At 54.8% G+C, this 57,671-nt stretch carries 49 protein-coding genes (1 of these 49 running past the window's edge); 5 read left to right on the top strand and 44 right to left on the bottom strand.

All coding sequences use genetic code 11. The features are described from left to right. The 19 genes from MJ257_RS14355 to adhE all read right to left on the bottom strand — a co-directional run. On the bottom strand, positions 1-1,377 hold the 5' portion of the coding sequence (locus MJ257_RS14355) for a family 10 glycosylhydrolase (RefSeq protein ID WP_240269878.1). 258 nt of this gene lie to the left of the window's left edge; only the first 1,377 of its 1,635 coding nucleotides appear in the window; the start codon lies at positions 1,375-1,377; its stop codon lies beyond the left edge, outside the window. 134 nt (positions 1,378-1,511) lie between these two features. Then, entirely contained in the window at positions 1,512-1,937 is a 426-nt protein-coding gene (mntR, locus tag MJ257_RS14350; RefSeq protein WP_178022800.1) for a transcriptional regulator MntR, read from the bottom strand. A gap of 131 nt (positions 1,938-2,068) precedes the next feature. After that, positions 2,069-2,782: a cytochrome c biogenesis CcdA family protein gene (locus MJ257_RS14345; protein ID WP_178022801.1), complete on the bottom strand. Its 714-nt coding sequence runs from the start codon at positions 2,780-2,782 to the stop codon at positions 2,069-2,071. A 26-nt stretch (positions 2,783-2,808) separates the two neighbouring features. Continuing rightward, on the bottom strand, positions 2,809-3,612 hold the full coding sequence (locus tag MJ257_RS14340; RefSeq protein WP_240269877.1) for a metal ABC transporter permease: 804 nt from the start codon (positions 3,610-3,612) through the stop codon (positions 2,809-2,811). Between the two features lie 52 nt (positions 3,613-3,664). After that, positions 3,665-4,426 carry a metal ABC transporter ATP-binding protein gene (locus MJ257_RS14335; RefSeq protein WP_178022803.1) on the bottom strand — a complete coding sequence of 254 codons (762 nt, stop codon included), beginning with the start codon at positions 4,424-4,426 and terminating at the stop codon, positions 3,665-3,667. 36 nt (positions 4,427-4,462) lie between these two features. Continuing rightward, on the bottom strand, positions 4,463-5,449 hold the full coding sequence (locus tag MJ257_RS14330) for a metal ABC transporter solute-binding protein, Zn/Mn family (RefSeq protein WP_240269876.1): 987 nt from the start codon (positions 5,447-5,449) through the stop codon (positions 4,463-4,465). 182 nt (positions 5,450-5,631) lie between these two features. Continuing rightward, positions 5,632-7,656 carry a methionine--tRNA ligase gene (gene metG, locus MJ257_RS14325; protein WP_270407219.1) on the bottom strand — a complete coding sequence of 675 codons (2,025 nt, stop codon included), beginning with the start codon at positions 7,654-7,656 and terminating at the stop codon, positions 5,632-5,634. A 504-nt stretch (positions 7,657-8,160) separates the two neighbouring features. After that, positions 8,161-8,442: a membrane protein insertion efficiency factor YidD gene (yidD, locus tag MJ257_RS14320; RefSeq protein WP_240269874.1), complete on the bottom strand. Its 282-nt coding sequence runs from the start codon at positions 8,440-8,442 to the stop codon at positions 8,161-8,163. A gap of 1 nt (position 8,443) precedes the next feature. Further along, positions 8,444-8,905, bottom strand: coding sequence for a Fur family transcriptional regulator (locus MJ257_RS14315; RefSeq protein ID WP_240269873.1), 462 nt, complete (start codon positions 8,903-8,905; stop codon positions 8,444-8,446). Between the two features lie 170 nt (positions 8,906-9,075). Beyond that, entirely contained in the window at positions 9,076-11,268 is a 2,193-nt protein-coding gene (locus tag MJ257_RS14310; RefSeq protein ID WP_240269872.1) for a stalk domain-containing protein, read from the bottom strand. Between the two features lie 209 nt (positions 11,269-11,477). Next, positions 11,478-13,085: a beta-N-acetylhexosaminidase gene (gene nagZ, locus MJ257_RS14305; RefSeq protein WP_240269871.1), complete on the bottom strand. Its 1,608-nt coding sequence runs from the start codon at positions 13,083-13,085 to the stop codon at positions 11,478-11,480. A 47-nt stretch (positions 13,086-13,132) separates the two neighbouring features. Continuing rightward, the gene (locus MJ257_RS24815) at positions 13,133-14,740 is read right to left on the bottom strand and encodes a response regulator (protein ID WP_270406078.1); all 1,608 of its coding nucleotides are present in this window, start codon (positions 14,738-14,740) and stop codon (positions 13,133-13,135) included. After that, positions 14,737-16,560 (bottom strand): cache domain-containing sensor histidine kinase, encoded by a 1,824-nt coding sequence (locus MJ257_RS14290; protein ID WP_240269870.1) that lies wholly within the window; start codon positions 16,558-16,560, stop codon positions 14,737-14,739. The genes MJ257_RS24815 and MJ257_RS14290 overlap by 4 nt, the downstream gene beginning before the upstream one ends. Before the next feature lie 51 nt (positions 16,561-16,611). Further along, positions 16,612-17,439 (bottom strand): carbohydrate ABC transporter permease, encoded by an 828-nt coding sequence (locus MJ257_RS14285; RefSeq protein WP_240269869.1) that lies wholly within the window; start codon positions 17,437-17,439, stop codon positions 16,612-16,614. Beyond that, a complete protein-coding gene (locus tag MJ257_RS14280) occupies positions 17,439-18,323 on the bottom strand; it encodes a carbohydrate ABC transporter permease (RefSeq protein ID WP_240269868.1) in 885 nt (294 codons plus the stop codon). The genes MJ257_RS14285 and MJ257_RS14280 overlap by 1 nt, the downstream gene beginning before the upstream one ends. 87 nt (positions 18,324-18,410) lie before the next feature. Further along, a complete protein-coding gene (locus tag MJ257_RS14275) occupies positions 18,411-19,802 on the bottom strand; it encodes an ABC transporter substrate-binding protein (RefSeq protein ID WP_240269867.1) in 1,392 nt (463 codons plus the stop codon). Between the two features lie 208 nt (positions 19,803-20,010). Beyond that, positions 20,011-20,751, bottom strand: a complete 741-nt coding sequence (pflA, locus tag MJ257_RS14270) for a pyruvate formate-lyase-activating protein (RefSeq protein ID WP_240269866.1) — start codon at positions 20,749-20,751, stop codon at positions 20,011-20,013. 116 nt (positions 20,752-20,867) lie between these two features. Further along, entirely contained in the window at positions 20,868-23,129 is a 2,262-nt protein-coding gene (gene pflB / locus MJ257_RS14265) for a formate C-acetyltransferase (protein ID WP_240269865.1), read from the bottom strand. Positions 23,130-23,377: 248 nt separating this feature from the next. Further along, positions 23,378-25,993, bottom strand: a complete 2,616-nt coding sequence (gene adhE, locus MJ257_RS14260; protein WP_240269864.1) for a bifunctional acetaldehyde-CoA/alcohol dehydrogenase — start codon at positions 25,991-25,993, stop codon at positions 23,378-23,380. A 440-nt stretch (positions 25,994-26,433) separates the two neighbouring features. Here adhE and MJ257_RS14255 point away from each other — a divergent pair, with 440 nt between their 5' ends. Continuing rightward, positions 26,434-27,150, top strand: coding sequence for a Crp/Fnr family transcriptional regulator (locus MJ257_RS14255; protein ID WP_178022904.1), 717 nt, complete (start codon positions 26,434-26,436; stop codon positions 27,148-27,150). A gap of 158 nt (positions 27,151-27,308) precedes the next feature. Here MJ257_RS14255 and MJ257_RS14250 read toward each other — a convergent pair whose 3' ends face one another. The 8 genes from MJ257_RS14250 to MJ257_RS14215 all read right to left on the bottom strand — a co-directional run bounded on the left by MJ257_RS14250 (position 27,309) and on the right by MJ257_RS14215 (position 35,217). Then, a complete protein-coding gene (locus MJ257_RS14250) occupies positions 27,309-28,091 on the bottom strand; it encodes a formate/nitrite transporter family protein (RefSeq protein WP_240269863.1) in 783 nt (260 codons plus the stop codon). Positions 28,092-28,181: 90 nt separating this feature from the next. Next, entirely contained in the window at positions 28,182-28,529 is a 348-nt protein-coding gene (gene nirD, locus MJ257_RS14245; RefSeq protein ID WP_240269862.1) for a nitrite reductase small subunit NirD, read from the bottom strand. A gap of 32 nt (positions 28,530-28,561) precedes the next feature. Further along, complete coding sequence (gene nirB / locus MJ257_RS14240) at positions 28,562-30,997, bottom strand: nitrite reductase large subunit NirB (protein ID WP_240269861.1); 2,436 nt, start codon at positions 30,995-30,997, stop codon at positions 28,562-28,564. A gap of 248 nt (positions 30,998-31,245) precedes the next feature. Further along, positions 31,246-31,929, bottom strand: a complete 684-nt coding sequence (locus MJ257_RS14235) for a hypothetical protein (protein WP_240269860.1) — start codon at positions 31,927-31,929, stop codon at positions 31,246-31,248. Between the two features lie 271 nt (positions 31,930-32,200). Next, a complete protein-coding gene (locus tag MJ257_RS14230; protein WP_240269859.1) occupies positions 32,201-32,767 on the bottom strand; it encodes an FAD-dependent oxidoreductase in 567 nt (188 codons plus the stop codon). Between the two features lie 58 nt (positions 32,768-32,825). Then, the gene (locus MJ257_RS14225) at positions 32,826-33,143 is read right to left on the bottom strand and encodes a winged helix-turn-helix transcriptional regulator (protein ID WP_068785129.1); all 318 of its coding nucleotides are present in this window, start codon (positions 33,141-33,143) and stop codon (positions 32,826-32,828) included. Positions 33,144-33,371: 228 nt separating this feature from the next. Beyond that, a complete protein-coding gene (locus tag MJ257_RS14220) occupies positions 33,372-34,454 on the bottom strand; it encodes a Gfo/Idh/MocA family protein (RefSeq protein ID WP_240269858.1) in 1,083 nt (360 codons plus the stop codon). Continuing rightward, positions 34,447-35,217: a sugar phosphate isomerase/epimerase family protein gene (locus MJ257_RS14215; RefSeq protein ID WP_240269857.1), complete on the bottom strand. Its 771-nt coding sequence runs from the start codon at positions 35,215-35,217 to the stop codon at positions 34,447-34,449. The genes MJ257_RS14220 and MJ257_RS14215 overlap by 8 nt, the downstream gene beginning before the upstream one ends. A 185-nt stretch (positions 35,218-35,402) precedes the next feature. Here MJ257_RS14215 and MJ257_RS14210 point away from each other — a divergent pair, with 185 nt between their 5' ends. Then, positions 35,403-36,227, top strand: coding sequence for an AraC family transcriptional regulator (locus MJ257_RS14210; RefSeq protein ID WP_240269856.1), 825 nt, complete (start codon positions 35,403-35,405; stop codon positions 36,225-36,227). Positions 36,228-36,310: 83 nt separating this feature from the next. Here MJ257_RS14210 and MJ257_RS14205 read toward each other — a convergent pair whose 3' ends face one another. Beyond that, positions 36,311-37,006: a TerC family protein gene (locus MJ257_RS14205; RefSeq protein WP_240269855.1), complete on the bottom strand. Its 696-nt coding sequence runs from the start codon at positions 37,004-37,006 to the stop codon at positions 36,311-36,313. Between the two features lie 448 nt (positions 37,007-37,454). On the opposite strand from MJ257_RS14205, the gene msrB reads away from it, so the two are divergent. Continuing rightward, positions 37,455-38,435, top strand: coding sequence for a peptide-methionine (R)-S-oxide reductase MsrB (gene msrB, locus MJ257_RS14200; protein ID WP_240269854.1), 981 nt, complete (start codon positions 37,455-37,457; stop codon positions 38,433-38,435). Between the two features lie 70 nt (positions 38,436-38,505). Here the strand turns inward: msrB and MJ257_RS14195 are convergent, their stop codons facing one another. After that, the gene (locus tag MJ257_RS14195; protein ID WP_240269853.1) at positions 38,506-39,072 is read right to left on the bottom strand and encodes a CGNR zinc finger domain-containing protein; all 567 of its coding nucleotides are present in this window, start codon (positions 39,070-39,072) and stop codon (positions 38,506-38,508) included. 133 nt (positions 39,073-39,205) lie between these two features. Between MJ257_RS14195 and MJ257_RS14190 the strand changes: the two genes are divergently transcribed. Then, positions 39,206-39,694 carry a DinB family protein gene (locus MJ257_RS14190; RefSeq protein ID WP_240269852.1) on the top strand — a complete coding sequence of 163 codons (489 nt, stop codon included), beginning with the start codon at positions 39,206-39,208 and terminating at the stop codon, positions 39,692-39,694. 25 nt (positions 39,695-39,719) lie between these two features. Here MJ257_RS14190 and MJ257_RS14185 read toward each other — a convergent pair whose 3' ends face one another. Beyond that, positions 39,720-40,382 carry a YitT family protein gene (locus MJ257_RS14185; protein WP_240269851.1) on the bottom strand — a complete coding sequence of 221 codons (663 nt, stop codon included), beginning with the start codon at positions 40,380-40,382 and terminating at the stop codon, positions 39,720-39,722. Positions 40,383-40,828: 446 nt separating this feature from the next. Here MJ257_RS14185 and hmpA point away from each other — a divergent pair, with 446 nt between their 5' ends. Further along, entirely contained in the window at positions 40,829-42,043 is a 1,215-nt protein-coding gene (hmpA, locus tag MJ257_RS14180) for an NO-inducible flavohemoprotein (RefSeq protein WP_240269850.1), read from the top strand. An 81-nt stretch (positions 42,044-42,124) separates the two neighbouring features. Here the strand turns inward: hmpA and MJ257_RS14175 are convergent, their stop codons facing one another. The 14 genes from MJ257_RS14175 to recG form a co-directional block, all read right to left on the bottom strand. Further along, on the bottom strand, positions 42,125-42,637 hold the full coding sequence (locus MJ257_RS14175) for a Crp/Fnr family transcriptional regulator (protein ID WP_178022837.1): 513 nt from the start codon (positions 42,635-42,637) through the stop codon (positions 42,125-42,127). Positions 42,638-42,782: 145 nt separating this feature from the next. After that, positions 42,783-43,709, bottom strand: coding sequence for a hypothetical protein (locus MJ257_RS14170; RefSeq protein WP_240269849.1), 927 nt, complete (start codon positions 43,707-43,709; stop codon positions 42,783-42,785). A 13-nt stretch (positions 43,710-43,722) separates the two neighbouring features. Beyond that, on the bottom strand, positions 43,723-45,063 hold the full coding sequence (locus MJ257_RS14165) for a nucleotide sugar dehydrogenase (RefSeq protein ID WP_275693831.1): 1,341 nt from the start codon (positions 45,061-45,063) through the stop codon (positions 43,723-43,725). A 68-nt stretch (positions 45,064-45,131) separates the two neighbouring features. Then, the gene (locus tag MJ257_RS14160; RefSeq protein ID WP_240269847.1) at positions 45,132-45,941 is read right to left on the bottom strand and encodes a response regulator transcription factor; all 810 of its coding nucleotides are present in this window, start codon (positions 45,939-45,941) and stop codon (positions 45,132-45,134) included. Positions 45,942-46,076: 135 nt separating this feature from the next. After that, positions 46,077-47,474 carry a glycosyltransferase family 2 protein gene (locus tag MJ257_RS14155; RefSeq protein WP_240269882.1) on the bottom strand — a complete coding sequence of 466 codons (1,398 nt, stop codon included), beginning with the start codon at positions 47,472-47,474 and terminating at the stop codon, positions 46,077-46,079. 43 nt (positions 47,475-47,517) lie between these two features. Continuing rightward, positions 47,518-48,273 (bottom strand): hypothetical protein, encoded by a 756-nt coding sequence (locus tag MJ257_RS14150; RefSeq protein ID WP_240269846.1) that lies wholly within the window; start codon positions 48,271-48,273, stop codon positions 47,518-47,520. Positions 48,274-48,298: 25 nt separating this feature from the next. Then, entirely contained in the window at positions 48,299-50,545 is a 2,247-nt protein-coding gene (locus tag MJ257_RS14145; RefSeq protein WP_240269845.1) for a hypothetical protein, read from the bottom strand. Positions 50,546-51,247: 702 nt separating this feature from the next. Beyond that, positions 51,248-51,583 (bottom strand): YolD-like family protein, encoded by a 336-nt coding sequence (locus MJ257_RS14140; RefSeq protein ID WP_240269844.1) that lies wholly within the window; start codon positions 51,581-51,583, stop codon positions 51,248-51,250. Then, positions 51,580-52,815: a DNA polymerase IV gene (locus MJ257_RS14135; RefSeq protein ID WP_240269843.1), complete on the bottom strand. Its 1,236-nt coding sequence runs from the start codon at positions 52,813-52,815 to the stop codon at positions 51,580-51,582. The genes MJ257_RS14140 and MJ257_RS14135 overlap by 4 nt, the downstream gene beginning before the upstream one ends. Continuing rightward, positions 52,812-53,198, bottom strand: a complete 387-nt coding sequence (locus MJ257_RS14130; RefSeq protein ID WP_240269842.1) for a YhjD family protein — start codon at positions 53,196-53,198, stop codon at positions 52,812-52,814. The genes MJ257_RS14135 and MJ257_RS14130 overlap by 4 nt, the downstream gene beginning before the upstream one ends. 202 nt (positions 53,199-53,400) lie before the next feature. Continuing rightward, entirely contained in the window at positions 53,401-54,147 is a 747-nt protein-coding gene (map, locus tag MJ257_RS14125; protein ID WP_240269841.1) for a type I methionyl aminopeptidase, read from the bottom strand. Continuing rightward, complete coding sequence (locus MJ257_RS14120; RefSeq protein ID WP_240269840.1) at positions 54,144-54,878, bottom strand: TetR/AcrR family transcriptional regulator; 735 nt, start codon at positions 54,876-54,878, stop codon at positions 54,144-54,146. The genes map and MJ257_RS14120 overlap by 4 nt, the downstream gene beginning before the upstream one ends. 235 nt (positions 54,879-55,113) lie before the next feature. Further along, positions 55,114-55,404: a stage VI sporulation protein F gene (locus tag MJ257_RS14115; RefSeq protein ID WP_270406077.1), complete on the bottom strand. Its 291-nt coding sequence runs from the start codon at positions 55,402-55,404 to the stop codon at positions 55,114-55,116. Positions 55,405-55,558: 154 nt separating this feature from the next. Then, on the bottom strand, positions 55,559-57,604 hold the full coding sequence (gene recG / locus MJ257_RS14110) for an ATP-dependent DNA helicase RecG (protein ID WP_372489807.1): 2,046 nt from the start codon (positions 57,602-57,604) through the stop codon (positions 55,559-55,561). Between the last annotated feature and the right edge of the window lie 67 nt (positions 57,605-57,671).

Below are 57,671 nucleotides of genomic sequence, written 5' to 3'. Positions count from 1 at the left end.
TTTCCGCGACAAGCTCCAATAGATTTGCGGAGCCACGTAATCGATCCATTCGTTTTTGATCCAGGTGCGAACGTCGGCGTAGGTGCTATCGTAAGCCGTAACGCTCGCTTTCGTATCGGAACCGGTCAAATCATTTGATTTGTTCCGCCATACTCCGTACGGGCTGATGCCAAAAGACAAGTTAGGTTTGGCCTGTGCGACGCCTTGGCCCAGCTTCTGCACGAATTGATTGATGTTGTCTCGCCGCCAATCGCCTTTGTTTGCGATCTTGTTGGCGTTATAAGCTTTAAACGCGGCGTCATCCGCAAATGGCTTCGCTGCCGATTCCCCGGTCGGATAGAAATAATCGTCCAAATGAACGCCGTCGATATCGTATCCGTTTACGACTTCCATGATCGCGCGGATCACGTGATCGCGGGCTTCCGGAATTCCCGGATTGATGTACAGCTTGCCATCGAACTTCACGATCCATTCCGGATGTTGGTTCGCGACATGATTGGCCGGTAGTTTGCTGGCGTCGCCGCCCGTGCTGGCACGAAACGGGTTAAACCAGGCGTGGAATTCCATGCCGCGGCGGTGCGTCTCCTCGATCAGGAACTGCAGCGGATCGTATCCGGGATCCTTACCGGCGGTTCCCGTCAAATAAGAGGTCCACGGCACCAACGAGGACGGATAGATCGCGTCCGCAGACGGGCGTACCTGAACGAACACCGCGTTCATGCCCATCGCTTGCACTTCATCCAGCAGCTGCACGTATTCGGCTTTTTGAGCTTCCACCTTACCATACGAGCTTTTGCTTGGCCAATCGAGGTTGGAAACGGTGGATACCCAAACGCCGCGCAGCCCGCTAGCCGTCCCCCCCGCTGCCGGAGGCTGAGGCAACTCGCCTTGCGGAACTTCACCGCCTGAACCGGGATCCGAAGGAGCCTCAACGGAACCGCTTGTCAGCGTAATGGTACGGTTCTTCCCGTTCCAATCGACGGTGATTCCGAGCTGCTCGCTGACAAAGCGGAGCGGCACCATCGTCCGGCCGGAACTGATTTCCACCGAAGCTTCAAGATTGACGGTGCTCCCACCCACTTGAACCGCGGGCGAACCTAACGTCAATACGAGGGTGCTGCCGTCTTTCTGAATCGTCGCCGTTTTATCGGCTTGGGACCAGGCAACCTGGGCCCCCAGGTTTTCGCTGATCACCCGGAGCGGTACCATGGTGACGTTCACCCCGGGTTTAATGTATGGCGAAGCATCGGTGGATAACGCTTCTCCGTCGAGAATGATCCGAATGTCGGTTGCGGCAGCGGCCGCCGGCGTATTCCCGGAATAAGGCCATAGGAAGAGCAACACTAGGAAAGGAATAAACCATTTGCGAAATTTCATCAGAATCCTCCACATCATCGTTATGTACGGACAAACCGCGCTACTTTCTTTAACGTCCGGCGAAGGCCAAGAGTTGCGCTTCCGAGGGCAAAAAAGAAAAAAGCATCTGCCTTATCCTAAGACAGATGCTTCTTCTAAGATTCGCTGATTAGTTCTTGGTGGACATTCTCCAGATCCTGGATCCGGGAGCTATCGCGTTTGAAATATTCCACCAGCGTTGCGATACGTGTGATGGAATCCCAACTTAAATGATGCTCAATGCCTTCGACGTCTTTATAAATGTTCTCGTGATCGACGCCGATCATGCCGAGGAACTCCTCCAGCAGCTGATGCCGGTCCACGAGCCGTTTGCCGATTTTTTTCCCTTTGTTGGTCAGGACAAGGCCCCGGTATTTCTCGTAAATCAGATATTCATCCTTGTCCAATTTTTGAATCATTTTCGTGACGGAGGAAGGATGAACCTCCAAACCTTCCGCGATATCGGACACACGCGCGTATCCTTTCTCGTCGATCAGTTTGTAAATACGCTCCAAATAGTCCTCCATACTGGGCGTTGGCATCTATCGATTCCCTCTTTTCCATGAGTTGACGCGGACAAACATGTACGCAGGTTAACATTACTCTGTTAATGATACATGTTCTGATTGTCCGTTGGCAAGTGCAAGGCGGCACACTTTCCTTGTGTCCCCTCCTAGAACTTCAGCCATTCGGGCGTGATTTGCTGCAGCCAAATCGTGATTTGGGCCATGCGGTTCGTAAACAGCAGCCCCCCCATCAGCAGCATCAAGGCACCCCCGATTTTCATCATGATCGCGGAATACCGGAGAATCCATTTGGTCGAGCCGATAAAAAAGGCCAGCGCGAAAAAGGGCAACGCGAATCCAAGCGTATAGGCGGTGATGAGTCCGATCCAGGTTCCCGGCTCCGTCACGGCCAATGCGATAATCGCCGCCAGGATCGGGCCGACGCAAGGCGACCAGCCCGCCGAGAAGCCGATGCCGAAGATAAACGAACCGACATAACCGGCCGGTTTGAACTTCAAGTCCATTTTCCGTTCCTTCAGCAAGAACTGCGGCTGGAAAATTCCCATCAAAAACAAGCCCATTAAAATGATCAAAATAGCGGACAATTGCCGGATTAATCCGCGATATTGATTAAAAAATTCGCCGAACAAACCGGCGCCGAAGCCCAGCGTGTAGAAGACCACGGAGAAGCCGAGGATAAACGCCAGCGTATGCGTCATCGTCCGGAACCGGACGTCGCGTTTGCTTTGCTCCGTCTTCAATTGCTGCACGGACATCCCGGTGATATACGACAAATAAGACGGATATAACGGCAAGCAGCAGGGTGAAATAAAGGAAGCAACCCCCGCGCCAAAGGCGATCCCAAGATGGATATCGGCCATAAGAACCCCCTATGTACCCTTGCGGGCTAGGTGGAAAATCCCCGTTTGCCCAGCAAAGTTAGTATCAGCATGCAGATCAGCAGCAGTACGATCGTGGCGCCTGGCGCCAGATTCCAGATGCCCGCCACGATCAGTCCCGCCACAACCGCGATTTCGGCAATGATGACGGAAAAGATAACGGAGGATTTAAAGCTTCGGGCGATCAGCAGGCTGCAGGCGGCCGGAATCGTCAGCAGGGCCGAGACCAGCAAAGCGCCGACGATTTTGATGGCCGTACTGATTACCAGCGCCGTCATGACCGTCAGCAGCAAGTTCAGCAGCTTGACCGGAAGGCCGCTCACTGAAGCGGCATCCTCCTCAAAGGTCAGCAGGAAGAACTCCTTGAAAAAGGCGGCCACGACGATAACCACCACCAAGGTGACGCCAAACGCCACGTACAAATCCGTCGTATCCAGCGTATAGATGCTGCCGAACAGATAGCTGACCACATCCGTATTGTAACCCATCCCCAACGTGAAGAACAGGGATGCTAATGCAACGCCGCCGGACATGATGATGGCAATCGACAGCTCGGCGTAGCCTTTATATGCTTTGCGCAGCTTCTCAATCGCAAACGAGGCGACGACGGCAAAAGCCAATCCGACGCCAACGGGATATACGCCGATCAAAAAACCTAAGGCCACCCCGGCGATAGTAACATGCGCCAAGGTATCTCCGATCATCGATAAGCGGCGCAGCACCAGAAAGATCCCGATCAGCGGTGCCGTGAGCCCGATTAGCAGACCTCCAGCCAGCGCTCTTTGAAAAAAATCAGCGGATAATATCTCCAAAATAAACCACTCCTAAAAGTTTTGCGAAGCAAAACGGCTTCGAAAGCGCAGGCTAAACCAACGAATGCTGCAGATCCGGGATCGCGCAGTCCTGCTCGTGCGAGTGGCGCACGTAAAATTTGATCGCCCCGCAATGCTCGCGAGGTTCCTGGCCCAGCTTCCCTTCAATCATGCCGATATCATGGGAGACCATCAGAAATGTCATATGATGGTGGGCATGCATATGAAAGATGAGTTCAAAGAAGTCGGCTTGCGTCTGGGCGTCGATCCCCACCGTCGGTTCGTCCAAAACGAGCAGATCGGGTTTGTTCACGAGCGCGCGTGCCAAAAATACCCGCTGCTGCTGACCGCCTGAAAGCTGGCCGATTCGTTTATCCTGGATTTCGCTGATCCGCATCACTTCCAGCGCATCGTCGCATTTGCGCTGTTCCTCGCGGCCGATGCGGCGGAACAGCTTCTTGTTGTTATAAAGGCCGGACAACACGACTTCGCGAACCGTAGCCGGAAACAGCGGGTTAAACGCGTTCTTCTGCGGCACGTAGCCGATCCGCTCCCAATCGCGGAAGCGCCGGATCGGCTCGCCGAACAAGCGGATTTGTCCCTCCGTTGGCTGCAGCAAACCTACCATCATCCGCAGCAGCGTCGTTTTCCCCGCGCCATTGGAACCGATCACTCCGACGAAATCCCGCTCGCGCACCCTAAAGCTGAAGTCGGAGATGACTTTCTGCTCCTGGTACGAGAAGGAGACGTGGTCGAGCTCGATTACACTATCATGACAAACGGCATCCAGTGCCGGTTTTGCGTCGGTATTCATTTATTTTGCGTCCTTCCGGTACATATAGTTTTCTTTTTATTGTAGAGCTTGGATCAGATTTTGCAAATTTTTCTCCATCAACGTAAAGTAATTGTCCCCGGCTTGCTCTTGGCTTTTCGTCAAACCTTCCACCGGATTCAGCACCAGCGTCTCCACCCCGGCCTCGGAAGCTAGCGTTTTAGCTAGTTTATCCGATACGAGCTCTTCGAAGAAAATATAACGGATCCCTTCTTCCTTCACCAGCTTCGACAACGCCACCAGATCCTGGGCCCGCGGCTCGGCTTCCGGCGAAAGGCCCATGATCGCATGTTGGGTTAACCCATAATCCCGGCACAGATAACCAAAGGCCTGATGGGACACGACGATCTCTTGGTTCGGAAGCGCGGATAATTGTTCGGTAAACTTGGCGTCCAGCGCCTGCAGTTGGCCTAGCAGCTGCTGATACCGGGCTTCATAGGCCGCCTGGTGTTTCGGATCTACATCGATATAGCTGTTCTTGATGTTCTCGGCCATCACGATCGCGGATTTCGGGCTTACCCAGGTGTGCGGATCGACGTGATGATCGGCCGTCTCCCCTTCATGATCCCCATTCGTCTCCGTCTCTTCGCCATGCCCATGACCGTCGTCGCCTTCCGCTTCGATCAAATCGATGCCCTGGCTAACCTCCACGGTTTCGACTTTGGCATCGCCGCCCAAGCCTTTCAGAAAGTTCGGGACCCACCCCTCCAGCCCCGCGCCGTTATACAAAAACAACTGAGCTTTGGATGCATTCAGAATATCCTGGCTGCGCGGCGTCCAATCATGCGGCTCGACGCCTGTCGGCAGCAGATTGATGACGTTCGCTTCTTCGCCGCCGATCGCCTTGGCGAATTCATAAATCGGATAAAAGCTGGTGATGACGTTCACCTTGCCTTCCACGATCGTTGCGCCGCCCGTATTCTTTCCGCAACCCGATAAAACCAACATAACGGTAAGTACTCCCGCCGCGATGACAAGACCCCGCTTGAATCTATGTATAAACATCAATAACTCCCTCTCTTAATCGTAATGATTACCAACAAGGATTATAGGGCCTTTCTAGAACGATTGTCAACCTCTATTATTCTTCCTATATTTCGGTTCAACAAACAAAACCGCCAAGGGAGAGTCCCCTGACGGTAGGTGCAGACGGCATCTGAGCCGCGACGTGTATTCTGATCAATCGCTTATTTCACGATAGCGCCGTTCGGCATCGTATCCGGCACCGTCGCCAGCGTCAACTGGTCGCCTTGCGAGGCGGCCAGGATCATCCCTTGCGACAACTCGCCACGCAGCTTCACCGGCTTCAGGTTGGTGACGCAAATGACCTTGCGTCCGACCAGCTCCTCCGGCTTGTAAAACTTGGCGATGCCGGATACAACCTGGCGTTGCTCGTAACCAAGATCCAGTTGTAGCTTCAGCAGCTTGTCGGCCTTCGGTACCGGCTCGCAAGCCAGTACCTGCGCCACGCGCAGCTCCACCTTGGCGAAATCATCGATGCCGATTTCGTCCTTCGGCTCCGGCTGTTCCGCCATCGGTGCCGGCGTTGACGCCGCAGCCGGGGCTGCAGCATCAGCTGCCGGTGCTCCTCCGCTCATCGAGTTCGAAATGAACTCGATTTCCTGCTCCGCGTCGAGCCGCGGGAAAATCGGCTCGCCTTTGACGAGCTTCGTTCCGGCCGGGATCCGGCCAAACGTCTTGGTGCTCTCCCAGGTCGTGAGCTCCCCGGGAGCGATCCCGAGCTGCGCCCAAATCTTCACCGGCGCCTGCGTCAGGAACGGCTGCAGCAGAATCGATGCGATCCGCAGCGACTCGGCCAAATGCGCCATCACCGAAGCGAGCTCACTTTTCTTCGCTTCGTCTTTGGCCAGCACCCAAGGCTGCGTCTCGTCGATGTACTTGTTCGTGCGGCTGATGAACGCCCCGATATGGGTCAGCGCCACGGAGAATTCCATGTTCTCCATCACGTCTTCCACTTTGCGAACCGTGTCCAACGCCGCTTGCTCCAGCTCGGCGTCAAACGCCGTGGCGTTCGGCTGATAAGCCGGCACTTCGCCGCCAAAATACTTCTCAACCATCGCCACCGTGCGGTTCAACAGGTTGCCCAGGTCATTGGCGAGATCGGAATTGACCCGCTGCACGAAGCTTTCCGGCGTAAACGAACCGTCCGAGCCGAACGGCACCTCACGCAGCAAATAGTAACGGGTAGCGTCAAGCCCATAGCGGTCGATCAGCATATTGGGATCCACAACGTTGCCTTTCGATTTGGACATTTTGCCGCCTTTCATCAACAGCCAGCCGTGACCGAACACCTTCTTCGGCAGCGGCAGCCCCAACGCCATCAGCATAATCGGCCAATAGATTGTGTGGAAGCGGACGATCTCCTTACCAACCAGATGTACATCTGCCGGCCAATAGCGCTCATACAGCTCCGGATGGTCCATGCCGTAACCCAGCGCTGTGATGTAGTTGGACAAAGCATCGATCCATACGTACACGACGTGCTTCGGATCGCCTTTCACCTTCACGCCCCAGTCGAACGTCGTCCGGGACACGGCCAAATCTTCCAGGCCTGGCTTGATGAAATTGTTGATCATTTCATTTTTGCGCGACTCCGGCTGGATGAACTCCGGGTTCTCCTCATAATACTTCAGCAAACGATCCACGTAGTGGCTCATCCGGAAGAAATAACACTCTTCCTTCACCAACTCCACCGCATGGCCGCTCTCCGGGCTTTTCCCGCCGATCACTTCGCCTTTGTCGTTGCGGACTACGTCCACCAGCTGCGATTCCGTATAATACGTCTCGTCAGGGATGCTGTACCAGCCTTCGTATTCCCCTTTGTATATGTCGCCTTGCTTCAGCAAACGGTCGAAAATCTCTTCTACAACCACCTTATGCCGCGGTTCCGTCGTGCGGATAAAGTCGTCGTAGGAAATGTCCAGCTTCTCCCACAACTGCTTGATCCCCGCCACGATGCCGTCCACGAACTGCTGCGGGGTTTGGCCTTTTTCCTTCGCTTTCTGCTCAATCTTCTGCCCGTGCTCATCGGTCCCCGTCAAATAGCGGACATCAAAACCGCGCAGACGTTTGTAGCGCGCCATGGCATCCCCGGCCACCGTCGTGTAGGCATGGCCGATATGCAGCTTATCGCTGGGATAATAGATCGGCGTCGTAATGTAGAACGTTGGTTTGGACATGGTCCTCTTCATCTCCTTTAGAAGTTGCTCCAAAAATCATCTTTCCACCAATTGCAAATACAACAAAAAAACTCCCGCCCCATCATGGGGCGAGAGAGTTCTCACGCGTTACCACCCAAATTCCCCGTACCTTCGCAGGCTACAGGCTCCATTGGTCGAAACCGACCGTCCGTTAACGCCGGACCGCACGCCGTTCCCTCACCATCGCATCGTGATAAACGTATGCCGCTTGGCTCGAAAACGGTTCCTCCCGGACCATATTCCAAAGACGCTCCAGACCGGTTTGCAGCTCCCCCGGCTCTCTGTGGCTGGATCTTATCCCTGTACTCATCCGTTCACTGGAAACTATAGAGGTTGTTCAAAAAATCAACTTTCGATCACGAAGCAGTTCAAGAAGTAAACTCGGCGTCGAATTTTGAATTCAACCGGGCCTTCCGTAGCTTCATTCCATTTTATATTAAAAAAATTTCCAAACCGTGTCAAGCCGCATCGGAGGCGGTTATTCCCCTGATGCGCTCAGGCTTGTCCGCCGTTCAGCGGCGGCGTTCCTTGCTCGCCCCCGCGTTTCTTCTCCGCCTTAGGCGGAACCGGGTCATATCCGCCCGGATGGAACGGTTGGCATTTGACGATCCGTTTGGCCGCCAGCCACGACCCTTTCAGCGGGCCATGCACCTCGATCGCCTCCAAGGCGTAAGCCGAACAGGTCGGATAGAATCGGCAGGTCGGCGGCTTAAGAGGTGAAATAAACTTGCGATAGACATGGATCGGCGCCTGGAATGTTTTGCGAACCACGCCCATATTAGGACACCTCGTTGGTATCCGGCACGGCATCCTGCGGCTTGCCGTCCGGCCGGCAGTTTTTACAATACCCGAAAACCTCGAATTTATGTTTCACGACCTGGAACTGCTCCGGCGCGTCCGTCAGCGGCATCGGGCAGAAATGGATCGGATACGTCTTCTCACATTGCAGGCAGATCATATGATGGTGATGATGCCCTTCGCTGCTGCAGCTGGCTCTGAACTTTAAGCCGTCTTCAAATACGACCTGCTCCAGCACGCCCAGCTCCTCCATGACCCGGAGATTACGGTATACGGTATCAAAGCTAAGGCCGCTGTACTCCTTGCCCATATATTCATAGACATCCTTCGGGGTCAAATAACCGTCCCGCTGGGCGAACAGCTTGGCCAAGCTTTTGCGTTGGTCGGTAATCCGCAGCCCCCGGCTGGACATCACTTTAATAATTTCCTCGGTCGACAGCATGTGACATTCCTCCCGTCTAAACCTTCCTCCATGCGTCTTCTCTAATAATGCCCCAAATCAAAAGCTCCGTCAATGAGCTCGGATTCGCAAGACACGCAAGGCCTAGAGGCAACAAGTGTCTAGTTAATCAAAAAGGCACGGCGCCTCAGCGCCGTGCCTTTGCCTACCTCTTATTCGCTTTTCTTCTCCGGCATCTGCTGGAACAGCAGGTTGACGGACAAGTTACTGCCCGGAGCAGCCGTGAAAATCAGATCCACGGTTTGCTCGCGCTCGCCGGTGCGGAACAGCACGGCGTTCTCGTTCGGCGCGCTGATTCCTCCGACATTCGGCAAACCAACGATATCCCCGTTGACCATCACGGATCCCGAATAGTTCCCGCCGCGCGGGTTAAATGTGATAAGCGTGTTTGGCGCGACGCGGTACAGCTTAATCCGGTACAAGACGCCGAAGTTGCCGGCATTCATGCGGTATTCCCCTGTCGGGCCGTCGTATCCGATCAGGAACGGGTCGCTGGAGTTGTCGCCGATCAGCAACCGGGACGGCGTATTGCCGATCAGATCGGTCACTTCGATATTGCGGTTGGCCTCCATGTAGGTGCCGCGGTTATGAATATCAGGTGTTAAAGCACTCAGATAAGGCAAAGTGTTAAACGGATCCTGATCCACCATAATAACCGTATAATTCAACGTATGATCGCTGTACAAGTCCGCAAACAACGAAATGACATCCCCTTGCTTCATCGCGGTCGCGCTGAGCTCGTTCAGAATGATCTTGCTTTCCCCCGGAGCAAACCACGTATCCTTGTATTTGCTGCCGGTTTGCATCGATTCGTAATACCGTTGCACCGAAGCTTTCCCCGCCGCGGTTGCATAAGTGCTTGGTCCGCCAAAGCCCAGGTTGCTTTGCGTCAGACGTGTCGTTTCGCCATTGTTGTTCGTGGCGATCACGTACATTTTGACCGGTTTCCCCGTGGCATTGGCATGGTGAATCATGAAGCGCGTATTCCCGATCGCCGCTTCCTTATACACGATCCCTTTGGAATAGACCGTTTCCGGGCTATTGCTGCGGATCAACGTCACCGCTTCGGAAGTGAATGCGTATTTGAGCCGTTCCCAGCTCGGGACTTGCGTGCCGTCGAACGTATATTTTTCACCGACCGGCATGAACAGCTTATTGAATTCATCCTGCGTGTACAGAGTTTCGTTCGTGATCGTAATCGTCTTCTCCACGGTCGAATACAAACCGAATTTATTGACGACCTTCAGGCGGATCGTCATTTGCCCCGGCGTAAAGAACGCGAGTTGCTTGTTTTCCCAAATTCGCTCGGTGATGCCCACTTCGTCCGTACTGAGGTCGGTGTAAGTGATCATTTCACCCATTTTATAGGTGTCTTTGTCCGTCGTAAAATTCGCCACCGGCGGCGTATGCGGCTTGCTGACATGAATCGTCAGCGTATACGGATTACTCCACTGGCCGCTGGAATCCTGAACCCGGTAGGTAACGGTGTAATCCCCCGGCGTCATGAACATATCCTGGCGCCCGATCCATTCCTCGTTCACGATGGGAAGTCCAATTGGCGAGGAAGCACTGGTTACATACTGAACCTGCGTTTCGCCCGCGACCACTTCCTTGTTGCCGATCGTAAAAGATGCCGTCGGCAGCGTGGTCAAATTGACGATGACCCGTTTGCCTACCGAATCATAGGAATACGTGATATTTAAGGCCTTCGTGATCGCCGTCAACGGGACCATGAAGTTGTTTTTGACGGAATAGGATTTCCCCCGCATGGTTTGCGTCACGCCGTTGACCTTGTAGTAGGTCGTATTCACCTTGAACCGAAGCTCGTCGCTGCCCCGCTTGATGATCGTTTCCTTGGTTTTATTGTCAAAAGACAGCTGGAATCCTGCACGTTCCACGATCGCCCGGATCGATATGTAAGATACGCCGTCCTTCACTTCCATCGGATAACCGGCAAGGTATTCTTTCCCGTTCTGGTACATTTTCTTGCTGTTCACCATCAAGATCAATTGGCCGGAGTTGCCTTGGTTTTGCGCGCCTTGATCTGCCGGCGGCGTTACCGGGCTGGTTGGCGGTGCCGATTCATCACCGGTTTCCGTTCCTTCCTGATTCTCTCCCGGAACCGTTCCCCCCGTTCCATCGTTCGTTCCTGGATCCATGGACGTATCGCCCGGCTGCGCTGGATCGGTTGGATTGGTTAATGTCCCGTTATCCGCCGGTTGCTGGGTCACGGTCGACGGATCTACGCCGTTTCCTTGTCCCATCTCCTCCGCGCTGGCCGGAAGCACCATGGCAATTTGCGATGCTGCCAACATCGTGGTGATCAACAATCTCTTTAAATTCATGCCTAAACTCCCTTTACTCTCCCATTTTGTATAGCTCCTCTTTACTCACAATGTATTAAACGCAAGTAAAAACGAAAAGTTGCTGACACGAACAACAATAAATTGGAAAATGCAGTCGGATGCTGCCGCATTTTCCTTTATTTTTTTGACAAATCCCCGCAAAAAACGCCCGGAAATCACTCCCGGGCGTTGCCGTAAAGATCTTCTGTTTAAACTGCATCCAAGTTGACGGGCAAGACCCCCTGCGGCTCCAGTTCGCCGACCAGGACCTTGGCCGCCGCATCCAACGAAAACGGACGGTTCTCATACAAGCAGAGATACGTCTCGATCTCCGGAAACGCGTTCAAGTCGTAGGGGTTGCGGGTAGACACAACGATCAGCCGTTTGCCCGGGAGCTTCTGAAGCTGCCGTACCAACGATTGCTGGCCTTCGGGGATGCCTCCTTCCGCCGTGTAGGTCGTCACAACGATCTGGTCGAACTCTTTGCTTCGTTCCATCACCGTGGTTATCTCCTCATCGCTTGGCTGGGTGCCGATTACCGCTGAAGCCACCTGGCCATGAAGCGGCCGCAAGGCTTCCGCCAGCGTATACTGATGGACTGCCGGCTCGTCGACTTCCGTACGGTGCCGCAGCTCCGGCCACACGACCAGCACCGGCTGCTCGCTCTCGAGCGGCAGGCTGCCCGCGCCCTTCACGAGCGTCACGCTGCGCTCCGCCGCCCGCCGCAACAGCGCGCCGCTCTCCGCCTCCGGCGTCAGCGGCCCAGCCGCCGCGGTCGCGGCGGTCACCGCCTGCAACGCGCTGCCGATCCGCTTCGCCTTGAGCGCCAGAATGCGCTCCAACGAGCGGTCGATCCGCGCTTCGCTGATCCGGCCGCTCCGCACCGCTTCGGCCACCCGCTCGATCGCCGCGCGTTGGTCGGCCAGCGTATGGCTCACGAGCACCAGGTCCGCGCCGGCTTCGATCGCCTGCACCGCCCCTTCGGCGATGCCGTAGTGCCCCGCAATGGCCTGCATCTCCAGGCAATCGGTGACGATCAGCCCGCCGAAGCCCAACTCTTCGCGTAGCAAGCCAGTCAGCACGCGACGTGATAACGTCGCTGGGATCCCTTCCGGCTCGAACGCCGGGAAGATCACATGCGCCGTCATAATCGCATCGACGCCTGCCGCAATCGCTTCGCGGAACGGCGCCAGCTCGACCTGGTGCAGCCGTTCCTTCCCGTGCGGGACGCTCGCCAAGCCGCGATGGGAGTCCACCGCCGTATCCCCGTGGCCGGGAAAATGCTTGGCCGTCGCGATCACGCCTTGGCTTTGGTAGCCGCGTACCGCCGCGGCCCCCTGCACGGCCACCCGTTCCGGACGTTCCCCGAACGAACGCACGCCGATCACGGGATTCGCCGGATTGTTGTTGACGTCGACGCATGGCGCAAAGTTGAAGTTGATGCCTAACTGCAGCATCTCCTTCGCCGCCAGCCTGGCCACTTCCTCCGTCAACGCCGGATCGTCTGCCGCCCCAAGCGCCATATTGCCGGGAATGCGGCTCATCCCTTCATGATCCAGCCGAGCCACCATGCCGCCCTCCTGATCGATCGAAACGAATAGCGGAAGCTCCGGCTTGCTGCGAGGCAACCCTTGCAAACTCCGCGATAATTCGGCGAGCTGCTCCACCGAGGCGATATTGCGCCGGAAATAGACTACGCCGCCTACATGATAACGCTCCACCAACGTCCGAATCTGTTCGTCCGGCACCAAGCTATGAAAACCGCAAATAAACAGCTGCCCGATCTTCTCCTCCAACGTCCATGCCTTCAAATCCACGAGCCGTCCCCCTCTTCGTAAAAGCGTAAATCGTACTTCAATCAGTTCTAAGATACGTTTGACTCCTTCTGCCGGAAATCCGACGGCGTCATGCCGGTATACTTCTGAAAGACCTTGGTGAAATAACGCCGTTCCTGATAACCGATGGAGGTCCCGATCTGCGCGATCGATCGTTCGCTGCTGCGCAGCAGGCATTTGGCCATCTCCATCCGCTGTTTCGTTAAATACTCCACGAACGTTTCGCCAAAATGGTTTTTGAAGAGCAGGCAGAAGTAACTGCTGCTGATGCCGAGATAGTCGGCGATATCCTCGATCCCGAAATCATGGCCAAGATGGTTCTGGATATAATTTTGCGCGGACATCATCAACAGCTCCGTGGACTTCTTCGCCGAGAGGCAACTGCGCGATTGTTCGATCAGCGAGACGATCAGCGACAGCAGCTCCTTCAGGCTCATGGGCTCTCGCAGCCGCTGCCATAACGCCTCTTCCTGTTCCCGCGGCAGCATTTGCAACTCGCGCATCTCGCGCAGCAGATGGATGAATAGGTAATGCATCAATTTCTCCGCCGCACCGGCCCGCTGTTCATCCAAGCAGCCGATGTACGATTTCAATTCCCCGGCGATGCGGTCCAAGACCTCTTGGCTTCCGTTGCGCAATCCAGTTCCTAACTGTTCGATCCAGCCCCATTGCAGCTCCACGGCGTCGCTCCCCGGGCGGGAATCGTCCGTCGGAGTAGCGTCGGCGATGACGAACCCTTCTGGTACCGAACCTAGAATCAACCGATGTTGCAAACGATGGTACAAATCCGATAATTCCTGCAAACAATGGGGCTGTGCGGTCATGCACATGCGTACCGGCAGTTCCTCCTTGCTGCGGATCAACTGCCGGATACGTTCGAATCCCGGCATCAGCGCCTCTTCGCCGGCCAGCCGATCCGTTTCGGAGGATGGGAACACCAGACACCATTCGCCCTCGCGAATCTGCAGCACAGTCAAGCCGGACAGCACCTTGCCGAATACGTCTTTTAGTGCATGCTTAATGTGGAGGTTCCAAGCTTTCCGTTCATGCAGCGTCCAAATGATCGAACGATGCGAATATCCTTCCAAATCCAAGAGAAGCATGGCGTAACGACGATGCTCCGGACTGCCGTCCTCGTCGTCCCATAACAGCCCTTCTCCCTCTGCCTCCTGACCAAGCAAGGAATGCAATAAAAAGTTTTCATTGGCCAGGTCGACCACCTGATTCAGCCGTTGCTCCTTGTTCAGGTTTTTGCGCTTCTCGCGGATTTGTTTGGTGACGCCGCGAACCGTCTCCTCCAACTCGAAATAATTGATCGGCTTGCAAATGTAATCCTTTACTCCAAAGCGGATTGCAGTTCGAGCATACTCAAATTCCTGATACCCGGTCAACAGCAAGATTTCGCAGGGAATCTCCCGTTCCCGGACTTCCCGCAGCAATTGGATGCCGTCCATCACCGGCATGCGGATATCGCTTAAGATCAAGTCGGGACGATGCATGGAGGCCATCTCTAACGCTTCCTTGCCGTTCTTGGCCAACAAGACGTTTTCGAATCCCATTTCTTCCCAAGGCAATACCTTCGACAAGTTCGTGAGAATATGAATTTCATCGTCAACCAGCAACGCTTTTAATCTCATACGTTATCACCCGCCCCATATCTTGGTATCACGCACTGAATCGTCGTCCCGTGCCCGGGCTGCGAACAAATGAACAACCCATACCGGGTCCCGTATTGGAACCTCAACCGGTCATAAACGCTGCGGAGTCCCAGGCCCCGGCGTTCATGATTCGGGTACGGCGCCAAGGAACGGTATGCCGGATCGTCCAAATCCGCGTATTGGATACTCGCCAGTTGCTCGTTCGTCATCCCAATTCCGTTATCTTCAATCCTTAGCAGGATGCGGTCTTGTTCCATTCTCCCCGTGACCGTGATCCTGCCTTTATAATCGATCCCCTCAAACCCGTGCTGGATGCTGTTCTCCACCAGCGGCTGCAGCGTCAATTTCAGCAGCAGGCAACCCATCATTTCGTCCGGAATCTCGATCGCGTATTCGAACAGCTCATCGAACCGGAATTTTTGAATTTCCAAATAACTGCGCAGATGCTCGATTTCCAAGCTCAGCTTGATTTCTTCTTTATCTTGGATGCTGATCCGCAAAATGCTGGCCAGACGAAGCACCATTTCGCTGACCTTGCGCCCTTCGTTCTGAACGGCCAGCACGTTGATCGATTCCAGCGTATTAAACAGGAAATGCGGCTTAATCTGGGCCTGAAGAACGCGCAGCTCGGCGTTGGCCTTCTGCAACTGTTCCCGTTTGACTTGCTCGAACAGCTCATTGATTTTATCCATCTGATTGTTGAAGCCCTTTTGCAGCAGGAGCAGCTCGTCATCGCCTTTCTCGTCCACGCGCGCGTTCAGGTCGCCGCTCTCGACCTTGCGCATGAATCTCACGATCACGCCGATCGTTCCCGTAATCCGGTTCATAAAGAGCAAGTTAAACAACATCGCCGTCAATACGCATACGCAGATAATCGCGACAAACCATTTCGCAAAAGTCGTGACCTCCTGCGACAAATAACTCCACGAGGTGACCGATACGAGACTCCACGGGTAATCCTGCAATTTGTAAATCGAGATGACGCTCTCTTTCTCGTTAAATTTGCCTTTAAAGCTCCGGTACCCCTCGCCCAGCTCCCAGTCCTTCGGCAGGTATGCCCCGATTTGCTGACCGTCCAACTCGGATTGATAATCATACAAAATCAGGCCCTTGTCGTTGACCAGCATGAACCGGGTATCCCGCATCTCGCTGCCCAGCTTCAAGTTCTGGAAAATCTTCTCGAACTCCCAGTTCTTGATCTGCACGACCAGTACGCCGACCCGCTCCAGATTGCTAAGCTCCTTAATCAGGCGGATTTGCGTAAACACGTTGTCCGATCCGGTCAATTCCGGATATTCGTGCGGAGCGATCCATTTGGGTTGGCCGTTGAGGGCCATCACTTCGTTATATAAAGGATGCTCCTTGAATTTCTCGTAGGGCAGCGTCTCAAAATTTTCCTTATTGAAAATGGCGATGACATTGGATTTCCGGCCTCCGTGAATGTTGTACAAAAAAGCGTAGTCGATGGCCGGGTGACTGTATAGCAAGGAACGGAAATTTCGCTGATTGGCGTTCAGCTCCAGTTGGGTGGTGGCCGTCAAATCCTGGGCGTCCGGGTCCTTGGCCGATAAAGCGGCTTGGAATACCCCTTTGGCGATGCCGTTATCCGTGACGTTGTCCATTTCCTGGAAGACGTTCTTGATGCTGTAGCCGATCGCCTTCAGCGAATATTCCGCCTGCTGGCTGTATTTCTTCTCGATCGAGTTAAACGTGACCAGAAACGTAATAATGCCAAGCACAAACAAAGGAATAATGACCAAACTCAAAAAAGCGGTAAACAGCTTGATGCGTAAATTCATCGGCGGCAGCTCCCAATTGGCAAGACTAACCTTATTTTAACACGCCTCCGTCTATCCTTTAACGCTGCCGGCCGTAACGCCTTCAATTATTTTTTCCTGGAGCACCGCATAGATGATCATGACCGGCAACACGCTGAACACGATGCCTGCCGACATCTGCGCATAGTTCGTGTTGTAAGCGTCGCGGAAGCCGACCATGCCTACCGGGAGCGTACGCAGTTCTTCGCTGGACAGAAAATAGTTCGCCAGCAAAAATTCGTTCCAGTTGCCGAGAAAATTGATGATGAACACCGTTACGATCGCCGGTACCGTCAGCGGCAGCATGACTTTGAAGAACATCCCGGCCGAGCTCAGGCCATCCATGACGGCGGCTTCCTCGATTTCCCCGGGGATGGAGCGCATAAACGCCGCCAGAATGATGACCGAAAACGGGATGGCGTTGGCGACATATGGCAAAATCAAGGCCATATGCGTGTCAAGTACGTTCAGGTTGCGCATCATGCCGTAGATCGGCAGCAGCAGCGAGTTGTTCGGGATCAACATCCCCAGCAGGATCAACTGGAATACGATCGCGCTGATCCGGTTGTACCGCATGCGCGTGACGGCAAACGCCAGCATCGCTGCAAACAGGATGGAAAGACAAGCCGACAAGACGCCGATGTACAAGCTATTAAAGAAATACGTGCTGATCTTGGCGTTAACCCAAGCATTAACGTAGTTCTCGAAAATGATCGACGACGGCAGTCCAAACGGATTGGACGCGATCGCCTGGTTATCGGTTTTGACCGAAGAGAACAACACGAACAGAAACGGATACAAAATGAGGAGCAGATAAGCCATCAGAAACAGATGCGGGATCGTCTTTTTCAGCACTCTCATCAGTATTCAATCCTTTCTGTGCGTCGAACCACGAGGATCTGGTACAAGGCGGTGATGATAATTGTAAACGCAAAAATGAGCACGGCGATGGCATTGCCGAATCCATGGCGGAAGCTGGTGATCGCGTAGCGGATCATATAGGTCGCCATGACGTCCGTCGACCCGGCCGGCCCCCCCTTGGTCATAACCAGCACGATATCGGCCGCTTTCATGGCACCGGCTACCGACAGCATGACTACGACGCTAATAATGGGCATGATCAACGGGATCGTGATTTTGATCGCCCGTTGGATGCCGTTCGCCCCGTCGATCGCCGCAGCTTCGTCAAGTTCGCGCGGAATCGCCAGAATCGCCGCTAACACCATGACGATATAGAACCCCGTCCACTGCCAGGCATTCGTAATCAGGATGGAGATCATAGCCCAATTCTTGTCGGACAGCCAATACACCGGGGAAATACCGAACACCCCAAGCACTTGGTTCATCAGCCCGAAATCGGGATTATAGATGAAGCCCCACAAAATGCCGATGACGGCGGTCGACATAATCGAAGGCATAAAGACGGCCGTCTTGTACAATCCTTTGAGCTTCTTAACGTTTGCGATCAATAAGGAGAAAAAAACGATCAGCGGGACTTGGATCAGGCAGGAAAACAAAATGAAATAGACGTTGTTCCGCACCGATTTCCAAAACGCCTGGTCCTCGAAAGCCATCACGTAATTATCCAATCCGATGTAGGTCATATGCTTGGAAATGCCGTTCCAGCTGGTAAAGCTGTTGTTGATGGCCGTAAAGATCGGATAGATGAAAAAGGCAAGAAACAAGATCAATGCCGGGAGAACAAACAAACCATAAATCAGAGGACTTCTGAGCGCTTTGTTCATGCCAATACCTCCGTAGTTGGAAGCAAGGGCGTCCCCAGAACCGCTGCCGGCGGGTGACGCCCTTGCTCGATGATCAAACCTTAACGATTATTCCGCTGCGGCATTAGCCGCATCTTGCGCCGCCTGCACATTTTCCAGCATCTTCGCCGGTTCGATTTCGCCGCCGATGATTTGTTGGATGCCCATGCTAAGCGCCGTGTTGACTTCCGCTTGCACCAGGGCGTCGAACGCCGGGAAGGAAGTGCCGATTTCGCTCACCGCTTTGAAAATATCCTGCATCAGCGCATCATCGGACGCCGTTTTCATCTGTTCCAGATCCATCTTCATGGCCGGCAGCACGCCGTCTTCCTTCAGGCCGCGCAATTGCATTTCATCCGTCCACATGTTCTTGATGAACTCCTTGACAGCCGCAAGCTTGCGCGGATCTTCAGCGACGGCGCTGGAGAAGCCGTAGCCGTTGTTGGCGTCCTGCATCACGACGACCGGATCTCCTGCATTCACCGGAGGCATGTTGAAGAACCCGATTTTGCCGACCATATCGCCGGCTTGAGCCGGATCACGGAAGACGGAGTTGGCCCAGGAGCCGTCCATCATCATGATCGCTTCGCCCGTAATGACTTGGTTTCTCATATCCGCGTATTCGAAACCAAGCTCGCCTTTTTTGTAGTACCCCTTTTTCACCCATTCCTGATGTTTGGCGATCGCTTTGACCATATTCTCGTCGGTCCATTTCGTCGTCCCTGTTTTGAATCCGTAAGTGATTTCCGGTCCGGCATAATACGACCACAGGTTGTTGGTCGTCATCAACGGGATCCAGGCATCCTTAGAGGACTGGGCAAACGGAATCTTTCCGTCCGCCTTGATTTTCTCGGCGATTTGCTCCAGTTCCGCAAGCGTCTTCGGTACCGTCAATCCCTTGGACTCGAAATATTCTTTATTGTAGAAGTAACCTTCGATCGAGCCTCCGATCGGCAGGCCGTACACTTTGCCGTCAAGGGTAAACGGATCCAGCGTCGTAAATTTATCTTTAATGCCCAATTCCTCGATGATCGGCGTCAAGTCCAGCATCAAGCCTTCCTTGGCGTACAGCTGAGCGTCCGGACTACCGAATACGTCAAATACTTCCGGCGGTTTGCCGGCAGCCATTTCGCCGCGCAGCTTCTCTTTGCGGTTCACTTCGGAGTCGACCGCATCCAGCTTGATGGTTAAGCCCGGTACGGCGGCTTCCGTTTGTTTGACGACGTCTTCAAGCATCGCCAGGCGGAACTTCTTGGAATCCCCGACCTGCGTGTGGCGGATCGTAATTTCAAACGGATCGTCATTCTTTTCCGTTTCCGTCCCCGCATTCGACGTCCCCTGGCTTTCGTTCGCCGGGGCAGGGGCAGCATTCTTCCCGTTGTTGCCGGAATTGCCGCAGCCCGCAAGCAGCGCGGATGCGATAAACACAAGAGACAGCAGCAGCATCAAACTCTTCCTCATGTTTTATAGACCCTCCTCAAACTCGTTTATGTGATACACCCTCATTATAGAAAGCGCCACCACCTTTGATAAGGAGGACATTTTTCTATTAAGGGGATAATATCATCTAAATCGCAAAATGAAAACGGTTAAACCTAACATGTATCGAAAGGTTTAACCGTTTGAGGTTGGATTGTTTAATTTACGTGTAAGGTATTCTTACGTAGAGTTAAGATTTAGCTGCCGTTTGCTGCTCTCCTTCATGAATCAACCGGTATGCTCGCTCGATCTCTTCATCCGTCGGGGAAGGTACGCCTTCGAGCGGGTAAGCCCAACCGAGTTCCTGCCATTTGTAAATGCCCATCTGGTGGTAAGGGAGGATTTCGAACTTCTCGACGCCTTGCAGGCTGCCGATAAAACGCCCAAGCTCAAGCAAATCCTGTTCATCACCGTGAATGCCGGGAACGTAAACGTGGCGAATCCACATTTTCCGGCCATGGTCGGACAACCAGCGGGCTATCTTTAACATCCGATCATTCGGCTTGCCGGTCAGCTTGATGTGCTTCTCATTGTCGATATGCTTCAAATCGAGCAGCACCAAATCGGTGACGTCCAGCAAGTCGCGAATCTTGTCCCCTTCGTTGTAGCCGTTCGTATCCAGCGTCGTATGAAGGTTCCAGCGTTTCTTCGCTTCCCGGAACAATTCGGTAACGAACGGTGCCTGCAGCGTGGCTTCCCCGCCGGATACCGTCAGTCCGCCGCCCGAGGAGCGATAATAACTCAGGTACGGCTCGATTTCGGCGAGCACTTCATCCACGGTCATTTCCTTGCCTTCCGTCAAGCTCCAGGTGTCCGGGTTATGGCAATACTGGCACTGCAGCAAGCAGCCCTGCATAAAGAGGACGAAACGAATCCCCGGTCCATCTACCGTTCCGAAAGTCTCCAATGAATGTATGCGACCTTTAAGCATCTTCGTCACCCTTTCCATGTTAAGCCGGCGATAAAAGAATGGGGAGAAAGGCGATATGGCCTAACTCCCCAATCTATCGTTCAGCTTCAATTATTGCTGCCTGTCAGCAGTAAGTGTTACATTTTGCCGTGGAACGTACGGTTGATGACATCCAACTGTTGCTCACGAGTCAACTTGATGAAGTTCACCGCATAACCCGATACGCGGATCGTCAGCTGCGGATATTGTTCCGGATGATCCATTGCGTCAAGCAGCGTCTCACGGTCAAATACGTTAACGTTCAGGTGATGCGCGTTGCTGCCGAAGTAACCGCCCATCATCGAAGCGAGGTTCGAGATCCGGCTTTCTTCGTCTTTGCCCAGCGCCTTAGGTACGATCGAGAAGGTGTTCGAGATGCCGTCCAAGCTGTGCTCGTAAGGCAGTTTCGCTACCGAGCTCAGGGAAGCCAAGGCACCTTTCTTATCGCGGCCGTGCATTGGGTTCGCACCAGGTGCGAACGGTTCGCCGGCTTTACGTCCGTCAGGCGTTGTACCTGTTTTCTTACCATATACAACGTTCGAGGTAATTGTCAAGATCGATTGCGTTGGCAATGCGTTCCGGTAAGTTTGGTGTTTGCGAATCATACTCATGAACGTTTCTACCAGATTCACGGCAATTTGGTCAACACGGTCGTCGTTGTTGCCGTAGCAAGGGAATTCGCCTTCGATAACGAAGTCAACGGCGATGCCATTCTCGTTGCGAACCGGTTTAACCTTCGCGTATTTGATGGCGCTGAGCGAGTCGGCCACAACCGACAGACCGGCGATACCGCAAGCCATCGTACGCAGGATGTCACGATCATGAAGCGCCATTTCGATCCGTTCGTAAGCGTATTTGTCATGCATGTAGTGAATGACGTTCAGCGTATTGATATACAATTTGGCCAGCCATTCCATCATCGGAGTGAAGCGTTTCATCACTTCGTCGTAATCCAGATATTCGGAGGTGATCGCCGGATATTCCGGACCTACTTGCGTGCCGTATCTTTCGTCTTTGCCGCCGTTGATTGCGTACAGCAAGCATTTGGCCAGGTTCGCACGGGCGCCGAAGAATTGCATTTGCTTCCCGATTCTCATCGCGGATACGCAGCAAGCGATACCGTAGTCGTCACCGTAGATCGGACGCATCAGGTCGTCGTTCTCGTATTGAATCGAGCTGGTCTCGATCGATACCTTCGCGCAATATTTCTTGAACGCATCCGGCAATTTATCCGACCACAGCACCGTCAGGTTAGGTTCTGGAGCAGCTCCCAGGTTGTAGAGCGTGTGCAGGAAGCGGAAGCTGTTCTTCGTGACGCGGGTTACGCCTTGCACGGACATCCCGCCGATCGATTCGGTTACCCATGTCGGGTCGCCGCTGTACAGTTCGTTATATTCCGGAGTTCTCAGGAATTTCACGATCCGCAGCTTCATGACGAAGTGGTCGACCAATTCTTGAGCCGCTTCTTCCGTCAATGTGCCTTCAGCCAAGTCGCGTTCGATGTAAGCGTCCAGGAACGAAGATACGCGGCCAAGGGACATTGCAGCGCCATCTTGTTCTTTAACAGCTGCGAGGTATCCGAAATACAGCCATTGGAAAGCTTCTTTCGCATTGTTTGCCGGTCTGGCGATGTCGAATCCGTACATTTGACCCAGTTGCTTCAACTCGCCCAAAGCGCGGATTTGCTCGGACAACTCTTCGCGTTGGCGGATGATTTCTTCGCTCATCACATCGACGTCCAGCTCGTCAAGCTCTTGTTTCTTTTGGTTGATCAGGAAATCCACGCCGTACAGAGCTACGCGGCGGTAGTCGCCGATGATGCGGCCGCGGCCGTAAGCATCCGGCAAACCGGTGATAATCCCGGTATGGCGGGCATTTCTCATTTCTGCTGTATAGGCATCGAATACGCCTTGGTTATGTGTTTTGCGAACGTTCGTGTACAGATCCACGATTTCTTCCGGAAGCTCGAAGCCGTAGGCTTTGCAAGCGGTAATGACCATCCGGATGCCGCCGTTAGGACGGATCGTGCGTTGGAAAGGCGCGGAACCTTGTACACCAACAATTTGTTCTTTGTTTTTGTCCAGATATCCAGGAGCATGAGAAGTAATGGTCGATGGCGTGTTTACGTCAACATCCAGTACGCCGCCTGCTTCTCTTTCTTTCTTGGACAGGCTCGATACGATTTCCCACAGGGCTTTCGTGTTCGCTGTCGCGCCTTTCAAGAAAGATTCGTTGCCGAGGTAAGGCGTGATGTTCGTATCGATGAAATCCTTGGTGTTAACCTCATTCATCCACTTGCCTGGTTTGAAGCCTCTCCATGCGCTTTGCACGTCTTGTACTTCTTTTTCGATCACCGACATCTTTATTCCCTCCATTTATATAGTGGTCGCGGTTTGAAGGATATATCCCGCGCCTCATGATCCCTAAAATTTGTGATACTTTTCACAACTTAGACAATTATTGTGCCCGGCCATCAGGTCCGGGGTTCCACTCCATCATCTCTATGAGGGATCATTTATATGGTAATCATAGCTTAATTGCCCTAAAAAGATTGTGACAAATATCACATTAAGTGATATTTGTCACGTTTTCAAGCGGGTTTGTTCACTTATTCTTCAAATCTTCCGTAGAACGCGTCGCGGTATACGTCAGCCAGCTCGGTTACGAGCGGCAGCTTCGGATTCGCCGTCGTACATTGGTCTTCGAAAGCGCGGTCCGCCAGGTAATCGACGCGCGATTCAAAGTCCTTCGCATCGAAGCCAAGCTCTTGGAACGTTTCCGGAATACCCAGCTTCTTGTTCAGGTCGCGGATCGCTTTGATCAAGCTCTTCACGCCTTCTTCCGTCGTGCGTGCCGGCAAGCCCAGGATGCGGGCGATTTCCGCGTAACGCTCGTCGGCCACGAAGTTCGTGTATTTCGGCCATGCGGCGAATTTCGTTGGTTTCTTCGCATTGTAGCGGATAACGTGCGGCATCAGGATTGCGTTCGTGCGTCCATGCGCCGTGTGGTATTGACCGCCCCATTTATGCGCCAAGCTATGGTTGATGCCGAGGAACGCGTTGGCGAACGCCATACCAGCCAGTGTCGAAGCATTGTGCATTTTCTCGCGGGCCAGCTTGTCGCCGGTCAGCGCGGATTTCTCCAGCCACTCGAACACCAGTTGAATGGCTTTGATCGCCAGGCCGTCCGTGAAGTCGTTAGCCATCACCGATACGTAAGCTTCGATCGCATGCGTCAGTACGTCCATCCCGGTATCGGCTACCGCTACTTTCGGCAAGCTGTAAACGAACTCTGGATCGATGATCGCTACGTCCGGCGTCAGCTCGTAATCGGCCAACGGGTATTTCGTGTTGCCGTTGACTTTATCCGTAATAACCGCAAACGAAGTGACTTCCGAACCGGTACCCGACGTTGTCGGAATCGCTACAAACTTCGCTTTTTGGCCCAATCGTGGGTATTTGTAGATCCGTTTACGAATATCCATGAATTTTTGTTTCAGGTTATGGAAATCGGTATCCGGATATTCGTAGAACAGCCACATGCCTTTCGCAGCATCCATCGGTGAACCGCCGCCCAGGGCGATAATGCAGTCCGGTTGGAATTTGGCCATCAGCTCAGTACCGCGTTCCACCGTTGTTGTCGATGGATCCGGCTCAACGTCCGAGAAGACTTCGATGGCCACCGGCGTCTGGCGTTGGCGCAGATAGTGCTCGACTCTTTCCACATAGCCCAGTTTAACCATCATCGGGTCGGTAACGATCAGCACGCGGGAGATGTCCGGCATTTTGGCCAGGTATTGCGTCGAATTTTTCTCGAAGTAGATTTTGTTAGGCACTTTAAACCATTGCATATTCACGGTACGACGATTCACCCTTTTCACGTTGATCAGATTGACGGCCGTGACGTTCGACGAAGTCGAGTTGCGTCCGTACGATCCGCAGCCCAGCGTCAGCGACGGCAGGTTCGTGTTGTAGATGTCGCCGATGCCGCCTTGCGAAGAAGGCTGATTCACCAGGATCCGGCAGGTTGGCATCCGGTCCGAGTATTTCTGGATGACTTCTTCATTATTCGAGTGAATTACCGAGGAGTGGCCCATGCCGCCGAATTGAACGACTTCCAGGGCACGTTCGATGCCTTGCTCCGCGTTTTTCACTTTGTAGCAAGCGAGCACAGGGCTCAATTTCTCAGCGGACAACGGGAACTTAGGACCCACCCCTTCGATTTCGGCAACCAGAATTTTCGTTCCGGCCGGTACGTCGATGCCGCACATTTCTGCGATCTTCACGGCTGGTTGGCCGACGATCGAAGGATTTACCGCGCATTTGTCGGCGATGATGGCGCCCGCGGTCAGCTTGGCCGCTTCGTCTTTATTCACGAAGTAACAGCCGTTCGCGATCATTTTCTTCTTCACTTGGTCGAAAATCGGTTCTTCGATAATGACGGCTTGTTCGGATGCGCAAATCATGCCGTTGTCGAACGTTTTGGACAGGATCAGGTCGTTGACCGCTTGATCCAGGTCCGCGCTCTTCTCAATGAAGCAAGGAACGTTACCAGGGCCAACGCCCAAGGCCGGTTTGCCGCAGCTGTATGCGGCTTTTACCATGGCGGAACCGCCGGTAGCCAGGATGCAGGCGATGTCAGGGTGATTCATCAGCGCGTTCGTGCGGTCCATGGAAGGATTTTCGATCCATTGGATGCAGTCTGCAGGTGCCCCGTGTTTAACGGCGGCTTCGAGCAATATTTTAGCGGCTTCCGTGCTGCAGGCTTGAGCGGATGGATGGAAACCGAAAATGATCGGGTTGCGTGTCTTAATGGCGATCAGAGATTTGAAGATGGTGGTCGACGTCGGGTTCGTGACCGGGGTAATCCCCATGATGATCCCAACCGGCTCGGCGATTTTTTGGAAGCTGTCGTAAGGATTGTCTTCGATCACGCCTACCGTTTTGTCGTACTTGATGCTGTGCCAGATATACTCGGTAGCAAACATGTTTTTAATGATTTTGTCCTCGTACACCCCGCGGCCCGTTTCTTCAATCGCCAGTTTCGCGAGATGCATGTGTTTGTCGAGCCCGGCCAAAGCCATGGCTTGCACGATGTTGTCGATTTGCTCTTGATCCATGCTCATGAAAGCTTCGGATGCTTTCTTCGCTTTGTCAATCAAGGTCTGAATGTAATCTTGTGCGGTTGCCTGCGCTTTTGGAGCCACTTCGTTTTTAACGGCCATCTCTCTCATCCTCCTAAGATTGGTTAAGGCTTTGCCTGCAATGACGGGCGATGATTACATCGTGAAAAATTTCACTTGCAAGCTTACCCTTATGAAGCTTATGTGCTTCTCTTTATGTCTTGATCATAGCACAGGGTTTCGTCTTTGTATAGTGAATTTTTTCACATACTTTAAAAAAGTTGAAAGTTTTCACTTGCCATGATTTTATTTTCATATATACTTTACAATGTGCGAAATATCCGACAGGCATTTTTGTTGGGAAAAGCCCTTGATATTGCGCCTTGCATAACGCATTTCTATCATCCGACAAAGTGAATTTTCTCACAATGTTGAAATTTCGACACTTTTTCGGGCTTTACGGCCCCCAAAAAAACGAAAAAACGTTATATAATTAATTTAAAATTTTCAGAAAAATTTGGAGTACAAAGGGGAAATCAATGATGAGTGAAATCTTAAATGCCACCCTGCCCCGCGGTAATACGAGCTGTTTTACAGAGCAAAACTTCAATCGCCTTCTCGTTACGATGAAAGACAAAGCATATCCCGAGGGGACGCATTTGTTCTGGGAAGGTGACTTTTCCGATAAACTGTTCTACATCAAACGCGGCCGCGTGAAGTTGACTAAATCGACGGACGAAGGCAAGGAATTGATCCTTTACATGTATGGACGCGGTGACATGGTCGGTCAAGCCGACCCGTTCTTCAGCTCGAAGCACAGCTTCACCGCCGAAGTCATCGAAGACTGCGAAATCGGCGTCATCGAGCAGAAGGATCTGGAAATCATGATTTGCCAGCATTGCGATTTCGCCATCGATTTCATGAAATGGATGGGCATCCATCACCGTTTGACCCAGACCAAGTTCCGCGATTTGATGATGTACGGCAAACCGGGCGCCCTTTGCTCGACGTTGATCCGTCTCAGCAATACGTACGGCGAACAACACGGAGATACCATTCTGATCAACAAGAAGATCACCCACACCGACTTGTCCAACATGATCGGGGCAACGCGCGAGAGCGTCAACCGCATGCTGAGCGACCTGCGCAAGAAGGACGCGCTGGAGTACGAGAACGGCATGATCGTGATCAAAGACCTCGTGATGCTGCAGGATATTTGTCACTGCGAGCTGTGCCCGAACGAAATTTGCCGCATCTAATCGCCGGCAGCTCCCACCTCATAGACCCTAGCTCTAGCTAATCGAACCGTCCCTTCTTTGGTGGGCGGTTTTTTGCTTTGTTCTTCTTCGCGCAAAATAAATCCCCCAAGCTCGTCGGGTAGTGGACGAGCTTGGGGGATTATTCTCGTTGACCCGCCCTATGCTTTTTTACGAACGGGCGATATGAACCAGTAAGCCATGCCGACGAACACGGCGCCGCCCACCATATTGCCCAGCGTGACCGGTACCATGTTGTGCAGCCAACCGGCGACCGTAACCGTATCCGGATGGTTCGGCAGCAGCAGCGACAAGCTAAGCAGGGTCATATTGGCCACGCTATGCTCGTAACCGCTCGCGATAAACGCATAGAGACACCACCAGATCAGGACCAGCTTGGCGATATCCTCCTTGGCCCGGTTCGCCATCCACAGCGCCAGACAAACGAGCCAGTTGCACAGAATCCCGCGGAAGAACAGTTCCGTTACCGGGGCACCCATCTTTTTCGCCGAGGCGGCAAAGATCAAATGCTCCGGCGCGGCCGTCTTGAACAAGCCGCTGCCGACGATCAGCAAGCAGAGCACCAGCGCGCCCGCCAGGTTGCCAAGAAAGACGAGCGTCCAGTTCTTGGCCGTATCGCCGACCGTCGTCCGCTTCGCAAGCGTGCTTGCCGTAAAAAACATATTGTTGCCGGTAAACAGCTCCGAGCCGGCAAACACGACCAGCGTCAGGGCCAGCCCGAAAGACATCCCCATCAGCATCGTTTGATACGGCGATTTGACCGCTGCCAGCGGCCCGCCGATGCTGAAGATCAAGATAATGCCCAAACCGACGTATGCGCCTGCCAGCATCGCCGACACAAAATACCTAGGCAGGCTTTCGTTCATCTTTTCCTTTTTCTTGACCGCCGTTTCCACGATTGCTTCCACATTTGGCGTAAACATAGGTGTTCCTCCCCCAAAATAACTTGTTTCGTCTTCCCTTCCAAAAATAGCGCGGCGACCTTCCGATCACCGCGCTATCGCTTGTTGCGTTTATACTTGCTGCAGCTCGGCTGCGGCAACCAAAACTTGCCCGTCCTCCACCTTAACCGGGAACATCGCAACCCGGCCGGTATCCGGCGCTTGAACGAGCCCGGTGGTCAGGTCGATTTTCCAGTCGTACAACGGATCGTACAGATAATGACCCGAGACGATGCCCTCCGCTAGTGGCCCGCCCTTCGGATGCGGATTCTGGTTGAGTGCCGCAAAAATGCGGCCATCCGACGTACGGAACACGGCGATCGATAGGTCGCCCAGCTCCACGACACGTCCGATCTGCGGCAGGAAATCCTCCAAGGCGCCGACAGGGTAGAACGTTTCGCCATTCATCTCCAATTTCATGCTCCATAACCCCTTTCACTTTAGACGCGGTTCTACAACTGGTTGCTCATTTCCAACGAATGATACAATTTGCCGCGCTGCTCATCGTCGTTCAGTACCTTTTTCCATGGATCCGTCACTTGTTTCAAGGCAAATTCAATCCGTTCCATAAGCGCTTTGCGGTTCTCGGCGTCGTCGACGACAACCGAGCGGATGTGTTCAAGCCCCATCCGTTCTACCCACTCCGATGTTCTCTCTAGGTAGTTGCCGGTTTCGCGGTAATACTGCATAATCGCGCCGCACAGCTCGATCAGTTCCTCATCGGTTTTCACTTTGCACAGCGAATCCGCCAAACGTGCCTTGATCCCGCCGTTGCCGCCGATGAAAATTTCCCAACCACCGTCATTGCCGACGATGCCGATATCTTTGGTGCACGATTCGGCGCAGTTGCGCGGACAGCCGTTCACGGCCATTTTGAATTTGGCCGGGAAGTCAAGCCGCTCAAACTTGCGTTCCAACAGCGCGCCCATGCCCATCGAGTCCTGGGTGCCGAAGCGGCAGAACTGCGAGCCGACGCAGGTTTTCACCGTACGCAGCGATTTCGCGTAAGCATAACCCGACGGCATATCCAGCTCCGCCCAAACTTTAGGCAGATCCTCTTTCTTCACGCCGATCAGGTCAAGCCGTTGTCCGCCCGTGACCTTTACGACTTTGACATCGTATTTCAAGGAAACGTCGGCGATTTTCTTCAAATCTTCCGGCGTCGTTACGCCGCCGTACATCCGGGGCACTACCGTATACGTACCGTCCTTTTGAATGTTGGCATTCATCCGTTCGTTGACGAAACGCGAAGCCTTTTCATCCTCATGCGTATCCGGGTAAATCATCCCCAGGTAGTAGTTGATGGCCGGCCGGCACTTCGAGCAGCCTTCCGGCTGCGACCATCCGAGCACGTTCATGACTTCTTTGGTTGTCTGGAGCCCTTTCGCCTTAATCTCCGCTACGATCTCGTCGCGGCTTAGCGAAGTACAGCTGCAAATGCCCTGTTTCGCGGTTTGCGTGAAGCCGTCGCCAAGGACGAATTGCAGGATTTGCTCGACGACCGGTTTACAGCCGCCGCAAGAACGGGTTGCTCCGGTGCAAGCCTTGATCTCATCCACCGTCGTCATACCCTGATTCACGACGCAATCGACGATCGTGCCTTTGGTAACCCCGTTGCAGCCACAGACGATTTCATCATCGCTCATCGTTTCGACCGAAGTCTTTTTCTTGCCTCCGCCGCCGCAGCAACCTCCGCCCATCAGCGACTCGTACAATTCGTCGGTCATCTCCGCGCCTTGCTTGATCAGCTTCTGCAGCTCGGCCGAATCCGAGATGTCGCCGAAAAGTACCGCCCCTACCAGCTTGCCGTCCTTCAGCAGGATTTTCTTGTACGTACGTTTCCAATCGTCCTTGCTGGCGATCACCGTATGCTCCGGCCCGTCGATAAACTCGCCGGTGGAGAAGACGTCCACGCCGGAAATTTTCAGCTTGGTCGATACGACCGAACCTTCATAAGGAGCCGTCTCCACGCCGCTGATATGTTTCGCCATCACGATCCCCTGTTCGAACAGGGGCGCTACCAGACCGTAACAAGTCCCGCGATGCTCGGTGCATTCGCCAACCGAATAGACACCTTCCAGCGAGGTTTGCATGTAGTCGTTCACTACGATCCCGCGGTTCACTTCCATGCCGCTAGCCTTGGCGACGGCAACGTTCGGCTTGATCCCGACGGCCATGACCACGAACTCCGCCTCCAGCTCCGTGCCGTCGGCAAAGCGCAGGCCGCTGACCCGGCGATCGCCGAGCAATTCCGTCGTTTGCGCGCCCATCTTGAACTTGATGCCTTGACGCTCCAGCTCCGCCTGCAGCATGCCGGCAGCCTGATGGTCCAGCTGGCGTTCCATCAAGTCTTCCATCAGATGAACAACCGTCACATCCATGCCAAGCTGCACGAGCCCCTTCGCCGCTTCCAATCCAAGCAGCCCGCCGCCGATGACGGCCGCTTTCTTGAAGGTTTTGGCCGCCTGCAGCATCTGCTCGCAGTCCGCGATATCGCGGAAGCCGACGACCCCCTCCTTATCGCTGCCCGGGATCGGCAGAATAAACGAAGTGGAGCCGGTGGCGATCAGCACTTTATCGTACGGAACGCGTTGCCCGTTATCGGCCACGACCTCTTTGGCTTCGGCATCGATGCGCTCGACCGTTGTCCCCATATGCAACGTAATGCCATTGTCTTTATACCAATTCAAATCATTGAGCACGATGTCGTCCATCGTTTTGCTGCCTTCCAGCACATACGACAGCATAATCCGGTTATAGTTCGGATGCGGCTCGCTTCCGAAAACCGTAATGTCAAATTTCGTAGTCAACTTCAGGATTTGCTCCACGGCGCTGATGCCGGCCATTCCGTTTCCGATCACGACCAGTTTCTCTCTGTCAGTTCCCATGTTCGTTATGCCTCCTCCAATAAATACCTGGATCTTTAGCGTTCTTAGTGATAAGTTTGATTGTTCAATTTTTAAGTGATGCTCCCAGTATATATTTAAAATTGAAGATAACTTGTGATTACATTCACATTAATTGTGAAAGTTTGAACAAACTTTTGTCATAACTATTTTGATAATCCTATTGAAATCGAAAAAATCCGCACCCCGGTGATGACCAGGAATGCGGATTCCTTGAAGGCAAATCGTGCCTACTCTTTCGGTTTTAAGACAATTTCCACGTTGTCCTGCGGTTTTAATCTCATGTCCAGCCCGGTATCCAGCAGCTTCTTCCCATTCACCTTTAGAATCCATAGCTCATTCTCCATAGGCGTATACCCGCCGACGGAAACGATGGATTTATTGTTGGGGGTAAACTGAACGATCCCGCTGCGTTTCAACAGATCCCTGACCGTGGTGTTGTCATCATATTTATTGACGAAATATTTCTTCTGGCTGCCCCCGTCGATAATCAACAGCAAAGAAGCTTGCTGCGGGATCGCCTCATAACTGTCGATCGTCTTGACATAAACGAGCAGCTTGTCGCCGACTTGCAAATCTTGATCCCAACCGTTTGAAACCAGCTCTTTGTCATTCAATCGGGTGCCCCATTCCAGCGTGGAATCCAGAGACACTTCCCCAACGGATTGAATTGCGGTCTGATCCTCCGTGAACCTGACGATCCCGCTGCTCTCAAGGGCACGACGTGCCGTTAACCCTTCCATATAATCGTAATGCAGACTGCGCGTCACGTCGGGGATAAAAGTACCCCCGTCGATCGTCAACGTGATATCGTGAGGCTCTTCTTTCTCGGTTCTCAGCGTTTCCGCCGGCGCCGGTTGATCGGTAATTTGGCCTTGGGCGCACGCCGACATGATTAATGTTATTCCTGCCATCCATCCAACAAGCCATCGCCATCTCTTGCGCATTGCCGCCCCGCCTTTCTCCTATCATTGTCCCAACTCGGGCAATGGAATATTCCTTATCTTTAGGATAACGGACAAGGCGCAGGTTCTCAAATTTTATGCCGACGACGGCTGGAGGATGTTAGAGTATCCCTTGTTCAGCGTAACGCGGAAATAACACGTTATTTTCGAGATGCACATACGTAAATGTCATAATGAAAAGGCCCCCTAGCTAAGGAGGCCTACCGTATGTTCATATTTATTACTTAAGTACGTCGTGATCCACGTAACGCTCGCCGTTCAGCTCGCTGATGAGCTCGATCGCAACCTTCGCGCCGTCGCCGGCGGTGATGATCGTATGCACGCTTACTCCGGCTACCGTTCCCGCCGCCCAAACGCGCGGAATGCTCGTACGGCCTTCGCCGTCCGTAGCGATCACCGTTTTGATTCTAGGCTCGCGGCCTTCCTTCAGCTCCAAGCCGATAGCGCTTGCAAGATCGGTTAACGCGCCGGTGGCCAATACGATATGGGACGCTTCGTAACTGCGGCCGGATTCGGTCTTGACGGTCACTTTCGATCCGCCGTTGGTATCTACGCCCGTCACTTTTTCCTCAATGAATTTCGCGCCGAATTTCTCCGCTTGCTCCCGCCCGATCTTCAACAGATCCGGTCCGGAAATCTCCTTCGCGCCGTAATGATTTTCGATCCATGCCCGTTTGGTCATGCTGGCGTTGCTGTCCAGAACGAGCGTCTCTTTGCCCGCTTTGGCCAAGAAAAGCGCTGCGCTGGCTCCAGCCGGTCCTGCTCCGATAACAATTACCTCAGCCACAAGTACACCCACTTTCTATTGTATTCATGCCGCCCGCTCGCCGGTAACGGCATGCCGATCACTTGATCCACTCGGTCGCCCAGGCCTGAACCTCATCCATGACCGGACGAAGCGCCCGCCCCTTCTCGGTCAACTCATATTCAATCCGAACCGGCGTCTCAGGATAAACATGACGGATCAAAATCCCTTCACATTCCAAATCCTTCATCCGCTCCGACAACATTTTATCGCTCATGGAAGGAATCTGATTGGAAATATCCTTGAATCGTTTCGGCCCGCTCATCAGCGTATTGATGATCAATCCGTTCCAACGCTTGCCTAGAAACGAAAAAGCCGATTCAAACCGCGGACACATCGCATGAGAATGCTCATCCATAAATTTCACCTCGTTATCATAGCCCGCCTAAAGGCACAAAACTTACATTTTGTTAGTATATTTCATATTAGCACATTTGTCCTTGGAAAGTAAGGGGGTACCCGGGTGATTTAAAAAAACGGCCGCCCAAGGCGGCCGCTAATATAGTATATTACGCTGGTTGTAACTTATACCCACCACATTTCGGCAGCGAGTTCCTTCCCTGTTTCTTCCCGGAGCTTCCGTCGATTAATCAAAATAGACCGTTTTTCCGGTTCGCGCCGACTCGTAAATGGCCTCCAAAATTTCCGTCACGACTAGCGCTTGCTCCGGCTTGACGAGCGGCTCCTTGTCCTCAAGAATCGCCTGCACCCAGGCTCTCGCTTCGCGCGTGGCATCAGTTTCCTGCTTGCCTTCGTAGAAAGCGACACCGCCCGAACCGAGATCGATCTTCGTCTCATACAAACGGCTCATTTTCTCGCCGTTGATGCGCAGGCCGTTCGTCATGTCCGCCCCGCCTTCCGTACCGCACAGCAGCGTTTTGGCTTCGCCAAAATCAACGACGTTCAGCGCCCAGCTCGACTCGAGGATGATCGTCGCCCCGTTCTTCATCGTGATAAAACCAAATGCGGAATCTTCCACTTTGAATTCCTCGGGATTCCAAGGCCCAAACGCGTTAGCCGCATCTTCGCGGTTTCCGAGTTTATGGAAGACGGAACCGGTCACGCTTTTCGGCTCGTAATTGTTCATCAACCACAGGGTCAAGTCCAGCGCATGGGTGCCGATATCGATCAACGGACCGCCGCCTTGCTTTTCCTCGTCCAGGAACACGCCCCACGTCGGCACGGCCCGACGGCGAAGCGCCAGTGCCTTGCCGAGATAAATGTCGCCAAGTTCGCCGTTCTCGCATAGCTCCTTCAAGTACAAGCTGTCGCTGCGGAAGCGGTTCTGGTAAGCGATCGTCAGCTTTTTGCCCGTGCGTTTGGCGGCATCCAGCATTTGGCGGGCCTGCTCGGCCGTCTTGGCCATCGGCTTCTCACACATCACATGGCGGCCCGACTCGAGCGAGGCAACCGTGATTTCGGCATGGGAATCGTTCGGCGTGCAGACATGCACGACTTCCGCGTCGCTCTCCGCCAACAGCTGACGGAAATCGGTATAGACCTTGGCACCCTCCGTGCCGTATTGCGCTGCGGCTTTAGTTGCGCGCTCCTCGACGATATCGCAGAACGCAACGATTTCCACTTCAGGTTGTTGCGCCAGGCTTGGCAGGTGTTTGCCGTTCGCAATCCCGCCGCAACCGATAATCGCGACTTTCAACGTTTTAGACATGAAGATTCCCTCCTTTATTCGCGTAAGCACGGACCCATTCCATGCTGGTTTTGATGCTGTCCAGCGAATCTCCGGCGCAATAATCCTGCTCCACGATCAGCCATTCGGCCCCCGCAGCGACCGCCGCGTCCCCGATGGCCGTGATGGCGATTTCCCCCTTGCCCAGTTCAACCGTTTCCGGCGAGCCGTCCGCCTTCTTAATCAAGTCCTTCCAGTGTACCAGCGGCAGCCGCCCCTGATAGGTAGCGATGTATTCCAGCGGATTCGCCCCTGCGAAGGCAACCCAGCAGGTGTCGAGTTCAACCTGCAGCAAGGACTCGGGCACTTGCTCGTAAATCGCGTCAAGCACCGGCTTGCCGTCATGCTGCAACGTCAACTCGAAATCATGGTTATGATAGCAAAGCACCAAACCCTCCGCTTTGCAGCGTTCTCCGAATGTTTTCAAATCTTCGATGATTTCCGGCCAGCGGTTGCGATCTTCCTCCGCCAAATACGGAACGATGATATAGCGGCTGCCAATCGTTTTATTGAAAGCCAACTCCTCTTCCAAGGCTTCCTTCAGCCGGTTATACGGGGTATGCGCGCCAATCGCGGTTAATCCCGTTTCCTGCAGAATTTCCTGCACCTGCTCTACCGTGCGGCCGTAATAACCGGCAAACTCCACGCCTTTATAGCCAAGCTCCGCTACCTTGCGCAGCGTCCCCTCAAAATCTTTCTCCAAATGATCCCTTACCGTATACAATTGCAAACCGACCTGCGTCATTTTCGTTCACCTCATCCATCGTTGTGGTATAACCTGGAACTCCGCTCACGCCAAGCTAATTGTCAACCGATTGAAGCGCTTTCCATGTACCATGGTATTTCAAAACGCTCCATTGTAAAATGAATAATATGATTGAAACATGAACTATCTGGTCATTATTTTTGAGGACCCTGTGGAGGATACCAATGAATGAAGATGCAAACCTGCAAATTTTGCATGCCGGCTATGCCTTGCACCGCAAGCCGTTCCACACGACGCAACCGGACGGGCACGAAAATTACCTGATTCGCCTGCAGACGCTGGGCAAATGCCGCTCGCGGTTAAACGGGCGGCTGGAGCTGCTGGAGCCCGGGGATTTGCTGCTGTTTGCTCCGGGGGATCCCTACGAGCTGAGAATCGAGGCTGAACCTGGCGGTACCGGAGATACGGCGGTTTCCAGCGGAGACTATTATATATTTCTGTCCGGGGAATGGATTGAAGCCTGGTGGCACCGCCGGCCGCTACCCCAACGCCTGAAAGTCCCTTTGTCCGAGGGCATCGTGGGGGCTTTCCGGCAGATCATGTTGGAGCAGCGCCGCATCTCCAATCCGGCGCCGGAAATATCCGGGTATTATTTGAAAATCCTTTGCCTGGAGATCGAACGGAATTTGCTGGAGCAGCCGCAGCCCGCTTATCCTACCTATCTTGCCCACCGCTTGAAAAATTATATTGAAGAAAACGCGTCCTCTGCCATTAAGCTGGAGGACGCCGCCAACCACGTCGGCATCAGCGTATCGCGGGCGGTGCATCTCTTCAAGCAGGCGTTTGGCACCAGCATGATACAATACACGCTGGAAGTGCGGCTGAACATGGCGCGGGAACGAATTATCTTCAGCCCCTTGTCGCTCGAGCATGTCGCGGAAAGCTCGGGTTTTCCCAGCTATAACTACTTCCATAAAGTGTTCCGCAAACGGTTTGGCATGTCTCCCAAGCAATTCCGCCAAACCGCCCGGGATAACGGCGGCGCTTGAGCTAATGCCCCAAAATGCAAACAACGCCGCGGCGGCCTGTTGAATCGGCCGCCTGCGGCGTTGTTTATTCAATTCTTGAGCTTTTATCCGCCGTTGGTTTGCGGCACGGCTTGGCGAAGACGCGCTTTGCGCTTCTTCATTTGGGTGCCAAGCAGCACGACCGCCACGACGACGAGAACCTCGAAACCGTATTTGATCCAAGGACTGGCGAACCAATCATGGATCAGCGGTTCTTCGACGATCATTTTAGCCGAAGTCCAAGCCAGCACCGCTGCCCCGATCGTAATGACAATTGGAAAACGTTCGGTCAGCTTCAAGATCATCGTGCTGCCCCAAACCATGATCGGTACGGAAACGGCCAACCCGATCACCACCAGCAGAAAATCCCCGTGCGCAGCGCCGGCTACGGCAAGCACGTTGTCGAGGCCCATCATGGCATCGGCGATGATGATCGTGCGGATGGCCGCCCACATCCGGTTTCCTGCCTTAATCTCGTGGTTTTTCTCCTCGACCAGCAATTTATAAGCGATCCAGACTAGGGCAATGCCGCCGGCGAGACGCAAACCCGGGATGTTGAGCAACTGCACGACGAGCAAAGTCATGATCACCCGGATGACGATCGCGCCCACGGTTCCCCAAACAATGACTTTCTTCTGATCCTGGTGCGGCACGTTGCGGGCAGCAAGCCCGATGACGATCGCATTGTCCCCTGCGAGGACGAGGTCAATCAAGACGATGGATAATAAGGCCATCCAAAATTCCGGCGAAAATAATTCCATTTTCTCTCCCCTTTCTCATTTTCCATGCAGCGGCCCCATTCTTTTCGGAAAACCGCCTTGCGATCGGCCGCTGGCTGATAAGGATAGTGTAACTGGCCGACGGACAATTGATGCGGCTGGGGCTACGGGAACAATCCCCATCTGGATCCAAAAAAAATGCGCCGTGTCCGTATTGGGCACGACGCAATTTATGCATCAAAAAAGACCTTTACCCAATACTCGCTACGGGCAAAGGTCTCGCTAACAACTGTTCGTTGCCAATAAAGCCGGGGGTATGTATAACTCCCGTAATGACGACTTTATTGTAGCAGCTACTCCCCTTTGGGAACCATGCATGTTTAATGGAATCATTATAGCACGTACTCTGGGAGAGCACCAGCCTTTTATGCCGGCGTTTGGGATTTGGTGCAAAAACAAGTTATAATAAATACGAAACGGAGGGATCACAATGAGTCCAGCGTCAAATTCCAATGTCAAACTGGCCACTTTTGCCGGCGGCTGCTTCTGGTGCATGGTATCGCCATTCGAGGAACTGCCCGGCATTCACGGCATTATATCCGGATATACCGGCGGTCATACGGTTAATCCTACCTATGAGCAGGTTTGCGCCGGACATACCGGCCACTACGAAGCCGTGCAAATTGCGTACGACCCGGCCGTGTTTCCTTACCGCAAGCTGCTGGAGCTCTATTGGCAGCAAATCGACCCGACGGACGAAGGCGGCCAATTTCATGATCGCGGCGATTCGTACCGCACCGCGATATTTTACCATGACGAGCAACAGCGCCTGGAAGCCGAATCCTCTAAGCAGGAGCTAGCGCAAAGCGGCCGCTTCGACAAGCCGATCGTCACCCCGATTTTGCCGGCGGCGCCTTTTTATCCTGCCGAGGAATACCATCAGCAATACCATAAGAAAAACCCGGGGCATTACAAGCTGTACCGCAAAGGCTCCGGCCGCGAGGATTTCCTGGAACGTCACTGGTCCGGTCCAGATGATCGGGAGGAACTGAAACGCCGGCTGACGCCGATGCAATATGAGGTGACGCAAAACAACGCGACCGAGCGCCCCTTTACGGGCGAGTACTGGGATCATGAGGAAGAGGGCATTTATGTCGACGTCGTCTCCGGCGAGCCGCTGTTCAGCTCTCGCGACAAATACGATGCCGGCTGCGGTTGGCCCAGCTTTACGCGCCCGCTCCGCAGCTACCATATCAAGGAAAAAACCGATACCAGCCATTTCATGATCCGCACCGAAGTACGTAGCCGACTAGGCGATTCCCACCTCGGCCACGTCTTCGAGGACGGACCGGAACCGACGGGTCTTCGATATTGCATCAATTCCGCGGCGCTCCGCTTTGTGCCGAAGGCCGATCTGGAGAAGGAAGGCTACGGGGAGTATCTCTATCTTTTCGAGGACACGCACGAATAACGACGTTCGTTATATCGTAAAACAAGGCTGCCGTATCCCGGCAGCCTTGTTCTTTTCCCCTAATTGTTCCCTAATCCTCGTCCCGCTCCATTCCGGCTTTCTTACGGGCGCGAAACCGCCGCACCTTCATCAAGTTGCCGCACATCTTATCATCGCAGTATTTCTTCGTCCGGTTGCGCGTGTCATCATAGAAGATCCAGCGGCAATCGGGGTTATCGCACACGCGAATCCTTCCCGTATCTCCCGCAAGCAGCGTTTCGCCGAAGCTCGCGGCGATCTCCGCTCGCACGTGGCGCCAATCCTCCGTCATCGGTATATATTCCAGCCGGACGTCCCCGGGTCCGCCGATCAAACGGCGGGTTACCGCATCCGGCGCCAGATGCTCGTTCAGGAGCTGCCAATCCCCATCATCCATGCCGCCGCCTTCTGCCAATTTAACCGCAAGAGCATGCAGACGCTCCCGAAAACGGCGCATCGCCAAGGCTTCTTCCGCCGGCATCGGTACAAGTGCCGCCAACTGCCAGCCGCTAAGGAAACGCTCCTGCCATACCGGGAGCTCGAGCCGATCTTCGCTGCGTCCGCTCCCGCGCCAATCATGCCACTCGCTGTTGAGAAAATCGCTCCATAATGTCTCCAACTCCAAAAGCCTCCAAGGATGTAACGATCTAATTTGTTTATTGATGGTTACATTTCTTATATCTTCTGCTACAATACCATTGTAACCCCTTAAGTCGTGATTAGCCAGTTACAATGATGAAGGAGGAATTGGGATGAGCGTAAGCGCCGTGGATTTGCTGGTATTGCAAAAGGACAACACTTGGGAACTGGAGGAATGGATCGTCCCCTTGTCGACGGCATTGGCAGGCGTTACCGGCGAGCAAGCCGCATGGGCACCGCCGGGAGGCGGCAACACGATCTGGCAAACGGTCAATCACATCAACTATTACAACGCGCGGATTCTCAGCCGCCTTAAAGGGATCGATCCGGGCGCGGCCGTCGAAACGAACGAGGAAACCTTCGCCGGAGTCGGCGGGTCGCAGGAAGAAGCCGCATGGGCCGTCGTGCAGTCCGAAACGAAGCGAATCCAGCTGGAATTGCGCGAGGTGATCGCTTCCTTATCCGAGAGTGACCTGGAAGCGCCTTACGCGAATTCGAACGAGTCGGTCGGACGCCAGCTAGCCCGCTGGTTGCTGCATGACGCCTACCATGCGGGGCAAATCGTGCTGATCCGCAGGCAGCAGGGATCCTGGAGATCCTAAAGAATCAAAAAAAACGGCCCGAGCCTTAAGCTCGAGCCGTTTTCTCTTTCATCGGGTAAGGCAGACGCATCGGCGTCAGCTGTCCCTGACCGTAATGGACGGTCCAGGTAATCATTTTGCCGGCGATCAGCACCGCCAATATCGTAAACATCGTTTCTTTGAACGGTAAATATAACAAGGAGACCGTCAGCACGACCGCATCCATGATGATAAACATCGTACCGATTTTGATGCCGGACCACTGGCTTAGCAGCATCGACAAAATATCGTCCCCGCCGCTCGCCCCGCCCGCCCGAAGCACGAGCCCCGCTCCGAATCCGGTGAGGAGACCCGATAATAACGCAGCCAACGGAAGATTGCCTTGCAGGTTCATCGTCAGCGGCGAGTATTGCTCGCACAACTCGTAAACCAGCGAAAACGTCAGCGAAGCCACCACCGTATTGATCACGAACTTATGGCCTTTCAGCCACCAAGCGAGTACCACGATCGGCAAATCCAAAGCGATCATGGTTAAGGCCGGAGGCAGGTTAAACAGGTATTTGCCAAGCAATGCCAAGCCGACAAATCCGCCTTCCGACAATCCGTTCTGAAAATTGATGTGGTAATACGTGAACGCCAATAAACTAGACCCTGCCAGCATCATTAATAATCGAGTGCCGTACGTTTGCCATCTTGCTTTTGTCCTCATTTGGAATCCCTCTTATCGTAGTTTGGTTGACCATCCGGCAACACCCTACGGAGTGAGTCCATGAGGAGTTCATCCTTCGCATGATTTCACGCTTCCTTCGTAGGTTTGTCGCCGATTTACCGACTAGCTACGAAAGGAGCTAAGTATAAGAGAGATCACAACGTTTCCAAATCGTCCTTTGGGATTTCGTCCTTCGGGGACACATGGTATCCTGATCCTTTCTTGTTAGAATTTCTTCTATTCATATTATACCACAAAGCGAATCATGACTGCACGTTATCGCCGACAAGCTTTTTTATTTTCGAGCGCATAATGTGATACTTGTCATTGCATTTTAGTAACAGTTCACATTTTGGAAATTTTCATTGTGACGGAAGTCACCTTTTTGCGTGTGGACGCTCCCTATACTGAGGTGGAACGAAATTTCCGAGAAAGAGGGTTCACCTATGCTTGACACGAGAACGATTGAAGTCATTAAATCTACCGTACCGGTTCTGGAAGTCCATGGACAAACAATTACGAAAACCTTCTATCAGACCATGTTCAAAAATCACCCCGAGTTGCTGAACGTGTTCAACCACGCCAATCAACGCCAAGGAAAACAACCTACGGCGCTGGCCAATGCGGTTTATGCCGCCGCGGCGCACATCGACCGTCTGGAAGAGATTCTCCCGGTCGTTCGCGGCATTGCCCAGAAGCACCGGGCGCTCGGGATCTTGCCCGAGCATTACCCCATCGTCGGCGAGAACCTGCTCGCCGCCATCAAGACCGTGCTTGGCGACGCCGCCACCGAAGAGATTCTCGATGCCTGGGGCAAGGCGTATGGCGTGATTGCCGACGTATTTATCAGCGTAGAGGCGGAGATGTACCGTGAGGCGGAGGAGAAAAAAGGCGGTTGGCGCGGATTCCGCCGCTTTGTCGTTGACCGTAAGGTCAAGGAGAGCGATGTCATCACCTCGTTTTACCTGAAGCCGGAGGACGGCCAAGCGATCGCCTCTTATGAACCGGGGCAATATATTACCGTCCGCGTGAAACCGGAGGGGCAGGAGTTTACCCATTTGCGCCATTACAGCTTGTCTACGGCACCGGGCCAGCCGTATTACCGGATCTCGGTGAAACGGGAAGAGGCCGCCGAGGATCGCCCGGCGGGCGTCGTATCCACCTATCTGCACACCCGAATCGGAGAAGGCGACGTGCTTGAGCTTAGCGCGCCGGCCGGCGATTTCACGCTGGATCAATCGCGGAACGTGCCGCTCGTGCTGCTGAGCGGCGGCGTTGGCCTCACGCCGATGGTGAGCATGCTGGAAACGGCGCTGCAAAGCGGAGCCAACCGGGATATCGTCTATGTCCACGCCGCCCGCAGCGCCAAGCATCATGCGTTGAAGGAACAGGTTGCCGAACTTGCGCGGACGCATGATAACCTGCGCGCCTACACCGTCTACGAAACGCCGGATACCGGCGAAAGCAGCGACAAAACCGGCTACATTGATCTGCCTTGGCTGAAGACGGTCGCGGCTGCCGACAGCGACTTTTATTTCTGCGGCCCGGTCCCGTTCATGAAGGCGGTTCGCCGTGCCTTGAAGGATTGGGGCGTACCGGACGAACGGATTCATTTTGAATTTTTCGGGCCGGCGGACAGCCTGGAAGATACGCTCAACTAACGAACGCTCCTCTCCCTCGGAGACACAAAAGCGCGGACATGGGAAACCTCCCAATGTCCGCGCTTTTGTCATGTAATCCGGTTAAGCCCGTTCGTGGCCATGGCCTCGAAGCAAGCGGTTCACCGTTTCGCGCCGCACGCCAATCAGCTGGCCGATCTCCTCCTGCGTTAAGTAATCGGTCAACGGCACGCCATGGGCGTGCTGGCCTAGCCATTTCGTGAGCAGCTCCAGACGTTCGGCCGGCGTCCCCACCGTCAAATGGTCGAGCCGCTCTTGCATGAAGCGTACCTTCTCTTGAAGGAGCTGCGCGACCTCCAGCGGTTTTTTCGGATCCTCCTGAAGCTCGCGGTACCATACCTGCGCAGGAATCGCTTCGACCTCGCTCCGCATTAAGGCGATCGCCGTCCCGTGCACCTCTTTCGGGGTGATCAAGGAATGATGGGGCACCGTTTCCCCCGGGTACAAAATATTAAACAAGACCATGTTCCCGTTCTCATGCAGGCGAGTCACTTTAAACAGCCCGCTTTTGATGTGGTACAGAAAAGAACCGTCATCTCCTTGCCGGAACAAGATTTCGCCCTTATGTAAAATCATGACAATCTCTCCATTTCCTCAAAACGCAATTAATTTTATTATAGCAAAAACGGAGAAGGCTGTCCTAATTGTCCCGGGCCTCGTGCGGAAAAACCTCCGAAAAAACAAAGGCCGTCCCGTCTATGTCTATGGGACAGCCTTCGGTTTACGGCTCGCGGAGTTTGCTATGCCAAGCCTCATAACTGTGAACGGCAATTCCGGCAAACGAGCCGTGTTTTCTTCCCAGTTCCTCCAACCTTTTCATCTCCCGGTTCAGTGAAGCAAGCGGTTGTTCATGAAAGGAGACGCCGGGCCCTTCCCGGCTTTCGCCCAGCTCGACGCCGACCCACACCCGTTTCTTTTGACGATCCGCTGCATTCAGCGTGCGCTGCGAGATTTCATAGATGCGGCCCGCGGCATCCCGGTAGGCCATGATCGCCAAATAATCGAACCGGTCCACCATCCAATCGCCCAGCGGCAGCTTTAGCGTCTCCCTCGGGTGGTCGATCTGGTCCAGCCAGAACGGAACGGCCGCGCCGATCGCGAGATCGTTATACCTCGCTTCCTCCGTCCAGGCGCGAATGCCCTCCATCCACTGCTCCACCACGGCTTTCTGGTCCGTTTGCCAACGTTCCAGCAAATAGGGTTCGACGTCCAGCTGCACGCCAGCAAACCGCTCTTCGGCCGTCGCCTCCCGGTTGAAGTCGATCACCCATTTCAGAAACGCCTCGGCCTCGTTCCGGTGCTCCCGCAGCGCCCAATCCGGATGGCCGTCTAAGGCATGCACCCGTATGCCCTCTTGGGCGGCGGCCCGGATGAAGCTGCGATAGCTTTCCGGCTTCACCCCGCCGCCGATTTGCAGGAAGATCGTGTCCACGCCCTGCTTGCCGGCAAAGTCCAGCAGCTCGGCAGGATGCTGTTCGATGACCGCCGTCTCCCAGATCCAGGTGGCTTTCGCTTGCGAACCCGATGGCCGAATAAAGGCTAATAATACAAGCAAAACCATCATCAGCATCCCGCCGATGGCAAGCAAGGCCGGCCGCTTGCTTCCCGAAAACGCCCGCAGGCGGACGAAAATCGGCGATTTGAACATCAAGGCCGTTTCCTTAACCTACGATCAACGCCGGGGATTCTTCGTTGACCTGCGCAACGGAGTGGCCGATTTTATAAACATGCGGCAGCGGATAATCGCGGAACGCATTGCGCGTATCAACGATCGGCACGCCGAGGCGGGCGATGCCCTCGTAGTCGAAATTGCTGTGATTGGTCACCAAAACGATGCAGTCGTAGGTTTTGAATTTGTCAAGCTCATAAGCGACGCTGTGAACCACGCCGCCCGATTTTTCGCGGAAGCTTGCGGCATACGGATCATAATAATCCACTTTGGCTCCGCTGTCCTTAAACAGCTCGTACACGGACAATCCCGGCGATTCACGCAGGTCGGCGATATCGGGCTTGTAAGCCATGCCGAGAATCAGGATGCGGGACTTCTTGATCGATTTGGCGTATTCGTTCATGATTTTGGACGTTTTATTCACGACGTAATACGGCATGTTGTCGTTGGTCGACTGCGCCAGCTCGATGAACTGGCTGTAGAAGCGGAATCCCTTCGCTTTCCAGCTCAGGTACATCGGGTCCAGCGGAATGCAGTGGCCCCCGATGCCGGGTCCCGGGTAGAACGGCATAAACCCGAACGGCTTGGTCTTCGCCGCGTCGATCACTTCCCAAATGTCGATGCCCATGCGATCGCACATCATGGCCATTTCGTTGACAAAGGCGATATTGACGCTGCGGAACGTATTCTCCAGCAGCTTGGACATCTCCGCCACCTTCGGCGAAGAAACCGGTACGACCGTTTGGACATACCGGGAATACAGCGCCGTCCCCAAATCCAGGCAAGCCTTCGTGGTTCCTCCGATGACCTTCGGGGTGTTGTACGTATTGAATTTCGAATTGGACGGATCGACCCGCTCCGGCGAGAAGCAGAGGAAGAAATCCTCGCCGGCCGTATATCCCAGCTGTTCCAGCTCCCATTGGATCAGCTCTTCGGTCGTCCCCGGGTAGGTGGTGCTTTCCAGCGTGATCAACATGCCCTTTTTCATATAGCGTTTCAACTGATCCACTACGGTGACGATATAGGAAGTATCGGGGTCCTGGTTCTCGCTCAGCGGCGTCGGTACGCAGATGCTGACCGCGTCGATTTCGGACAAATTCGCATAATCTGTTGTCGGAAGAAAACGGCCTGTCGCCATCGCTTCCGCCAGCGTTTGGGAAGAGATATCGTGAATATACGAATCCCCCCGGTGGATTTTATCGATTTTCGCGGCATCGAGATCGATGCCGACGACCCGGAAACCCTGCTTTACCATTTCTACCGCCAGCGGCAGTCCGACATAGCCTAGACCCACAACGCCCAATACGGCGGTTTTCGATTCAATCGCATTCATCAGCTTCTGGTAATGATTATTCACAGGTTTCTACCTCCATTTATTGTCTGTTATTTAATCGGGTCACGTTATTGGATGCAGCGGCGAATTCGGGCGTCCAGTTCCACCGGCGAAAACGGCTTGGTGATATAATCGTCCACCCCGTTCTGGAAGCACAAGCTGATCGTTTTCTCGACGCGCTGTTCCGTCAGGACGACGATTTTCGGCATCTCCTCGCCGCCGGTTTGCTGGATTTGATGAATATACGGCAGACCGTCGATGCCGTATAGATTCAGCTCCGTTAGGACCAGATCCGGCTTCCAGTCGGATATTAATTCCAGGGCGGTGATGCCGTTATCGGCCGTCATCGTCTCATAGCCCTGCATGTTCAGCCGGATTTGCAGAAACTCGCGAACCGCCGGGTCCCCTTCCACGATCAGGATCCGGCTTTTGACAAGCAGCAGGTCGGCTTTCGTAAAAATATGAATATCGTCGGAATAGTTCTGTTTGGCTTTTTCCTCCATTTGACTCAGCAGTTGCGGGGTAATCGCCGCCCGGGAGGAGAAGCTGGCCAGCGCCATCCGCGGACGATAATCGGCTATGCGCTCCTGCAGCTGCTGCTTCAGGCGCAAGCCTTGATAATGGACGGCATTCAGCGCCAGGCCCGGCAGCAGTACCGCCACGCTCCCCGGCTCATCCCCGCCCCATACGTCAAACTGAATTCCCGGTTCGGATTCCAGAATTCCCCGCACTTGGGAAGCCACGTAAGAGGGGCCGCCTTCGGAATAAATGAACAGCACCCCGTTCACCTCGTTGGCCGTTTCCCTCACGCGTTGTTCCATTTCGGCATATAAGCCGGATCGTTCCGTTTGGTTTTGCAGTGCCGTCAGGTTTGACATCATTCATTCCCGCCTTTCTTCTTCCGTAAGTTTATCCTTAAGTTTGGTGATTTCGTGAATCCAAGCCTTTCCTTTGCCCTATCATCCCCTTTCCGGCCACCGGCCGCGAAGCGGGGGAGGAGAGATGCCCAAAGGCTATGCGGATTTGGCCGGTTTCGCCGTTTTGGCGGCCGTCTCCCCTTTGTCCTGCCAGCTTTGGCGGGTCATCGTCCCCCAGGAATTGTTGTTGCGCAGAAACTGGATATGCCCCTGGATGCGCCACAATCCCCCGAGCTGCGCGTAACCGAAAAACTTGAATGCCGAAAACAACAATAGCTTGCACAAATCGGACAGCTTGTTAAAGCGCTTGAACGCAAGCTCCTCGAGCAGCAGCGCCCCGATGCTGAGCACGTAACCGCTGAGGAAATTGATCAGCCAGAACACCGCGAGGACCCGCCAATGCGTCATGTCGAGCAGCGTGTACCCGATCAGGGCGAGCAGCCCCGTGATTTTGAAATAAGGGTTTAGCGCTTCAAAAATAATGTTGTACGGCATCGTCAGGAGCCCCATCACCTTGTATCTCGGGTTAAAGGCCATGTCGTAGTTTTCGATCATGTTCTTCAGATTGCCGCGGCCCCAGCGCTTGCGCTGGTTGGACAAAATCCGGTACGTGTCCGGCGCCTGCGTCCAGCACACCGCCTCCGGACAAAACGCGATGCGGTATTTCAGCTTGTTCTCCAGCATATAGCGGTGGAGCTTGATGATGATGTTCATGTCCTCGCCGGGATACCCGCCGCGATAGCCGCCGACGGCGATCACGTAATCCTTGCGGAACAAGCCGAACGCGCCCGACACGATGATCAGCCCGTTGATCGAGCTCCAGCCGATCCGGCCCCCAAGGAACGCCTTCAGGTATTCCGTGGCTTGGAACATCGGCCAGATTTTGCGGGGCAGCGAAACCTCCTTCACCGCCCCGTTCTCGATAACGCAACCGTTGGCGATCCGTACGTCGCCGCCGATGGCCACCGTCTCCTCCGGGTTCTCCATATACATGCGGGCCATCCGGATCAATGCGTCCTTCTCCAGCAGCGAATCGGCATCGATCGAAGAGATGAGCGGATAATGCGACAGGTTGATGCCCGCATTCAAGGAATCGGCTTTCCCTCCGTTCGGCTTGTCGATTACGTACAGATGCGGATACTTCGGGTTATGGTATACCGCCGTAATCGGCTGGCAGTCGATCGTCTGACGGATGTCCGGGTTCGGCAGCGGCATCAGCTCGAATTCGTCCCGCAGCACGCCCAGCGTGTTGTCTTTGGACCCGTCGTTAATCACGATGACCTCATAGGTCGGATAATTTAGGGTCAAGAGGCATTTCACGTTTTCGATCACCGTGATCTCCTCGTTAAAGGCCGGCACCAGCAGCGAAACCGGAGGCACCAGCTCGGAGCCGGACAACGTGTTGTATTTCGAATACGCGGCCCGGCGGAAGATCGTCAGAATTTGGCGGAACGAAAACGTCATAATCGAAAAATAAACCAGGTTGACCGTCATGACGTAATACGTCGCGAACAGGCCATAGATCAGCAAAATATCCCTAAGCAGTGGTCTCCCTCCTCTCAAGCGCAAAAGCAAATCGTCCCGGCGCCGGAGCCTCCCCCGGCACCTCTTGTCCCCGCATCGTCGCCAGCGCCACCTTCACCAGATCCTCGTTCTCCTCCTTCAGCAACCGGAGCAGAAGCAGGCTGGCATCCAGCCGCGTCTCCATCAGGATATCGGCTGCGAGATGGTGTATCGGCTTGCCGTGACGCAGAAGATGGATCAACATATCCCTGAGCTGCTGTTCGTCCTCCGCGCTTTTGGCGATCGAGCGGGCGAGCACGATGCTCAGCGGACTATATTTCTGATGCTTCAACATCTCCAGCAGCCGCGGCACCGCCTCGGTCGCCCGCATTCCGCCGAGGCGGTAGGCGGCGGCGATCCGCCGCCCGTAAAACAAGCTGTCGAGCAGCTTCAGGTCTTCCCGGACAAAGCCGGCGTTGTAGCATAAATCGATCAGCTTCTGCTGCAAATCGCCCTTAAATTGCTCGATCCACTCAGTCACTCGCTGCTGGATCACCCGCCGTTCCAGATCCCCGAGCTTGCCGGGCGGCAGCGGAAGCTCCTCGGTATCGCCCAGATGGGCTTGGAGGAACAGGAAGTAGTCCTGATGCTTCCGCAGGTATTCCTTCGTTTTACGCTGAATGCGCAAATGCCGGATTTTCATGTAAAACAAGAGCAGCATGCCTATGCCGATCAGCCCCAGGCATACATAAATAAAGGCAATTGCCAGGCCAAGATGCTGACCCGCCATCATGTTTTCCTCCTTTCGGCGCCACTTATTCTCCCGTGGTCCGGCGGTCCGGCAAGCTTTGGTAGAACGCCTGCAAGGCGTAGTACCCGGACTTGAGCCGCTCGGTGTACTGCACGGTTTCCCATGGCTGCCAAACGTATTTGGGGAATGCGTCCAAAGAGACGGCTTCCCCGGTTTCTCCGCTCTCCGTTCCCGGGCCCAGAACCTCTGCTTCTCCCCGCTCCACGATCCAAGGCACGAGGGTCAAGCCGTCCGTCCCGGTCGTCGAGAAGGCACGGTCCTCCTTCAAAGGACGGTAATCAATCACTTGCCGGGAGCTGGGATCCGCAAAGCCCAGCAGCATCCAGGGAATGCGCAATTCTACCTCGTTGCCGCTGTACTGCCAAGAAGCGAGCGAATTGAAATCCGCTCTCCCCGGATCGGTCGTGCCGCGAATCAGCTTGCCGACGGTCATGTCCTGAAACGGATGAGCCGATCGGGTGTCCGGCGGCGTCATCGTCAAGCTGACCGCGAGTTTCCAGGGTTGAAACTCCACGGTTTGCTTCTCCGTCGGATCATCAAGCATCCAATATCCGTACCGTCCGTAAAGGCGGCGGTGGAAGTCGTAGCTTGGCGCCACCCGCACCTCGGTCTCCTCATCGCTCCCGATTTCCACGATCGCTTCCAAGCCGTCGCTCAGCTGAAGCCCAGGCAGCTCCGCCGCCGGCTGGTTGCCTCCGGGTTGCGTATTCGCGCCTAGCCGGATCAATCGCTTGGCCGGTTCGAACGGCTCGCTCAGCCGAAGCCCGATGTAGACGTAAGCTTCGTCGTGCGTGACCTGCAGCCGGTCGATTCCGGCCGACGGGCGATCCCAGGCTTGGACTTCACCCTCCGGCAACGCCTCCCAATCGCTTAGCTTGCCGTCGATCGTAAGGTCGTCTTCTTTGCCGGGGCCCATCGACAATAGCCCGAACTGTTTTTCGTTGGTCAACACGTTCAGCCAAAAGGCTCGCCGATCCTCCGGGATTTCGAAGCGCATCGTGTTCCACGTTTTCTTGAACCATTCGTCCTGCCACATGAACAAGATCGCGCCGGCATATCCCGTATCGTAGATATCCTTCGTCAGGGAGACGTTGATTTCACCCTGCTCCTGCTCATTATGGCCTCCCTGGTTCCGCCCGCCCCGGCCGAGGTGGGAAACGCCCAGCGAAGAAGGAACGCCATATTCGGTAATCATCACCGGGATGTCCTTATAGTAAGCTTTCAGTTCCTGCAAATAAGCCTTGTAGGTGTTGAAGTCCCCATTCCCGTCCGGGATCGTCTCCAGCGTCTCGTCCAGATGGAAAAAGTCCGGATAATACGGGTACGCGTGATAGGCGGCGAAATAACCCGCTTCCCATTTGACCGGCTGGATATGGGTCGCATCGACGCTGGCAAGGTCCTCCTCGAACAGCGGTTCGCCGGGATGCTGCAGCACATCCGTCGTCACCCAGTTCGTAAAGGTGATCGGATGCTCCCACCCGTAAGCGCGCTCCTGCCGGGCCGTGTCGTCTACCAGCTCCGCCAGCCAGCTCTCGAACGGACTGGCTTCGCCTGTCGCCGCAAAATACTGCCCTTGATAGGGCTGAATATCGGCGTGCTTGCGGTTCGTGTTGTCCACCATTTCCGGGTCCCATTCGGTACCGATATGCCAGGCCATCAGGTAAGGACCGGCATTGGCGGTATACTTGCCGCCCGACGTTCCCGGCTGCTTCGGAGCCTTCAAATCGCCGTAAACGGCTTTGACCGCTTTTTCGATCTCCCGGTGAAAGGCTTCCTTGATCCCCGGAATATAGGCGTCCTGCTGCTCGATCAGCTGCTCCTCCGGCGACCAAATGCCCTGAATGAAATAGAGGGGATCCTTTCCCTTGTCCCGGTTGTATTTGACCAGAGATTTGTAGAAAACCGGATTATGCACCGTATAAATTCGAATGACGTTTGCGCCCATGTCATCAATCTGCCGGAACCAGCGCAAGTAATCGTCCTCCGTAATCGGAAACTCCCCGGGAAAATGCCCCGGTACCGTCGCCCCCAGGTTCACGCCTTTGACGAACATTTCCTCCCAGCGGCTTTCTCCGTCATAGGCCAGAAATTTGTCGCCTTCGGTGCGGAACTTCAGCTCGGTTCCGTCTTCCGCCGCATAACTGTAATGGGGCGGTGGCCAATTCAACACGGCCAAGACCACGCAGCCTGCGATCAAGACGCCCGCCAGAACGAGCCCGATCGCCAATCTTTTTTTCGCTAATGTCGTCATCGGATTTACCCTTATTTCACCTCGCTGTTCTTCTTTTCGTGCACGTTCCGAAAAATCGAAGCCCCCGGCCGTGCCCGGCATTTCCCGGGGAGCACCGTTCTTTCGAACGGCCGCTTTCTATGCAGCTATGCAGGTGATGATTCAGTATGGCCGATTCGCACCTCCGCTTCTCAAAATCACTATTTATCATGAACCAAGCGCCCCTATCGTGTAACTAGGCTAATGGGAGTGTTTTACAGCTGGGGCTGTTTTCCGGGGGAGACGGATTTTCGGCATCCTTGTCCGGCTGGGCCATTTCGTGATAATAGACGCGCGAAATTCCTCTAGGTTTCGCTCAATTTTTACACCCTTTTCCATAATGGTTACAAAATTGATACCAAAGTCTTGTCTGAAAATCGCGTCATTCTGCGGTTTTTCGCGATTTGCCGAGGTTACAGCCCATGTCAAAAAAAGCTTCCCTGGTCCCAGCTTGGGACTAGCGTTTTTCCGTCGTCCGGGATGACGCATTTCCGTCGGGCCATCCTGCCGTGATTGGCGACTTCCTTCCTAAAAAATGACGTTTTCCCGCACTTTGCCGTCCCGGGCGTCGAAGAACAGATTTCACCGGACGTTAACAAAAAAAGCTCCCGATCGGCCAAAGGCAGATCAGCAGCTTCTTTCGTTTACCTTCCTTTTACGCAAATTTACCCGTCGTTGATCCGGCTAATCGGCCTCGGCGCCAACAATGTCCGCAAACGCGATCCATTCCGGGCCGGCCTCGGTCTGAAGGCATGCCCGCCGCCTGCCGGGATCGACTCGCGTCACGGTTCCTAGGACCTCCCGCCCCTGCCATTCTCCGAAGAGACGCAGGCGCACCGGCCTTTCGGTCCGCAGCGAGGACGTGAGAACGAGGGAAATCCGCTCGAGCTCCTGCTCGTCGAGGACGGACCGCTCCTTGCGCTCCTGACTGCGGTTGCTGCGTAAAATCGCCTCCTTGTGCTCCGGCAGCATCATCCGTGAAGACTCCCATAATCCGTTGCCATATAATTTTCCTTTCATCGGTAATGCCCTCCAATCTTGCCGGCCCGATCCCGCGCCTGGCCGGCACCGGTCAGCGATACCGCGCGAAAAATCGCCGATTCCCCGTAACGGCGTTTGATTTCGTCGGTGGCCCGCTCCAGCGCCTGGTATCTCGGCCGCTCGTCGAACAGGGTCAGCTGGTATTCGTCGTCCCGCACCAGGCCGGTCAACGTAACCCCGACCTTGCGGACCGGCTGGCCGTCCCAATGACGGCGGAACAGCCGCATCACCCCGTCGTACACCTGCTTGGTCACGTTGGTCGGATCGGGCAGCTTCATTTGCCGGTAAAACCCGGTCGGATGGTCAAAATCCGCCCCCCGGCAACCGACGCTGACGACCCCGCCCATGTAGCCCTTTTCCCGGCAACGGCGGCAGACGAGCTCCGTGAGCTCGAGCAGCGGCACTGCCGTCTCCTCCAGCGAATAGTAGTCGCGGGGCAGCGTCATCTCATGGCCGATCGACTTCTCCCCCTGATGGCTGTTCGGATCGACCGGCGAATCGTCGATGCCGTTGGCCAGCCGCCATAACACCTCGCCGTTGACGCCCCAGCGTTGCCGCAGCCGGGCCAGCGGCGTGTTCGCCAGCTCCCCGATCGTGCGGATGCCCATCCGCAGCAGATGGCGCTCCATACGGGAGCCGACCATGAACATTTGCCGGATCGGCAGCGGCCAAAGCACCTTCGAGACCGCTTCGCGGGGCAGCGTGTACAGGCCGTTTGCGTTTTTCTTGGCGAAATTGTCGCAGGCCATTTTGCTGACCGCCTTGTTGTAGCTGATGCCAAAGCGGCTGTAGATGCCGGTCTCGCGGCGGATTTTTTGCTGAATCGTCAGGGCCAGCATCTCCGGCTCGCCGAACAGCGACAGGCTGCCGGTCACGTCGAGATGCTGCTCGTCGATGCTGTACGGCTCCACCAGGTCCGTAAACTGCTTCATGATGTTCGTGATCTGCATCGACACGGAGATGTACCGCTCCATGCGCGGCCGCATCACCACCAGGTCCGGGCATTTGGGCAAAGCCGTACCCAGCGTTTCCGCCGTCGTTACTCCATACTGTTTGGCCAGCGGGCAGGCGGCCAGCACGATGCCCGATCGGCGTTCCGGGTCACCGGCCACGATCAGCGGACGATCCTTATGCTGCGGGTGATCGGCCTTCTCCACGCTGGCGTAGAAGGATTGGCAGTCCGCCAACATGACTACGCGTTCCGATTTCATGTGAACATCCCCTCTTTCCTTACATCGATCCCGAGATAGGCGCAAAGCCGGCTGGTCAGTTCCGCTTTGACCAATCCCCACAGCATGGAAAACTCGTACGTGTAGCCTCGGCATAAATAGCGGGCTTCAATCCCCAGGTTCGTCCGCCGCTCCTCGAACACCTTCAAGCCATGCTTCCGCATGCTTTGGCGTACCCGGGTCAGATCGGCGGTCGCGGCGTTCTGCAGCAAGTTGAACAGCCCTTTGTACACCTGCGGCAGCTTCAGCGAAGCCGACGCCAAAACGCGCCGGTCCCGTTCCAGCGCGTCGAGCAGCAGAGGAAGCAACACGTACTGCTTGATCATCTCCGCTTCCTCCTGCGTTTGCCAAGGAACGGGGGTCATGCGGTTCCCCTCTTCATGCTGTCTGTCATAAGCTCACCCTCTAATCAGAACGTTTGTTCCTATTATATTCATAATACGAACAAACATTCCCTATATCAACAGGTTTATGTTGGATAATTTGGCAAGGCGAAAGCGCGCAAAAAAAGCTGATCCCCTCGTCCGTTCGGACTTTGGGAATCAGCCTCGTTTTCCTGCTGGCCGCTTATTGAGCGGTTAAAATTAGCGGCCCCTCGGCCGTCAACGCGATCGTATGCTCGTATTGGGCCGACCATTTGCCGTCCGCCGTGCGCGCAGTCCAGCCGTCGTCGTCAATCGCGATGCGGAACGTGCCCTCGTTGATCATCGGCTCGATCGTAAACACCATGCCTTCCTTGAGGCGAATGCCCTTGCCCGCCGCGCCGATGTGCTCGTAGTTGGGCTCCTCATGCAGGCTGCGCCCGATCCCGTGACCTAGCAGATCGCGCACGACGGAATAGCCGTTCGCCTCCGCATGCTTCTGGATTGCCGAAGTCACGTCTCCCAGCCGGTTGCCTGGAAGCGCTTGGGCAATCCCCAACTCCAGGCATTCCTTCGTCACCCGCATCAGCTTTTCCGCCTCGGGGCTCACCTGGCCTACCGCATAACACCAGCATGAATCGCCGAACCAGCCGTCCGCTTCCACGACGATGTCCAGCTTGAGCAGGTCGCCGTTCTCCAGCGGCCGGTTCGAAGGGAACCCGTGCGCCACGACATCGTTGACCGAAGCGCAAGTTTCAGCGGGGAACCCGTTATATCCTTTCGTAAACTGCTTGCCGCCCAGCTTCGTAATATGCCGGGCTACGAAATCATTGATTTCCTGCGTCGTGATCCCGGGCTCGATCCTTTTGGCGACCTCCCGGTGACAATCCGCGACGATCTGGTTGGCCCGCTTCATTTCTTCAATCTCCCGCGGCGATTTCAAGATGATCATTTGGCTTTCACTCCTTCGATGTTCAATCGGGTGCGCTCCGATAACCGATGCAATAACAAACGCGCGATGCCCGCAGCCTCGCGGCCTAGCGTCCCTTGACGCAGCGGAAAGCCGGCGCAGCCGGCCAAAGCGGCCAGCAGCATTTCCGCCTGCCGGATTCGCTCCGCCTCGGCCCCCCGTCCCGCCGCTAAAGCAGCCGTGGTCGTTGCGGGCCCCCGCGAAGGGCCGTGCTCCAGCTCCTCCGCAAAAGGCAGCAGCACCTCTCGGCGGAACGCATCCGCCAGCGGCATCGCCCGCGCTTCCGGCAGCAGACGAAAGCCTTCCGCCGCCAGTTTAAACAGCAGATAGACGGCATGATCCTTGGCCCACAGCTTTAACAGCCGGGTGCCAGCGGCGACAAGAGGATCCGCGGCCGCTTCCCGGGCTTCATCCCTGAAACCTGCATGGGAATCAACGTCCCCGGGTCCTCTGGGGGGGACGTCCTCCGGATCCCTTCGGCCGATCCATTCCCCGGCCCGGTCCATCGCCGTCCAGAGCACGTCGTGCAGCAAATCCCCTTTATTGCTGTAATAGTGGTAAACCGTGCCGTAACCGAGCCCGGCTTCGGCCGCCACGTCCCGAATTTCCAGCGTCAGGCCTTTATCAAGAAACACGTCGGCGGCCGCGACACGAATTTGGGCAAGCCGCCGCAGCCGGATCTCTTCGTTTTGTTCCTTCGTGCGCGGTGTCATCCGCCTCAGCCCCCTTTATTTTTGACCTACTCTCATGTCAATATAAAACAAATCAAGCGGATTGGCAAGCGGGAATAAATCCCCCTCATTCAAAACCAACCGATTTATCGTTTAGCTTAACCTGCCCGGCCGCAGAGCATCCCTTTCCCTCGAACCTTCCGGAAATAGCAAAAGGCCGCCGGGGCACCGTTCCCCAGGGCCTGTCACCCGTCCCGCCGCATCGCCGCACGCTCCCCTAGCGGAACATTCCCCATAACCGCAGCAAGTGAAGCGTATTGCGGGGATCGATTCGTTGATCGATGACGAATTGGACGATTTGCTCTTCCTGGACGCCGCTCAGCCTTTCGCCAAGCACGGAAGCGGCCGTTCTGACGAGCCTGCGCACCTTGACGCGATCCTGCAAATCCGCGCGGGTGAGGCCATCGACGACCTGCTTGATCCGATCTTTGATCGTCGGATTTTTCATTTTGAGTTTGACCCGTTCGACCAACTGCGGACTGATTCCATATTGATGATAACTCGGCACCGTGACTAGCACCTCCTGTCCCGTCAATTCCGGACTTCAACCCTAATATATGACGGTAAGGCTGTCCATAGTGCTGAAAAAACAATCGGGACACCCGGCGGACAAACAAAAGGGGCATGCGCCTTCGAAGACGCCGCCCCTTCGTTTGCCGTATTCAGTCGATCAGCTCGCCTTGAAAAACCTGCTCCCGCCGCAGATAATCCCGCAGCGGACCGTGCTCGGGCGACGTCCAGAACGCCTCGCCCGCCACCATCTGGGCGGCATCGTCCCGCGCCGCCTCCAGCACCGCATAGTCGCTGACCATGTCCGCGACTCGAAAATCCGGCACGCCGCTTTGCTTCGTGCCGAAAAAATCCCCGGGACCGCGCAGCTCCAGGTCCCGCCGGGCCACCTCGAAGCCGTCGTCCGTGTCGGTCATGACCTTCATCCGCTCCTGACCGACCTCCGACTTCGGATCGGCGATGAGCACGCAATACGACGCGTGCTCTCCCCGGCCCACGCGCCCGCGCAGCTGGTGAAGCTGGGACAAGCCGAACCGGTCGGCGTCCATCACGATCATCAGCGTGGCGTTAGGCACGTCGACGCCGACTTCGACCACGGTCGTCGAGACGAGCAGCTGCACCTCGTTCTCGTAGAACGCGCGCATCACTTCGTCCTTCTCGGCGGCCGTCATCCGGCCGTGCAGCAGCCCCACCTTCATGTTCGGGAACGCCTGCTGCATCGACACGTACAGGTCGATGGCGTTCTGCACGTCCAGCTTGTCCGACTCCTCAATGAGCGGGCAGATGACGTACGCCTGCCGGCCTAGCGAGACCTCTCGTTCAATGAAGCCAAGCACGCGGTCCATCATGCTGTGTTTGACCCAGTAGGTCGTGATCGGCTTGCGTCCCTTCGGGCGCTCCGACAACGTCGATACGTCCATATCGCCAAAGGCCGTAATCGCCAGCGTGCGCGGAATCGGCGTCGCCGTCATCGTCAATACGTCGGGATTGAAACCTTTGCGCCGCAAAATGCTGCGTTGATTCACGCCGAACCGGTGCTGCTCGTCGGTCACGACCAGGCTGAGCGAACGGAAAAATACGTCTTCCTGAATGAGCGCATGCGTGCCGACAACGATATCGGTGAGCCCCATTTGCAGCGAGCCCAGCAAATCCTTGCGCTTGCGCCCCGTGACGCTGCCGGTCAACAGGCCGACCGTGATGCCGAACGGCTCAAACAGCCGGGTCAGCGAGCGCATGTGCTGTTCGGCCAAAATCTCCGTCGGCACCATGAATGCGCCCTGGTGCCCCGACTTCACCGCCGCGTACAAAGCGATCGCGGCGATGACCGTCTTGCCGGAGCCGACATCACCTTGAAGCAATCGGTTCATGCAGTAAGGCGAACGCATATCCTGCAGAATTTCCAGCTCGACCTTCTTCTGCGCATCGGTCAGCTCAAACGGCAGGCTGCGCACGAATTCCCGGATCGTGGCGTTATCGACGACATGCGCCACCCCGTCCATGCGATCATGGTTCATCGCCCGGTACGCTTGCAGCTTGAGCTGAAACAGGAACAGCTCCTCGTATACCATGCGGCGCCGGGCGAGTTGCCCCTCCTCGCTATCCTGCGGTTGATGCAGCCGCAGAATCGCCGCCTTGCGGGGCATCAGGCCGTACTTGCGCAACAGCTCGGGCGGCAGATTCTCCGGAATCATCTCCCCGTATTGCTGCAGCGCTTGTCCGATCGTTTTGCGCATCCACTGCTGCGTGATTTTGCCGCCGACGGAATAGACCGGCTGCAGGCTGCCGCTCCGCAGCGTCCCGCGGTCGGGGAACTCCGACTCCGTCACGGTGAGCTGGCTGCGGCGTATATCCCATTTGCCGGTCAGGATGATTTCACGGCCCGTCGTCAACTGGTCCTTGAGGAAATGACGGTTAAACCACGTTGCCGTAAACATCCAGTCTTCCGCGATCATTTTGCACGTTAACCGCGATTTGCGCCCGTATCGCTGCAGCACCGGAAGGCCCATGATTTTCGCCTGGATCGTCACCTTGTCCCCATCCTTTACTTCGGTCAGGGATCGCAGCCGGTAGTCCTCGTACCGGAACGGATAATATTCGATCAAATCATTCACCGTAAAGATGCCAAAGGCGTGAAGCTCTTCTTGTTTAAGAGCGCTCACGCCGCTGACCTGCTTTACGGGGATGTCATGCAAATCAATCACACCAAATCCCCCACTTTAAGAGGTAGTTCAAAAAAACATCTTTGGATCACGAAGCTCAAGCGAA

The sequence above is a fragment of the Paenibacillus timonensis genome, from assembly GCF_022427145.1.
Classification (GTDB): Bacteria; Bacillota; Bacilli; order Paenibacillales; family Paenibacillaceae; genus Fontibacillus; species Fontibacillus timonensis.
Note: the sequence above shows the minus strand (reverse complement) of the source record. Positions and strands in the feature narration are given on the sequence as shown.

Bases quoted from the DNA above. Each gene is read 5' to 3' on its own strand.
- MJ257_RS14175 (WP_178022837.1), bottom strand. From the start codon at position 42,637: ATGATTTTACATAAGGGCGAAATCTTGTTCCGGCAAGGAGATGACGGT.
- nirD (WP_240269862.1), bottom strand. From the start codon at position 28,529: ATGAAATTGGAGATGAATGGCGAAACGTTCTACCCTGTCGGCGCCTTG.
- MJ257_RS14280 (WP_240269868.1), bottom strand. From the start codon at position 18,323: ATGAACAAAGCGCTCAGAAGTCCTCTGATTTATGGTTTGTTTGTTCTC.
- MJ257_RS14275 (WP_240269867.1), bottom strand. From the start codon at position 19,802: ATGAGGAAGAGTTTGATGCTGCTGCTGTCTCTTGTGTTTATCGCATCC.
- nirB (WP_240269861.1), bottom strand. From the start codon at position 30,997: ATGGGAACTGACAGAGAGAAACTGGTCGTGATCGGAAACGGAATGGCC.
- MJ257_RS14170 (WP_240269849.1), bottom strand. From the start codon at position 43,709: ATGTTCAAATCGCCGATTTTCGTCCGCCTGCGGGCGTTTTCGGGAAGC.
- MJ257_RS14285 (WP_240269869.1), bottom strand. From the start codon at position 17,439: ATGAGAGTGCTGAAAAAGACGATCCCGCATCTGTTTCTGATGGCTTAT.
- yidD (WP_240269874.1), bottom strand. From the start codon at position 8,442: ATGGGCGTGGTTCGCAAAACATTCCAGGCGCCGATCCATGTCTATCGC.
- MJ257_RS14190 (WP_240269852.1), top strand. From the start codon at position 39,206: ATGAGCGTAAGCGCCGTGGATTTGCTGGTATTGCAAAAGGACAACACT.
- MJ257_RS14215 (WP_240269857.1), bottom strand. From the start codon at position 35,217: ATGACGCAGGTCGGTTTGCAATTGTATACGGTAAGGGATCATTTGGAG.
- MJ257_RS14255 (WP_178022904.1), top strand. From the start codon at position 26,434: ATGAGTGAAATCTTAAATGCCACCCTGCCCCGCGGTAATACGAGCTGT.
- MJ257_RS14185 (WP_240269851.1), bottom strand. From the start codon at position 40,382: ATGAGGACAAAAGCAAGATGGCAAACGTACGGCACTCGATTATTAATG.
- adhE (WP_240269864.1), bottom strand. From the start codon at position 25,993: ATGGCCGTTAAAAACGAAGTGGCTCCAAAAGCGCAGGCAACCGCACAA.
- MJ257_RS24815 (WP_270406078.1), bottom strand. From the start codon at position 14,740: ATGAGATTAAAAGCGTTGCTGGTTGACGATGAAATTCATATTCTCACG.
- MJ257_RS14315 (WP_240269873.1), bottom strand. From the start codon at position 8,905: ATGCTGTCGACCGAGGAAATTATTAAAGTGATGTCCAGCCGGGGGCTG.
- MJ257_RS14145 (WP_240269845.1), bottom strand. From the start codon at position 50,545: ATGACGACATTAGCGAAAAAAAGATTGGCGATCGGGCTCGTTCTGGCG.
- MJ257_RS14160 (WP_240269847.1), bottom strand. From the start codon at position 45,941: ATGTCAAACCTGACGGCACTGCAAAACCAAACGGAACGATCCGGCTTA.
- MJ257_RS14135 (WP_240269843.1), bottom strand. From the start codon at position 52,815: ATGAAATCGGAACGCGTAGTCATGTTGGCGGACTGCCAATCCTTCTAC.
- MJ257_RS14130 (WP_240269842.1), bottom strand. From the start codon at position 53,198: ATGACCCCCGTTCCTTGGCAAACGCAGGAGGAAGCGGAGATGATCAAG.
- MJ257_RS14290 (WP_240269870.1), bottom strand. From the start codon at position 16,560: ATGAATTTACGCATCAAGCTGTTTACCGCTTTTTTGAGTTTGGTCATT.
- metG (WP_270407219.1), bottom strand. From the start codon at position 7,656: ATGAAGAGGACCATGTCCAAACCAACGTTCTACATTACGACGCCGATC.
- MJ257_RS14140 (WP_240269844.1), bottom strand. From the start codon at position 51,583: ATGAAAGGAAAATTATATGGCAACGGATTATGGGAGTCTTCACGGATG.
- pflB (WP_240269865.1), bottom strand. From the start codon at position 23,129: ATGTCGGTGATCGAAAAAGAAGTACAAGACGTGCAAAGCGCATGGAGA.
- MJ257_RS14150 (WP_240269846.1), bottom strand. From the start codon at position 48,273: ATGGCGGGTCAGCATCTTGGCCTGGCAATTGCCTTTATTTATGTATGC.
- map (WP_240269841.1), bottom strand. From the start codon at position 54,147: ATGATCATCTTGAAATCGCCGCGGGAGATTGAAGAAATGAAGCGGGCC.
- MJ257_RS14120 (WP_240269840.1), bottom strand. From the start codon at position 54,878: ATGACACCGCGCACGAAGGAACAAAACGAAGAGATCCGGCTGCGGCGG.
- MJ257_RS14250 (WP_240269863.1), bottom strand. From the start codon at position 28,091: ATGTTTACGCCAAATGTGGAAGCAATCGTGGAAACGGCGGTCAAGAAA.
- MJ257_RS14330 (WP_240269876.1), bottom strand. From the start codon at position 5,449: ATGTTTATACATAGATTCAAGCGGGGTCTTGTCATCGCGGCGGGAGTA.
- MJ257_RS14225 (WP_068785129.1), bottom strand. From the start codon at position 33,143: ATGGATGAGCATTCTCATGCGATGTGTCCGCGGTTTGAATCGGCTTTT.
- pflA (WP_240269866.1), bottom strand. From the start codon at position 20,751: ATGCTTAAAGGTCGCATACATTCATTGGAGACTTTCGGAACGGTAGAT.
- MJ257_RS14310 (WP_240269872.1), bottom strand. From the start codon at position 11,268: ATGAATTTAAAGAGATTGTTGATCACCACGATGTTGGCAGCATCGCAA.
- MJ257_RS14210 (WP_240269856.1), top strand. From the start codon at position 35,403: ATGAATGAAGATGCAAACCTGCAAATTTTGCATGCCGGCTATGCCTTG.
- MJ257_RS14335 (WP_178022803.1), bottom strand. From the start codon at position 4,426: ATGAATACCGACGCAAAACCGGCACTGGATGCCGTTTGTCATGATAGT.
- MJ257_RS14235 (WP_240269860.1), bottom strand. From the start codon at position 31,929: ATGGCAGGAATAACATTAATCATGTCGGCGTGCGCCCAAGGCCAAATT.
- MJ257_RS14155 (WP_240269882.1), bottom strand. From the start codon at position 47,474: ATGACGGTCAACCTGGTTTATTTTTCGATTATGACGTTTTCGTTCCGC.
- MJ257_RS14165 (WP_275693831.1), bottom strand. From the start codon at position 45,063: ATGAATGCGATTGAATCGAAAACCGCCGTATTGGGCGTTGTGGGTCTA.
- MJ257_RS14345 (WP_178022801.1), bottom strand. From the start codon at position 2,782: ATGGCCGATATCCATCTTGGGATCGCCTTTGGCGCGGGGGTTGCTTCC.
- MJ257_RS14220 (WP_240269858.1), bottom strand. From the start codon at position 34,454: ATGTCTAAAACGTTGAAAGTCGCGATTATCGGTTGCGGCGGGATTGCG.
- mntR (WP_178022800.1), bottom strand. From the start codon at position 1,937: ATGCCAACGCCCAGTATGGAGGACTATTTGGAGCGTATTTACAAACTG.
- MJ257_RS14205 (WP_240269855.1), bottom strand. From the start codon at position 37,006: ATGGAATTATTTTCGCCGGAATTTTGGATGGCCTTATTATCCATCGTC.
- msrB (WP_240269854.1), top strand. From the start codon at position 37,455: ATGAGTCCAGCGTCAAATTCCAATGTCAAACTGGCCACTTTTGCCGGC.
- hmpA (WP_240269850.1), top strand. From the start codon at position 40,829: ATGCTTGACACGAGAACGATTGAAGTCATTAAATCTACCGTACCGGTT.